General features: G+C 69.1%; 45 protein-coding genes. 21 read left to right on the top strand and 24 right to left on the bottom strand.

From position 1 onward, the window contains the following. Positions 1-75: 75 nt before the first annotated feature. Together ACFVIV_RS35705 and ACFVIV_RS35700 are read left to right on the top strand one after the other, a co-directional pair. Complete coding sequence (locus ACFVIV_RS35705; RefSeq protein ID WP_379204181.1) at positions 76-663, top strand: M23 family metallopeptidase; 588 nt, start codon at positions 76-78, stop codon at positions 661-663. Positions 664-850: 187 nt separating this feature from the next. Beyond that, the gene (locus ACFVIV_RS35700) at positions 851-1,873 is read left to right on the top strand and encodes a hypothetical protein (RefSeq protein WP_379204180.1); all 1,023 of its coding nucleotides are present in this window, start codon (positions 851-853) and stop codon (positions 1,871-1,873) included. Here ACFVIV_RS35700 and ACFVIV_RS35695 read toward each other — a convergent pair. After that, complete coding sequence (locus tag ACFVIV_RS35695; protein WP_174566857.1) at positions 1,824-2,144, bottom strand: hypothetical protein; 321 nt, start codon at positions 2,142-2,144, stop codon at positions 1,824-1,826. The two genes, ACFVIV_RS35700 and ACFVIV_RS35695, sit on opposite strands and share 50 nt — an antisense overlap. A gap of 187 nt (positions 2,145-2,331) precedes the next feature. Between ACFVIV_RS35695 and ACFVIV_RS35690 the strand changes: the two genes are divergently transcribed. Beyond that, entirely contained in the window at positions 2,332-2,667 is a 336-nt protein-coding gene (locus ACFVIV_RS35690) for an RNA polymerase-binding protein RbpA (RefSeq protein WP_067538637.1), read from the top strand. Between the two features lie 103 nt (positions 2,668-2,770). Here the strand turns inward: ACFVIV_RS35690 and ACFVIV_RS35685 are convergent, their stop codons facing one another. The 6 genes from ACFVIV_RS35685 to ACFVIV_RS35660 all read right to left on the bottom strand — a co-directional run bounded on the left by ACFVIV_RS35685 (position 2,771) and on the right by ACFVIV_RS35660 (position 23,971). Then, positions 2,771-4,447: an MAC/perforin domain-containing protein gene (locus ACFVIV_RS35685; RefSeq protein ID WP_379204177.1), complete on the bottom strand. Its 1,677-nt coding sequence runs from the start codon at positions 4,445-4,447 to the stop codon at positions 2,771-2,773. Between the two features lie 96 nt (positions 4,448-4,543). After that, a complete protein-coding gene (locus ACFVIV_RS35680; RefSeq protein WP_379204195.1) occupies positions 4,544-5,341 on the bottom strand; it encodes an ABC transporter permease in 798 nt (265 codons plus the stop codon). A 65-nt stretch (positions 5,342-5,406) separates the two neighbouring features. Further along, on the bottom strand, positions 5,407-6,399 hold the full coding sequence (locus ACFVIV_RS35675) for an ATP-binding cassette domain-containing protein (protein ID WP_379204175.1): 993 nt from the start codon (positions 6,397-6,399) through the stop codon (positions 5,407-5,409). Then, positions 6,396-20,090: an amino acid adenylation domain-containing protein gene (locus ACFVIV_RS35670; protein ID WP_379204173.1), complete on the bottom strand. Its 13,695-nt coding sequence runs from the start codon at positions 20,088-20,090 to the stop codon at positions 6,396-6,398. The genes ACFVIV_RS35675 and ACFVIV_RS35670 overlap by 4 nt, the downstream gene beginning before the upstream one ends. A gap of 349 nt (positions 20,091-20,439) precedes the next feature. After that, positions 20,440-22,011: an apolipoprotein N-acyltransferase gene (lnt, locus tag ACFVIV_RS35665; protein WP_379204193.1), complete on the bottom strand. Its 1,572-nt coding sequence runs from the start codon at positions 22,009-22,011 to the stop codon at positions 20,440-20,442. A gap of 364 nt (positions 22,012-22,375) precedes the next feature. Continuing rightward, on the bottom strand, positions 22,376-23,971 hold the full coding sequence (locus ACFVIV_RS35660) for an amidohydrolase (RefSeq protein ID WP_379204172.1): 1,596 nt from the start codon (positions 23,969-23,971) through the stop codon (positions 22,376-22,378). Positions 23,972-24,097: 126 nt separating this feature from the next. Here ACFVIV_RS35660 and ACFVIV_RS35655 point away from each other — a divergent pair, with 126 nt between their 5' ends. From ACFVIV_RS35655 to ACFVIV_RS35640, 4 genes are all read left to right on the top strand, one after another. Beyond that, positions 24,098-25,063 carry an ATP-binding cassette domain-containing protein gene (locus tag ACFVIV_RS35655; protein ID WP_379204170.1) on the top strand — a complete coding sequence of 322 codons (966 nt, stop codon included), beginning with the start codon at positions 24,098-24,100 and terminating at the stop codon, positions 25,061-25,063. After that, on the top strand, positions 25,060-25,893 hold the full coding sequence (locus tag ACFVIV_RS35650; protein ID WP_379204168.1) for an ABC transporter permease: 834 nt from the start codon (positions 25,060-25,062) through the stop codon (positions 25,891-25,893). Before ACFVIV_RS35655 ends, ACFVIV_RS35650 begins: the two co-directional genes overlap by 4 nt. A 213-nt stretch (positions 25,894-26,106) precedes the next feature. Beyond that, complete coding sequence (gene secY / locus ACFVIV_RS35645; protein ID WP_379204166.1) at positions 26,107-27,426, top strand: preprotein translocase subunit SecY; 1,320 nt, start codon at positions 26,107-26,109, stop codon at positions 27,424-27,426. 14 nt (positions 27,427-27,440) lie between these two features. After that, positions 27,441-28,274, top strand: a complete 834-nt coding sequence (locus ACFVIV_RS35640) for a LuxR C-terminal-related transcriptional regulator (RefSeq protein WP_379204164.1) — start codon at positions 27,441-27,443, stop codon at positions 28,272-28,274. A gap of 11 nt (positions 28,275-28,285) precedes the next feature. Here the strand turns inward: ACFVIV_RS35640 and ACFVIV_RS35635 are convergent, their stop codons facing one another. The 3 genes from ACFVIV_RS35635 to ACFVIV_RS35625 all read right to left on the bottom strand — a co-directional run bounded on the left by ACFVIV_RS35635 (position 28,286) and on the right by ACFVIV_RS35625 (position 30,770). Beyond that, on the bottom strand, positions 28,286-28,780 hold the full coding sequence (locus tag ACFVIV_RS35635; RefSeq protein ID WP_379204162.1) for an FxsA family protein: 495 nt from the start codon (positions 28,778-28,780) through the stop codon (positions 28,286-28,288). A gap of 103 nt (positions 28,781-28,883) precedes the next feature. Next, positions 28,884-29,546 carry a response regulator gene (locus ACFVIV_RS35630; protein WP_379204160.1) on the bottom strand — a complete coding sequence of 221 codons (663 nt, stop codon included), beginning with the start codon at positions 29,544-29,546 and terminating at the stop codon, positions 28,884-28,886. Between the two features lie 30 nt (positions 29,547-29,576). Further along, a complete protein-coding gene (locus ACFVIV_RS35625) occupies positions 29,577-30,770 on the bottom strand; it encodes a sensor histidine kinase (protein WP_379204158.1) in 1,194 nt (397 codons plus the stop codon). 150 nt (positions 30,771-30,920) lie between these two features. On the opposite strand from ACFVIV_RS35625, the gene ACFVIV_RS35620 reads away from it, so the two are divergent. Beyond that, entirely contained in the window at positions 30,921-31,688 is a 768-nt protein-coding gene (locus ACFVIV_RS35620; RefSeq protein WP_379204156.1) for a TSUP family transporter, read from the top strand. Positions 31,689-31,705: 17 nt separating this feature from the next. Here ACFVIV_RS35620 and ACFVIV_RS35615 read toward each other — a convergent pair whose 3' ends face one another. From ACFVIV_RS35615 to ACFVIV_RS35605, 3 genes are all read right to left on the bottom strand, one after another. Next, on the bottom strand, positions 31,706-32,605 hold the full coding sequence (locus tag ACFVIV_RS35615) for a TetR/AcrR family transcriptional regulator (RefSeq protein WP_379204154.1): 900 nt from the start codon (positions 32,603-32,605) through the stop codon (positions 31,706-31,708). A gap of 229 nt (positions 32,606-32,834) precedes the next feature. Beyond that, positions 32,835-33,503 (bottom strand): RNA-guided endonuclease InsQ/TnpB family protein, encoded by a 669-nt coding sequence (locus tag ACFVIV_RS35610; RefSeq protein WP_379204152.1) that lies wholly within the window; start codon positions 33,501-33,503, stop codon positions 32,835-32,837. 42 nt (positions 33,504-33,545) lie between these two features. Then, a complete protein-coding gene (locus ACFVIV_RS35605) occupies positions 33,546-33,995 on the bottom strand; it encodes a hypothetical protein (RefSeq protein WP_379204150.1) in 450 nt (149 codons plus the stop codon). A 124-nt stretch (positions 33,996-34,119) separates the two neighbouring features. Here ACFVIV_RS35605 and ACFVIV_RS35600 point away from each other — a divergent pair, with 124 nt between their 5' ends. The 4 genes from ACFVIV_RS35600 to ACFVIV_RS35585 all read left to right on the top strand — a co-directional run bounded on the left by ACFVIV_RS35600 (position 34,120) and on the right by ACFVIV_RS35585 (position 39,361). After that, positions 34,120-35,646, top strand: a complete 1,527-nt coding sequence (locus ACFVIV_RS35600) for a TldD/PmbA family protein (protein ID WP_379204148.1) — start codon at positions 34,120-34,122, stop codon at positions 35,644-35,646. Between the two features lie 19 nt (positions 35,647-35,665). Continuing rightward, entirely contained in the window at positions 35,666-37,063 is a 1,398-nt protein-coding gene (locus ACFVIV_RS35595) for a metallopeptidase TldD-related protein (protein ID WP_379204191.1), read from the top strand. A gap of 65 nt (positions 37,064-37,128) precedes the next feature. Next, positions 37,129-37,722: a dihydrofolate reductase family protein gene (locus tag ACFVIV_RS35590; RefSeq protein WP_379204146.1), complete on the top strand. Its 594-nt coding sequence runs from the start codon at positions 37,129-37,131 to the stop codon at positions 37,720-37,722. A 709-nt stretch (positions 37,723-38,431) separates the two neighbouring features. Further along, positions 38,432-39,361 (top strand): S1C family serine protease, encoded by a 930-nt coding sequence (locus tag ACFVIV_RS35585; protein WP_379204189.1) that lies wholly within the window; start codon positions 38,432-38,434, stop codon positions 39,359-39,361. Positions 39,362-39,365: 4 nt separating this feature from the next. Here ACFVIV_RS35585 and ACFVIV_RS35580 read toward each other — a convergent pair whose 3' ends face one another. Continuing rightward, positions 39,366-39,641, bottom strand: a complete 276-nt coding sequence (locus tag ACFVIV_RS35580; RefSeq protein ID WP_379204144.1) for a helix-turn-helix transcriptional regulator — start codon at positions 39,639-39,641, stop codon at positions 39,366-39,368. A gap of 80 nt (positions 39,642-39,721) precedes the next feature. Between ACFVIV_RS35580 and map the strand changes: the two genes are divergently transcribed. Next, positions 39,722-40,489: a type I methionyl aminopeptidase gene (map, locus tag ACFVIV_RS35575; RefSeq protein WP_379204142.1), complete on the top strand. Its 768-nt coding sequence runs from the start codon at positions 39,722-39,724 to the stop codon at positions 40,487-40,489. Between the two features lie 76 nt (positions 40,490-40,565). Next, entirely contained in the window at positions 40,566-41,225 is a 660-nt protein-coding gene (locus tag ACFVIV_RS35570; protein ID WP_379204140.1) for a TetR/AcrR family transcriptional regulator, read from the top strand. Here ACFVIV_RS35570 and ACFVIV_RS35565 read toward each other — a convergent pair. Beyond that, positions 41,186-41,650: a hypothetical protein gene (locus tag ACFVIV_RS35565; RefSeq protein ID WP_379204138.1), complete on the bottom strand. Its 465-nt coding sequence runs from the start codon at positions 41,648-41,650 to the stop codon at positions 41,186-41,188. The genes ACFVIV_RS35570 and ACFVIV_RS35565 overlap by 40 nt on opposite strands. A gap of 108 nt (positions 41,651-41,758) precedes the next feature. Here ACFVIV_RS35565 and ACFVIV_RS35560 point away from each other — a divergent pair, with 108 nt between their 5' ends. After that, entirely contained in the window at positions 41,759-42,139 is a 381-nt protein-coding gene (locus tag ACFVIV_RS35560; RefSeq protein WP_379204136.1) for a PPOX class F420-dependent oxidoreductase, read from the top strand. A 9-nt stretch (positions 42,140-42,148) separates the two neighbouring features. Here ACFVIV_RS35560 and ACFVIV_RS35555 read toward each other — a convergent pair whose 3' ends face one another. The 3 genes from ACFVIV_RS35555 to ACFVIV_RS35545 form a co-directional block, all read right to left on the bottom strand. Further along, positions 42,149-42,535: a PPOX class F420-dependent oxidoreductase gene (locus ACFVIV_RS35555; RefSeq protein WP_379204134.1), complete on the bottom strand. Its 387-nt coding sequence runs from the start codon at positions 42,533-42,535 to the stop codon at positions 42,149-42,151. A 197-nt stretch (positions 42,536-42,732) separates the two neighbouring features. Continuing rightward, a complete protein-coding gene (locus tag ACFVIV_RS35550; RefSeq protein ID WP_379204132.1) occupies positions 42,733-43,248 on the bottom strand; it encodes a hypothetical protein in 516 nt (171 codons plus the stop codon). A gap of 308 nt (positions 43,249-43,556) precedes the next feature. Beyond that, entirely contained in the window at positions 43,557-47,441 is a 3,885-nt protein-coding gene (locus ACFVIV_RS35545) for a cobaltochelatase subunit CobN (protein WP_379204130.1), read from the bottom strand. A gap of 209 nt (positions 47,442-47,650) precedes the next feature. On the opposite strand from ACFVIV_RS35545, the gene ACFVIV_RS35540 reads away from it, so the two are divergent. Both ACFVIV_RS35540 and cobG read left to right on the top strand, forming a co-directional pair. After that, positions 47,651-47,971: a hypothetical protein gene (locus ACFVIV_RS35540; RefSeq protein WP_379204128.1), complete on the top strand. Its 321-nt coding sequence runs from the start codon at positions 47,651-47,653 to the stop codon at positions 47,969-47,971. Between the two features lie 90 nt (positions 47,972-48,061). Continuing rightward, complete coding sequence (gene cobG, locus ACFVIV_RS35535; protein ID WP_379204126.1) at positions 48,062-49,267, top strand: precorrin-3B synthase; 1,206 nt, start codon at positions 48,062-48,064, stop codon at positions 49,265-49,267. Positions 49,268-49,308: 41 nt separating this feature from the next. Here the strand turns inward: cobG and ddaH are convergent, their stop codons facing one another. Continuing rightward, positions 49,309-50,184: a dimethylargininase gene (ddaH, locus tag ACFVIV_RS35530; protein ID WP_379204124.1), complete on the bottom strand. Its 876-nt coding sequence runs from the start codon at positions 50,182-50,184 to the stop codon at positions 49,309-49,311. 137 nt (positions 50,185-50,321) lie between these two features. Between ddaH and ACFVIV_RS35525 the strand changes: the two genes are divergently transcribed. From ACFVIV_RS35525 to ACFVIV_RS35510, 4 genes are all read left to right on the top strand, one after another. Next, a complete protein-coding gene (locus ACFVIV_RS35525) occupies positions 50,322-50,759 on the top strand; it encodes an Lrp/AsnC family transcriptional regulator (protein WP_379204122.1) in 438 nt (145 codons plus the stop codon). Positions 50,760-50,826: 67 nt separating this feature from the next. Then, on the top strand, positions 50,827-51,462 hold the full coding sequence (locus ACFVIV_RS35520; protein WP_379204120.1) for a precorrin-8X methylmutase: 636 nt from the start codon (positions 50,827-50,829) through the stop codon (positions 51,460-51,462). Continuing rightward, a complete protein-coding gene (cobJ, locus tag ACFVIV_RS35515) occupies positions 51,459-53,102 on the top strand; it encodes a precorrin-3B C(17)-methyltransferase (RefSeq protein ID WP_379204118.1) in 1,644 nt (547 codons plus the stop codon). Before ACFVIV_RS35520 ends, cobJ begins: the two co-directional genes overlap by 4 nt. A gap of 35 nt (positions 53,103-53,137) precedes the next feature. Continuing rightward, on the top strand, positions 53,138-53,683 hold the full coding sequence (locus ACFVIV_RS35510; protein ID WP_379204116.1) for a PadR family transcriptional regulator: 546 nt from the start codon (positions 53,138-53,140) through the stop codon (positions 53,681-53,683). Positions 53,684-53,708: 25 nt separating this feature from the next. Here ACFVIV_RS35510 and ACFVIV_RS35505 read toward each other — a convergent pair whose 3' ends face one another. The 5 genes from ACFVIV_RS35505 to ACFVIV_RS35485 all read right to left on the bottom strand — a co-directional run bounded on the left by ACFVIV_RS35505 (position 53,709) and on the right by ACFVIV_RS35485 (position 57,423). Beyond that, positions 53,709-54,467, bottom strand: a complete 759-nt coding sequence (locus ACFVIV_RS35505; protein ID WP_379204187.1) for a cobalt-precorrin-6A reductase — start codon at positions 54,465-54,467, stop codon at positions 53,709-53,711. Continuing rightward, positions 54,464-55,108 carry a DUF456 domain-containing protein gene (locus tag ACFVIV_RS35500; protein WP_379204114.1) on the bottom strand — a complete coding sequence of 215 codons (645 nt, stop codon included), beginning with the start codon at positions 55,106-55,108 and terminating at the stop codon, positions 54,464-54,466. Before ACFVIV_RS35500 ends, ACFVIV_RS35505 begins: the two co-directional genes overlap by 4 nt. 195 nt (positions 55,109-55,303) lie before the next feature. Continuing rightward, the gene (locus ACFVIV_RS35495) at positions 55,304-55,873 is read right to left on the bottom strand and encodes a hypothetical protein (RefSeq protein WP_379204112.1); all 570 of its coding nucleotides are present in this window, start codon (positions 55,871-55,873) and stop codon (positions 55,304-55,306) included. Positions 55,874-56,050: 177 nt separating this feature from the next. Further along, entirely contained in the window at positions 56,051-56,395 is a 345-nt protein-coding gene (locus tag ACFVIV_RS35490) for a DUF5994 family protein (RefSeq protein ID WP_379204185.1), read from the bottom strand. Positions 56,396-57,153: 758 nt separating this feature from the next. Next, the gene (locus ACFVIV_RS35485; protein ID WP_379204110.1) at positions 57,154-57,423 is read right to left on the bottom strand and encodes a hypothetical protein; all 270 of its coding nucleotides are present in this window, start codon (positions 57,421-57,423) and stop codon (positions 57,154-57,156) included. Between the last annotated feature and the right edge of the window lie 248 nt (positions 57,424-57,671).

Below are 57,671 nucleotides of genomic sequence, written 5' to 3'. Positions count from 1 at the left end.
CCGTTATCTCGCAGCCTCAAGGCCGGGGGTCGGTATCGAACGGCCGCTACCCGTGCCGTGGCCGTTACCGCCGTCGTGAGCGCCTCCCTGAGCGTGCTCGCCGCCGCCGATCAGCGCGCCGCCGGGGCTCCGACGGACCAGCTCGTCACCCAGGCCGCCCAGGCCCTGCCCGTCGCCTTCACCCCGCCGGAAGCGCAGATCCCGCAGATCGTGCCGCCGGAGGTGCTGAACTTCCTCAATGGCCTGCAGCTCGAGCAGGCCCGCCCCAAGACCGTGCGCCCGGTCGCCGGACCGCTCAGCTCCGGCTTCGGCATGCGCTGGGGCGCCATGCACGCCGGCCTGGACTTCGCCGACGGCTTCGGAGCCCCGATTCTGGCCGCCACCGACGGTACCGTCATCGAGGCCGGTCCGGCCTCGGGCTTCGGCCTGTGGGTGCGCGTGCAGCAGGACGACGGCACCATCGGCGTCTACGGCCACATGCAGGACATCCTGGTGCAGGTCGGCCAGCAGGTGCGCGCGGGCGATCACATCGCCACCGTGGGCAGCCGCGGCTACTCCACCGGCCCGCACCTGCACTACGAGGTGCACACCGAGGGCGGCCCCATCGACCCGATGCCGTGGCTGGCCGGTCGTGGCGTCGATGTCGGCGCGCCCGTCGACTGACACCGGTTCTCTTGCCGCACACCGGGAATCGATGAGGGGTTCCCGGGGCGCGGCGCCGATCAACTGAACAACCGCACGTCCCCCGGACCCGGGTAGCGCGCGAGGCTCGGCTCATACCCGAGTACTACGTGCGAACCCCACCGCCGGGGGACGTGGCGTATCGCCGCCCGGTCATAGCGTCGCGATCATGACCACCGCTCCCCCGGTTCCCGCCGCCCGCCGGCTGCATCGCCCGCTGCTCGCCACCACGGCCGTCATGACGGCGCTGGCCCTGTTCTCCCTGTGCGCCATGGCAATCGACGATCGCCTGCTGCTGCAGGAATCGGTGTGGCTCAAACCGCTCAAGTTCGCCATCGCCATGGCGCTGTACACCGGCACGCTCGCCTGGCTGTTGTCGTTCCCGCATCGCGGGCAGCGCGTCACCAGGTGGATGGGGACGCTGTTCGCGCTCACCGCCATCGTGGACGTCGGATTCGTCACGGTACAGGCGGCGCGCGGCACCTTCAGCCACTTCAATAAGCAGACCGATTCGGTCAACAGCATCGGGCAGATGGTCTTCGCGTCCGGGGTGCTGGGGCTGTTCGGCGCGAATCTCGTGATCGCCGTGATCCTTTCGTGGCAGCGGGTCACCGATCTGCCCACCACCCGCGCCATCAAGGCCGGGCTGGGCATCGCGGTGGCGACCATGGCGCTGGGCTACGCCGTGGTGCCGGGCACCGGCAAACAGGAGGTCACCGATGCCGCCGGCAATCCGGTGAGCCTGTCCGCCGGGCACACCGTCATGGAAGGACAGCCCACGGTGCGCGACGGTGTCGACGGGATGCCGGTCACGCACTGGAGCACCGCGGGCGGCGACATCCGCATCTCCCATTTCGTCGGCATTCACGGGATTCAGCTGCTCATCGTCGCCGCGATCCTGCTGGCCAAGTTCGCGCCCCAGGTGCCGTGGCTGCGCAGTGAACGCACCCGCGCGAACCTGATCGGCGTCCTGGCCTTCGGCATTGCCGGGCTGATGGGCATCCTGCTGTGGCAGGCGCTGCGCGGGCAGCCCGTGACCGCACCGGACGGCCTGACCCTGGCCGCCCTGGGCCTGCTCACCGCCCTGACCGCCGCCGGTATCGGCCTGGTCTACGCCCGCCGCGACCGCACCGCGGCGGTGTTCAGCGCAGCCGTTCCGCGTCGCGTGCCAGCTTCACCAATATCGCGGTGAGATCGGCGAGCTCGATGGAATCCGCCCCCTCAGCGACCGCCGTGGCCACGTCCTCGGCCGCGCAGCGGGCCGCGAACCAGCGATCGGACAGATCGGCCACCTCCTGCGCGGACAGCACCACCGAGTCCTCGGGAATACCGGTGCCCTTCACGCTGTTTCGATGCTCGTAGGCGCGCTGGCGACAGGATTGCCGGCAATATCGTCGGCGACGCCCCATCTCGGATTCGGTGATCTCCCTCCCACACCACATGCAGGACTGGCGTCGCGACATGACCGCTGACCTTAGCGGTTTTGCGGCGTCCGCGGGGGCGGGGCACGCCGGACGAGGGCATTCACGACCAGCCGGTAGAATGGCGGGGTTCTCCCCACGGGAACCACAGCTTGCGCTCGAGCGTTGATGAACACGGAAGCGCTGAACTGAACTAGACGTTGCCGACAGGCGAGAAGGGACCGCACTCATGGCAGATCGCGTACTCCGGGGCAGTCGGCTCGGAGCGGTGAGCTACGAGACCGACCGCGACCACGACCTGGCGCCGCGTCGGGTGGCGCGGTACCGGACGGACAATGGCGAGGAATTCGACGTCCCCTTCGCCGATGACGCCGAGATTCCCCCGACCTGGCTGTGCCGCAACGGCCAGGAGGGCGTGCTGATCGAGGGCACCACCCAGGAGCCCAAGAAGGTCAAGCCCCCGCGCACCCACTGGGACATGCTGCTCGAGCGCCGCTCCAAGGAGGAGCTGGAGGAGCTGCTCCAGGAGCGGATGGAACTGCTGAAGAACCGCCGCCGCGGGTAACAGCGAAGAACGAAGGTCCCCCCACACCCGGGTGTGGGGGGACCTTTTGCTGTCCGCCCCGGACAGTCCGGCCTACGCGCGGACTCGGCCCCGGTATCGCGGGTCAGCCGCGCCCATGGTGATCGCGTCCATGCCCGGGCCGATCACCGCCGGGCTTGCCGTGACCCGGTTTTCCGTGGCCGGGTTTGCCGTTGTCCGGTGTGGTGTTGCCCTGGACCGGCGGTAGTGCGCCGACGATCTGGTGGGAGGTCACGGTATTCGCGGTGCGGCCGTAGGTGAGGCCGACGCCGGAGACATCCATGGTGAACGCCCACGGATCAGAGAGCCAATCACTTGGGGAATACACGGCTTTCAGCAGTTCCAGCGCCATGCCCGGGGCCGCGCCCTGGCGACCGAGGACGATGTAGCAGGCCGAGCCGCCCTTGTCCGGATAGCCGACGAACTTCTTCCAGCCCTGCATGGTCGCGCCGATGCCGAGCAGCCAGTGCTGGAAGTCCTGCGAGGGGTAGTTCAGCAGGTCGATGGCGAAGCCGCTGACGGCCGCGATGTAGCCCTTCTGTGTGACGGCGTTGAGGTCGGTCATCATCGCCTGGTAGATGGACGGGTCGGGGGTCAGCGAATTGGGCTGGTAGGTCTGGTAGTACAGATGCACCATCAGCTGTTCGAAGGTGAGCGGATCGAACAGTGCGATCTGATAGCCGCCGACGGGGGCGACCACGCCCGGCGAGACCACTGTCGGCGCCGGCGGGTTCACTGCCGGATTCGGCACGGCCACATCGCCATTGGCGATGATGCCCCACGAGGTGCTGACCTGGCCGCCGCCCGGCGCGCCATTGGGCGTGTAATCGGTGTCGGCGTAGGCCAGGATGGCCCCGTTGGTGTAGGCCTCGAGTGCGAGCGAGACCGCGGCGGCCTGGTCGCCGGAGAACACCTGGGTCAGTGGCTTGAGGGTGAATTCGATGACCGCCGGGTTCGTCATGACCGCCGAGGACCACTTGTCGAAGATGCCGACATCGGAGTCGCCGTAGCCGGGGTTGAGGGCATTGAGCACGGAATTGTCGCCGCCGGTGGCGCTCACGGTGACCTGGCGGCTGTCGGCCCAGGTCTTGGTGAGCTGTTCCCATTCGGTCTGGGATTCGGCTTTGCTGGAGGTGAATACGGCCTGATACTCGAGCTGGACATTGTAGTTGATCTTCGTGAGATCCGAGGAGTACGACGTCTGCACCGCCTCGTAGTAGTCGAGGCTGCCGCCGACGATGACCTGGGTGACCAGATGGGTTCCCCACTTGCGGAATACCGCGAAGAATCGCTCTTGATTCTGCGGGGTGAAGGTGGTCGGCAGATTCTGGACGTCGGGGTCTTCCACGAAATCCGGGGACAGCCACCGTTGCGAGGTGCTGTTGAGATTCAGTTCCCATGCGGTGAAGTCGGATTCGTAACCGCAGTAGTAGTAAGACTGATCGGTGTTGACCGTATTGCCGTAGGCGAGATTGAATTGCCCGCTGAACGCGCCATAGGACGCCGATACCTGCGCCTTGGTCGCGAAGTGCGACTGGAAAGCCTCGACCGTCTTGTAGACGTAGGACGATCCGGTGGTGTGGGTGGACTCGACCGGATAGCTGTTCTCCGGGACCGCGTAGATCAATCCGGTGGGTGGATATTCGAAAAGCCGGTTGTCACTTCCTAGATCGACGATTTGCGGCATGAGTGAGCGGCTGCTGTAGGTACCGAGGATATTGAAACCACGCCCGATGGCGCTGGCTCCGGGTATCAACTGCATGGCGGTATTTCCTTTTACCGCCGGACCCCACGATCATGCTAGCCGATACGACAGCGGCAGCGGCCGGAATGGCCGCTGCCGCACAGTATTCGCGTCTCAGTGACTGGCGACCTTGCGGTATTGCAGCAGCGCCAGGGGCATGGCGATGAGCAGGATCCCCACCGAGCACATGATCGCGTATTCGACGCAGTGATCGGCGGGCCAGCCTTGGGCGGGGGTGAAGGTCGGGGGTGAGCCGTTGTCGAATAGCTTGCGGCCTGCGGCGGATACGGCGGTGATGGGGTTCCATTCCGCGATGGCGCGCAGGGGGCCGGGGAGGGTTTCGGCGGAGATGAAGGCCGAGGAGATGAAGGTCAGGGGGAAAAGCCAGATGAGGCCGGCGCTTTGGGCCACTTCCACGCTCGGCGACATGAGGCCGGTGATGGCGCCTACCCAGGACATGGCGAAGGCGAAGAGCAGGATGACGCCGAAAGCGAGTGCGGCGTCGGCGATTCCGCCGTTGATGCGCCAGCCGACCACGTAGCCGCAGCCGACCATGACGGCCAGGGCGAGGATGTTCACGACCAGGTCGGACAGGGTGCGGCCCATGAGAACCGCCAGGCGGGACATGGGCAGGGTGCGCATGCGGTCGATGATGCCCTTGTGCAGGTCGTTGGCCAGGCCGACGGTGGTGAAGGCGGCGTTGAAAGCGACCGTCTGGGTGAAGATTCCGGCCAGCAGGAATTCGCGGTACTGGCTGCCGCCCAGGGAGGCGCCGAAGATGTAGGCGAACAGGAAGACGAACATGAGCGGCTGGATGGTGGCGGTCACCAGGAGGGTGGGGACGCGCAGGATGGTGAGCAGGTTGCGGTAGGCGACAATGGCGCTGTCGCGGAAGACGCGGGGGAACAGGATGGGAGCCGGGGCGCGGGTGCGCCCGGGCTCGGCCGGTCTGGCCGCGGGGTCGGCGGTCAGGGTCGTCACGACAGGATCTCCTCTTGCACGGTGTCGGTGGTGCGGGCGCGTAACTTGCGGTCGGCGGATTTGCCGGTGAGAGAAAGGAATACGTCGTCGAGGCTGGGGCGGTGCACCGAGGCGTCGACCACGCAGACGCCGGCGTCGTCGAGCCGGCGCAGGGCCTCGACCATGGTGCGGGTGGAGTCGCCGACCACGACGGTCACCGTGTCCGCGCCCGGATCGTGGGCCGGTTCGCCGATGCCGACCCCGGAGAGCACCCGCATGGCGGGTTTCGGATCCTGCCCGGCGGCGAGGGTGACGGTGAGTTTGTCGCCGCCGATGGAGGTCTTGAGCTCGTCGGCGGAGCCGCGCGCGATGACGCGGCCGCGGTCGATGACGGTGATGCGGTCGGCGAGGAGGTCGGCCTCCTCGAGGTACTGGGTGGTGAGCAGGACGGTGGTGCCGTCGTCGACGAGTTCGCCGATGACCCGCCACATATCGAGCCGTCCGCGCGGGTCGAGGCCGGTGGTCGGTTCGTCGAGCACCACCACCGGCGGGCGGCACACCAGGGCGCCCGCCAGGTCCAGGCGCCGGGCCATGCCGCCGGAGTAGGTGCCGGCGCGCCGCCCGGCGGCGTGGTCGAGGCCGAGGGCGGTGAGCAGTTCGGTGGCGCGGTCGGCGGCGCGTTTGTGGGTCATGCCGTAGAGCCGGGCCACCATGCGCAGGTTCTCGAATCCGGTCAGGTTGGCGTCGATGGCCGCGTACTGCCCGGACAGGCCGAGGCGGGTGCGGGCGCGCGCCGGGTTCTCGAGCACGTCGACGCCCGCGATGCGGACCTCGCCCGCGCTCGGGCGTAGCAGGGTGGTGACAATGCGGACCGTGGTGGTCTTGCCCGCCCCATTGGGGCCGAGCAGCCCCATGACGGTGCCGGACGGGATCTCCAGGTCGATGCCGTCCAGCACGCGCACCTTGCCGTAGTACTTGACCAGTCCCAGGACTTCCACCGCGAGGCTCATCGGGCGTCCTCCCGCTCGGCGCGGACGGCCCCGTCGGCGCTGTGCCGCAGGAACTCTCGCAGTACCGGGCCGATGACCGACAGCGATTCGGGCGTGGTCATTCCCGAGTGCCGGCAGCGCACCAGCTGATCGTGCACGACGCCGGTGACGTGCGGTTCCCAGGCGGCGGCGCAGCGCTCCGGATCGGCGCGGTTGACCTCGTCCTCGGCGGCGGTGAAGAACAGCAGATCGCCGTCGAAGACGCGCGGGTGGAAGGCATTGGCGAGCATGGCGCCGTCGATGAACCCGCTGTAGATGCGTTCGAGGTGCTCGGTGGTGAGCGCCGCGAACGCGCCGGGCCGGTTGCGCAGCAGCTCCACCGCTTCGTGCAGGTTGATGCGCGGGTCGATATCGGCGGCGTCGCCGAGCAGGTCGCTGCCGAATTCGCCGATGATATCGGCGATTCCGGGGCGGGCGCGGTCGAGCCATTCGTCGGAGAGCCGGAAGCTGTCCATGAGCGCGAGCAGCGCCACCTCGTCGCCGCCCTCCTGCAACTGCACGGCGACCTCGTGGGCGATGAGACCGCCCAGCGACCAGCCCAGCACATGGTACGGCCCTTCCGGCTGCACCGATTTCATATGCGCCACATAGTATTTCGCGGCTTCGGCAATGGAGCGGTGGCCTTCCTCCCCGTGCACGTGCGGGGCCTGCAGACCGTAGACCGGCTGCTCGGGCGGCAGCTGGGCCAGCAGTCCGGCGAAGCACCAGGACAGTCCGATGGCCGGGTGGATGCAGAACAGCGGCGGCACCCCGGGTTCGTGGATGGGCCGCAGCGGCAGCACCGGTCCCAGCGCCGCGGCCAGGGCGGCGTCGGCGTCGCCGTGCACGTCGGCGAGCCGGCGGGCGATGGCGGCCGGGGTGGATTCGCCGAACATGGCCTGCACGGGCACGTCGATGCCCTCGGCGCGCACGTGCGCGACCACCTTGGTGGCGAGCAGCGAGTTGCCGCCGAGTTCGAAGAACCCGTCGTCCGCGCCGACCTGTTCGACGCCGAGCACATCGGCGAAGGCCCGGCACAGCGCCTCCTCGATGGGCCCGGACGGCGCCCGGTAGCCCTCGCGGGCGGCGAAGACCGGTTCGGGCAGCGCCTTGCGGTCCACCTTGCCGACCGGCGAGAGCGGCACCCGATCCAGGAGCATGATCGATTGCGGGACCATGTAATTGGGCACCAGCTGGGCGACGTGCGTGGTCAGCTGGAGCGGGGTGGGCGCGGTGCCGTTGCGCGGCTTCACATACGACACCAGGGCGGTCGATCCGGCGGGGGTGCGATGGCCGATGGTGGTGGCGAACTCCACCGACGGGTGTTTGGCCAGCGCCGCGTCGATCTCGCCGAGTTCGATGCGGAAGCCGCGGATCTTGACCTGATGGTCGGTGCGGCCCACGTATTCCAGATCCCTGGTGCGGCCGTACTTCTCCACCCACCGCACCAGATCGCCGGTGCGGTACATGCGTTCGCCGGGCTTGCCGAACGGATTGGCCACGAACTTCTGGGCGGTGAGCCCGGGCCGCCGCAGATAGCCGCGCGCCAGAGCCGCACCGGCCAGATGCAGTTCGCCGGTGACCCCGGCCGGGGTCGGGTGCAGACGGCCGTCCAGAACGGACGCGCCGACCCCGCGGATGGGCCCGCCGATGGTGATGTGGCAGCCCGGTGTCATGGGCTGCGAGATCACCGTGACGATGGTGGTCTCGGTGGGCCCGTACACGTTGTAGAACCTGCGGCCCGGCGCCCAGCGGGTGACCAGGTCCGGCGGCAGCGCCTCACCGCCGACGAGTATGTGCCGCAGCGCGGTGACCCCGGTCGGGTCGACGGTGCCGAGCGCGGCGGTGGTGATGAAGGCGTGGGTGATGCCTTCTTCGATGAACACCTGCCCGAGTTCCGCGCCGCCGACGACCCCGGGCGGGGTGATGACGAGGGTGGCGGCGCCGCCGAGCGCGAAGAGCAGGTCGAGCATGGCGGCGTCGAAACTCGGTGTGGCGAAGTGCAGTACGCGGCAGCCGGGTCCGACGTCGAAGCGCTGCGCGGTTTCGGCGGCGAAGTTGGACAGGCCGCCGTGGGTGACGACCACGCCCTTGGGGATGCCGGTGGACCCGGAGGTGTAGATGACGTAGGCCGGGTTGTCCATGCGCAGCGGCGCGATGCGCTCGGCGTCGGTGATGGGCGCGTCGGAGGTGGTGAGCACCCGCCGCCGGAACGACGGTGCGTCCAGGACGGTCCAGTTGGCCCCGTCGGGCATGCGCTCGCGGTGCGCGGACAAGGTGATGCCCACGGCCGCACCGGAATCCAGCAGCATGTGGCTGATGCGCTGTTCCGGGTAGGTGGGGTCGATGGGCACGAACGCCGCGCCGGCCTTGGCGATGGCCAGCATGACGGCCACCGATTCGGCCGAGCGCGGAATACCCATGGCGACCAGGGTTTCCGGGCCGACGCCGTAGCCGATGAGGACCCGGGCGAGCCGGTTGGTCCAGCGGTCGAGGGCGTCGTAGGAGATCTGGGTGCCCGCCGCCCGCACCGCCACGGCTTGGCGGTTGAGGTTGGCGGCGGCCTCGAACACCTCCGGGAAGGTGATGGGCAGCCCGGCCTCCGCGCCGCGGACAGGCGCCAGGGCCGACCATTCGGCGGAGTCCAGGAGTTCCAGATCACCCACGGCCGTGGCCGGATTGGCGGCCGCGGCCCCGAGCAGCCGCACGAAGCGCCGGGCCAGCTTCTGCGCCGTCGCCTCGTCGAACAGGTCGGCGGCGTAGTTGACGGCCACCGTGATGCCGTCGGGTTCGCGGTTGCGCGTCCAGGATTCGGTCAGCGTGAACTGCAGATCGAATTTGGCGATGCCCGGGTCGGCGTCGTCGGCTTCGATGCGCAGGCCCGGCAGTTCGAGTACCCGCAGCGGTTGGTTCTGCACCGACAGCATGACCTGGAACATGGGGTGATGCGCCTGCGAGCGCACCGGATTGAGCACCTCCACCAGGCGTTCGAACGGGACGTCGGCGTGGGCGAAGGCTTCCAGATCGGTGTCGCGCACCGTGCGCAGCAGATCGCCGAAGGCGGCCCCGCTCTCGATCTCGGTGCGCAGCACCAGGGTTCCGACGAACATGCCGACCATCCGGTCGAGCGCCGGATGGCCGCGCCCGGCGATGGGCGTGCCGACCGTGACATCGTCGCTGGCGGTGAGCCGGTGCAGCAGCGCGACCAGGGCCGCGTGCAGCACCATGAACATGGTGACGCCGTGTTCGGCCGCCAGCACCCGCAGTTCACGGTGGGTGAAGGAGTCGATATCGCATTCGACGATGCCGCCGCGATAGCTGGGCACCGGCGGGCGCGGCCGGTCGGCGGGCACGGCGAGCAGTTCCGGAATGCCGTCGAGGGCGCGCCGCCAGTAGTCCAGCTGGCGGCTGATGACCGATTCCGGATCGTCCTCGCGCCCCAGCACATCCTGCTGCCACATCGTGTAATCGGCGTACTGGATGGGCAATTCGGGCCACTGCGGCGCTTCCCCGCCGGTGTGGGCGCGGTAGGCGGCGGCGACATCGGCAGCGAGGGGTTGCAGCGACCAGCCGTCCATGGCGATGTGGTGCACCACCATGACGAGGATGTGCTCGTCGTCGGCGGCGCCGGTGACGCGCAGCAGCGCGGCGCGCAGCGGGGCCATCGAGCTGAGATCGAAAGCGGCCGAGGCGAGTCGGCGGATTTCGATGTTCACATCGGCGGCGCTGACGGTGCGCAACGGCAGCGAGGCCGCGGCGTCGCTCGGATCGAGCACGTGCTGGCAGGGCTCGCCGTCGATCTCGGGGAACACGGTGCGCAGCGTTTCGTGCCGGGCCTGCACGGCGTGCAGCGCGGCGCGCAGGGCTGCGACGTCGAGCTGCCCGGTGAGCCGCAGTGCGACCGGAATATTGTAGGCGCCCAAGGCTTCTCCGGGATCACCGGAGGCATTGAACTTCTCCAGGAACCACAGCCGGCGCTGGGCCGCCGACAGCGGAATGCGTTGCGGGCGGGTGCGGCGACGCGGCTCCGGCCGCAGTTCGGCCGAGCTGGTGCCGGTGTCCAGCGCGGCGGCGAGTCCGGCCACGGTGGGCGCGGCGAACACCGCCCGCACCTCCAGGCGGACGCCGGTGGCGGCCGCCAGGCGCGCCACCAATTGCGTTGCCAGCAGCGAGTTTCCGCCGACCTCGAAGAAGCTGTCGTCCGCGCCGAGGGCTTCGGCCCCGACCAGATCGCCCATGACCTCGGCGACCAGGCGTTCGGTCTCGGTCTCCGGATCGCGGGAGACCACCGCGACGACGGCCTGGGGTTGCGGCAGCGCGTCGCGGTCGAGTTTGCCGACCGGGGTGAGCGGGATGTGGTCGAGCAGGGTGAAACTGCCCGGAACCATATGGGCGGGCAGGCGTTGCGCGCAGTGCGCCCGCAGCTCTTCGGGATCGAAGGCGACCGCGGCCGCCTCCCCCACCATGCCGTGCTGCTCGACGCCGCCGAGCTGCACATAGGACACGATGCGCGGGGTGCCGGCGATCTCGCGAACCTCGGTGTGCGCGAACCGGATCGCCGGATGGGTGGTGAGCACGGCGTCGATCTCGCCGAGTTCGATGCGGAAGCCGCGCACCTTGACCTGATGGTCGCTGCGGCCCAGGTACACCAGTTCGCCATCGGCGGTCCAGCGCACCACATCGCCGGTGCGGTACATGCGCGCGCCCTCGGGACCGTACGGGTCGGCCACGAACCGGGCCGCGGTGAGACTGAGGCGATCGAAATAGCCTCGCGCCGTGCCCTGTCCGCCGACGTACAGCTCGCCGGGGACGCCGACCGGGACCGGCCGGAGCCGTTCGTCGAGGACCAGCGCCCGCGCACCGCGGACCAGGGTGCCGATGGTGACCGGCTGTCCCGGTGTGAGCGCGGCGATGGTGATGACCACCGTGGTCTCGGTGGGCCCGTACCCGTTGAACATGGTGCGGCCGGGCGCCCAGCGCGCCACCAGTTCCGGCCCGCAGGCCTCACCGCCGACCATGATGGCGCGCAGGTGCGGCAGCGCCCAGCTGTCCCGGTCGATGGTGGCCAGCGCGGCGGGGGTCATGAAGGTGTGGGTGACCTGCTCGGCCTCTATGAGCGCGGCCAGTTCGTCGCCGCCGTAGATATCGGGCGGGACGATGACCATGGTGGCCCCGGAGCCGACGGCGAGCAGCAGATCGAACAGCGCCGCGTCGAAGCTCGGCGAGGAGAAGTGCATGGTGACCGATTCCCGGTCCACCCGCATGCGGTCGCGCAGTTCGTCGGCGAAGTTGGACAGGCCGCCGTGGGTGACGGCCACGCCCTTGGGTCGGCCGGTGGAGCCGGAGGTGTAGATCACGTAGGCCAGGTCCGCGGTCCACAGGGTGGCGGTGCGGTCGGCATCGGTGATCGGGCCCTCGTCGAGGATCTCCAATTCGTCGAGCAGGGCCGGATTGTCCAGCGCCAGCCATTCGATGATGTGATCGCCGGCGGCGGTGTAGAGCCGGTCCACGGAGTCGCTCATGCTCACCCCGACCCGGCAGCCGGAGTCGGCCAGCATGTGCCGCACCCGATCGGCCGGATAGTTGGGGTCGACCGGGACGAATGCCGCGCCGGACTTGGCCACGGCCAGCATGGCGAGCACCGATTCCACCGAACGGGTCAGGCCCAGCGCGATCCGGTCGCCCGGGCCCAGACCGCGGGCGATGAGGGCGCGCGCCAGGCGATTCGAGTACACGTCGGCGTTCTCGTAGCTGAGTTCGGTATCGCCGGAGCGCAGGAAGATCCGGTCCGGGTTGAGGTGCGCGGTGGCGGCGAAGTAGGCGGCCAGGCTGCACTGGGGTTCCGGCGCGGGACCCCAGGCGGGGGTGAGCAATTCGCGTTCGAGCTCGGTGCGGGCGTCGATATCGCGGATGCGGACCCGCGGATCGGCGGTGACCGCCTCGAAGACCTGCACGAGGCGCTCGGCCAGGGTCTGCACCGTGTCCTGGTCGAACAGTTCGGCGGCGTAGACGAATTCGAAGACCCGATCGCCGGCCTCCGCGGCCGGGGCATTGCGGTCGGCGGGCAGTACCCGCAGTTCCAGATCGAACTTGGCGAGCGCGATATCGAGTTCCTCGGCCTGCAGGGCCAAGCCGGGCAGTTGCAGCGCGGGCAGCGGGGTGTCCTGCACGGTGAGCGCCACCTGCAGGGTGGGCCGTAATCCGCCGCTGCCGCTGCCGAATTCCTCCACGATGCGTTCGAACGGCACCTCGGCATTGGCCATGGCGGCGAGTTCGGTATCGCGGTCGGCCTGCAGCAGTTCGGCGAAGCTGCGGTCCGGATCCACGTCCGAGCGCAGCACCAGGGTATTGACGAACATGCCGACCAGTTCGTCGAGGCGGGTGTCGCTGCGACCGGCGACCGGGGTGCCGATGACAATGTCACGCCCGCCGGTGACCACCCGCAGCAGCACGGCCAGGGTGGAGCGCAGCATCATGAACAGGCTGACGCCGTGGGCGCGGCCGATGTCGTCGAGCTTGCGCTGCAATTCTTCCGGCACCTCGAAGCGGACGGCGCCGGCGCGCTGGGTGGGTTCGGCCGGGCGGGGCCGGTCGTAGGGCAGCGGCATTTCCTCGGGCAGATCCGCCAGGGCGTGCCGCCAGTAGGCGAGCTGGGTGGCGGCGGTGCTGCCCGGATCGGTTTCCTGGCCCAGGATTTCGCGCTGCCACAGGCTGAAGTCGGCGTACTGCACCGGCAGCGGCGTCCAGGCCGGCACCGCCCCGCCGAGGCGGGCGGCGTAGGCGACGGCCAGATCGCGGGTGAGCGGGCCGAGCGACCAGCCGTCGGCGGCAATGTGGTGCAGCACGATGCCGAGCTGATGCCGCCGGTTCCCGGTGCGCAGCAAGGTCATTCGCAGCGGGATGTCGCGGGTCAGGTCGAAGCCGCGCCGGGCCAGCGAGCGCAGTGTGGTGCGGGCGCCGACGTCGTCGGTTTCCACGGCCTCCAGCACCGGCAGGCAGCGGGCGGTCTCCAGGACTTCCTGCCGGGCGCCGTGCGCGTCCTCGGGGAAGACGGTGCGCAGCACCTCGTGGCGCTCCACCACGTCGGCGAGGGCGGCCTGCAGGGCCGTGACATCCGGATCGCCGTCGATCCGAAGCACGAAAGCAATGTTGTAGGCGCTGGATTCGGGAGAATATCTATTGAGGAACCACAGGCGCTGCTGCGGCAGCGACAGTGGGATGCGTTCCGGACGCGGGGCATGCACAGCCAGCGCCGCCCGCTGCGTCCGGGGCGCTTCCGCCAGCCGCGCGGCCACCCCGGCCACGGTGGGCGCCTCGAAGATGGCGCGCACCGGCAGCTCCACCCCGAATTCCCCGTGCAGGGCGGCGGTGAGGCGGGTGGCGAGCAGGGAGTTGCCGCCGATTTCGAAGAAGTTGTCCTCCGCGCCGTGCACGGGTGTGCCGAGCACGGCGCCGAAGACCTGCGCGACCTGCTGCTCCAATTCGGTTTCGGGGGCGCGCGAGGGGGCGACGGCCACGAAATCCGGTGCGGGCAGGGCCTTCAGGTCCAGTTTGCCGGTCGGGCCGAGCGGCAGCTGCTCCAGCACGGTCAGCGCCGAGGGCACCATATAGCCGGGCAGGCGACCGCGCGCGGTGTCGAGCACCGCGGCCATGTCGAGCTCGGCGTCGGCGGTGAGATAGGTGACCAGGCGCGGGATTCCGCGCTCGTCATTGTGGACGATGGTGAGGGCGCGGGTGACTCCTGGATGGGAGGCCAGCACATGGTCGATCTCGCGCAGTTCGATGCGGAAGCCGCGGATCTTGATCTGATCGTCGGCGCGGCCCAGGAAGCGCAGCTGTCCGGTGCCGTCGGCGACCACGAGATCCCCGGTGCGGTACATGCGTTCGCCGCGTCGGCCGTGCGGGTTGGCCGGGAAGGCCTGCGCGGTGAGCCCGTTCCGGCCCAGGTAGCCGCGGGCCAGGCCGGGACCGGACAGGTACAGCTCCCCCGCCACGCCCGGCGGGACCGGGTGCAGGCGCGGGTCGAGGACGAACAGCCGCATACCGCGCACGGGCAGGCCGATGGGCACCGGCTGCCCGGCCGCCATGGGGCCGGTGGCGGTGGCGGCCACGGTGGCCTCGGACGGGCCGTACATATTGTGCATGCGGCGCGGAGCCGCCGGGGCGGGCCGGGATTCGGGATCGGTCCAGATCCGGACGAGGTCCTCCGGGCACGCTTCGCCGCCGACGATGACGGCCTCGAGCGCGGGCAGGTCGTCCGCGGGCACGGTGGCCAGGGCGGCGGGGGTGACGAAGGCGTGGGTGACCCGTTCCGCGCGCAGCAGGGCCGCCAGTTCCGCGCCGCCGAAGATTCCGGCCGGTGCGACCACGATGGTGGCGCCCGCGGCGAAGCCGAGCAGCAGCTCGAGCACCGAGGCGTCGAAGCTCGGCGACGAGAAGTGCAGCGTGCGTGCGGAATCGGTGACGTGGAACAGATGCATCTGCTCGTGCGCGAGCGAGGCCAGCCCGGCATTGGTGACGACGACGGCCTTGGGCTTGCCGGTGGAGCCGGAGGTGTAGATGAGGTAGGCCGGTCCGGCGGTGCGCAGCGGATGGTGGCGGTCGGCATCGGTCAGCGGGGTGTCGGGGAACTGCGCGCATTCCTCGGCGAGCTCGGTGGAGCCCACCAGCAGCCAGTCGACATAGGATTTGCGGTGCCGTCCCCGATTGCCGGGCCAATCCGGCAGGTCCGCACGGCATTCCGCGGTGGTGAGCCCGAGCATGGCGCCCGAGTCGGACAGCATGTGGGCAATGCGGTCGGCCGGGTAGTCCGGGTCGATGGGCACGTAGGCCGCGCCGGTCTTGGCGACCGACCACACGGCCAGGATGGATTCCAGGCTGCGCGGCAGGGCGACCGCGACGACCACCTCGGGGCCCGCGCCGTGCTCGATGAGCACGCGCGCCAGGCGATTCGAGCGTTCGTCGAGTTCCCGGTAGCTGGTGTCGTGGCCGAGGTAGCGCACGGCCACGTGGTCGGGCACGCGTTCGGCGGTATCGGTGAGCAGGCGAGCGAGGGTGATGGCGGGCTCGGCGGGCGAGCCCATGATGGGCACCAGTTTGGCGGTCTCGCGCGCGTCCAGGATGGGCAGATCGCCCACCGGGACGGCCGGATCGGCGACGGCGGCGGCCAGCACCGCGCCGAAGCGGCGGGCAATGGCCTCGACGGTGGCGTGGTCGAAGACGTCGGCGGCATAACCGAATTCGGCGGTGAGCCCGGCGTCCTCGGCGGTACCGGGTTCGTGCACGGTCAGCTGCAGGTCGAACTTGGCGACGTCGACCGCCATGGGCAGTACCCGGGCATGCACGCCGGGCAGATCCACGCGCAGTTCCGGACTGCTGTCGTAGGACAGCATGACCTGGAACAGCGGGTGGCGCGCCGCGGAGCGCTCCGGGTTGACGACCTCGACGAGACGCTCGAAGGGGACGTCGGCATTGGCGAAGGCATTGAGGTCGGTGTCGCGGACCTCGGCGAGCATGCGGTCGAAGCCGGCGGCCGGATCCACGCGGGTGCGCAGCACCAGGGTGTTGACGAACATGCCGACCAGGTCGTCCAGGTCCGGATCGCTGCGCCCGGCAATGGGGGTGCCGATGGCGATATCGGTCGTATTGCACAGGCGCGCAAGGACGGCCGCGAGTGCCGCGTGCAGCACCATGAACGTGCTGACGCCGCGTTCGGCCGCCAGCGCGGCCAGGGCGCGGCGGGTGTCGGCGGCAATGGTGAACTCGACGCGGCCGCCGTCGGTGGAGCGCTGGCGCGGCCGGGGCCGGTCCAGCGGCAGGTCCAGCTGATCGGGCAGATCGGCCAGGGCGGCGCGCCAGTAGGCCAGCTGCCGCGACAGCGCGCTGGCGGGATCGGCTTCGTCGCCGAGCAGTTCGCGCTGCCACAGCGCGAAGTCCGCGTACTGCACCGGCAGTGGCGTCCACTGCGGGGCGCGGCCCTCGGCGCGGGCGGCGACCGCGGCCATGATGTCGCGGGTCAGCGGTGCGATGGACCAGCCGTCGCCGCTGATGTGGTGCAGCACCACCAGGAAGACGTGCTTATCGGGCGCGGTGGCGTAGAGCGCCACCCGGATGGGGGCCTGGCTGCGCAGATCGAAACCGTAGCCGGCGAATTCACCGGCCAGGGCGAGCACGTCGGCGTCGGTGGCGTCGATGGGATCGAGGGTGAGCGGGATCTCCGCGGCCGGGTGCACGACCTGGCACGGCCCCTGCGGGGTGTCCGGGAAGGTGGTGCGCAGGCTCTCGTGCCGGTCGAGCACGTCGACCAGGCCGGCGCGCAGGGCCGGAATGTCCAGGGGGCCGGTCAGTTCCACCGCCAGGGGCATGTTGTAGGCGGCGGCGTGCTCGGCGAAGCGGTTGAGGATCCACAGCCGCTGCTGGGCCAGCGAGAGCGGTACGTGCGCGGGCCGTTGCGCCGCACCCAGTTTCGGGGACGCGGCCTCGGCCTGCGGGTTGGCCACCCGCGCGGCCAGGGTCGTCACGGTGGTGGATTCGAACAGGTCGCGAATGGTGAGCGCGACGCCGAGGGCGGCATTGACGCGGGCGATGGCGCGGGCCGCGGACAGCGAATTGCCGCCGAGATCGAAGAAGCTGTCGCCGACGCCGATCTCCTCGACGCCGAGCACCTCGGCGAAGATCGCGGTGAGCTGCCGCTCGGCCTCGGTGCGCGGGCCGGCGGCAGGGCGGGCGGGGCGGCGCGCGGCCGTGCCGGGATCGGGCAGGGCCTTGCGGTCGACCTTGCCATTGGCGCTCAGCGGTAGTTCGTCGAGCACCATGAGCGCGGCCGGGACCATGTAGCTGGGCAGGGTGCGGCGCAGGCCGGCGGCGAGTTCGGCGGTGTCGAGCGGGCCCGCGCCGGGGGCGGCGACGGCGTAGCCGATGAGCTCGTCCCCGCCGCGGCCGCGGCGGGCCACGCAGACGGCGCGGGCGACGCGCTTGTCGGCCAGCAGGGCGTTCTCGATCTCGCCGAGTTCGATGCGCAGGCCGCGGATCTTGACCTGGAAGTCGCTGCGGCCCAGGTATTCCAGCACGCCGGCGCGGCCGCCGCGCCAGCGCACCAGATCACCGGTGCGGTACATGCGGGTGCCCGGGGTGAACGGGTTGGCGACGAAGCGGTCGGCGGTCAGGGCGGGGCGGCCGAGGTAGCCGCGGGCCAGCTGTACGCCGGCGAGGTAGAGCTCACCCACGACACCCGGCGCGACGGGTTGCAGCCGGGCGTCGAGGACATAGGTGCGGGTGTTCCAAATGGGCGCGCCGATGGGCACATCCGTGGCGCCGGGCGCGCAGTGCCAGGCGGTGACGTCGACGGCGGCCTCGGTGGGGCCGTAGAGGTTGTGCAGTTGCGGTGCGCCGGAGCCGGTGCCGAGGGCGGCGTGGAATTCGGCCACGGTGGCGGCGGGCAGCGCCTCGCCGGAGCAGAACACCCGCGACAGGCCGGTGCAGCCCGTGACATCGGTGTCGGTGAGGAACACCGAGAGCATGGACGGCACGAAATGCGCGGTGGTGACGCCCTTCTCGGCAATGATCCGGGCCAGGTAGCCCGGATCGCGGTGCCCGTCGGGGGCGGCGATGACCAGGCGGGCGCCGATCTGCAAGGGCCAGAAGAATTCCCAGACCGAGACGTCGAAGGTCGCGGGGGTCTTCTGCAGCACCACATCCCCGCCGTCGAGCGGGTAGGCGTGCTGCATCCAGCGCAGCCGGTTGACGATGGCGGCGTGGGTGACGCCCACGCCCTTGGGCCGGCCGGTGGAGCCGGAGGTGAAGATGACGTAGGCCAGGTGGTCGGCGCGCAGCGGGGCGCGGCGATCGGCGTCGGTGACCGGACGGCGCGAGCGCTCGGCCAGATCGGCGGTGTCGATATCGAATCTGTCTGCCGCCGCAGGCAGTTCGACCTCGTCGCGGGTGGTGCTGAGCACGCACAGCGGCCGGGCCTGGTCGAGGATGGCCTCGATGCGGTCGGCCGGGTGGTCGGGATCGATGGGCAGATAGGCCGCGCCCGCCTTGATGATGGCGTACATGCCGATGAGCAGATCCAGGCTGCGGCGAATCGCCAGGCCGATCAGGGTATCCGGCCCGGCGCCGCGGTCGATGAGTTCGCGCGCCAGGCGATTGGCGTGCTCGTCGAAGGCGGCGTAGGTGAGGGTGCGGCCCTCGAAGTCCAGCGCGGTGCGGCTGGGGCACATGGCGGCGCGGTCGGCGAACAGGCCGGCCAGGGTGCCCTCCTGGCGGGCCACCTGGGTCGAATTCCATTCGTGCAGGACGCGTTCGCGTTCCAGGTCGGTGAGCACCGGCAGGTCGCCCACGGCGTCCTGCGGGGAGGCGCGCAGGAACCGGTCCAGGAAATCGAGGAAGCGGCCGTGGTGCATGGTCAGCTCGGCGTCGCCGTACAGGCGCGGGTTGGCCTCGAAGTCGATGTGGATGCGGTTGCCGACGCCGTTGTAGAGGTTGATGGACAGATCCTCGACCGGGCCGGTGGAGAGCACATTGAGCGAGCCGACCAGGCTGCCGAACTTCAATTCGCTGTGGAACAGCATGAGATTGACCATGGGCCCGAAGAAGCCGCGGGCGTCGCGCGAGTAGCCGCAGTCGCGGCGGATGTCGTCGCTGCGGTAGCGCTGATGGCGCAGGGCGCCGGTGATCTGCAATTCCACCGCGCGCACGGTGTCGGCGACGGTGGCCGCGCCGCCGAACCGTACGCGGATGGGCACCACATTCGACACCACGCCCGCGGAACGGCGCAGCGCCACGGTGGTACGGGCCGAGACCGGCAGGCTCAGCACCACGTCCTGAGTGCCGGTGACCGCGCGGACGTAGCAGGCCAGGGCCGCCACCACCAGCGCGGGAGTGTTCGAACCGTACGTGGTTCCGGCTGCGGCGAGGGCGGCCTCGATCTGTTCGCCGAGGACGGCGGTGGCGCTGCGGCGGCCGGCGTCGGAGCCGGAGCCGATGACGCCGGCGCTGGAGAGCGTCAGCGGTTCGGCCGCGCCCTCGAGCTGTTCGCGCCAGTATTCGGCGTCGGCGCGGCAGCGGCTGGTCTCTTGGTAGCGGCCCTCTTCGGCGTAGATGGTGGCCAGCGGCGTGGCGCGGGAGACCACCGGCTCGGTCTGGTTCTCCAGCGCGGTGTAGATCTCGGCGGCGCGGGTGGTGGCGTTCATGGCGCCGTAGCCGTCGATGACGATGTGATGGCCGCGCGTGTACCAGATGTAATCCGAATCCCCGGTGCGCAGTACCACATTGATGGTGAGCGGATCGTGCTCGATATCGATGGGCGAGCTGGTGTGATCGTTCATCCACGCCAGCGCCGCCGCCCGCGGATCCGGTTCCCCGCGCAGGTCGATGCGCGCCCAGCCGGGCCGCCAGGTCGGATCCACCACCTGGTGCGGCACCCCGTCGATCTCCAGCAGCCGGACGTGCCCGACCTCGGTCTCCGAGCCGAAACGCTCGATGGCGTACAGCAATCGGCCGACATCCAGATCACCGTGGATCTCCACGTACTGCGCGATGGTGAGTGGAATGTCGGGCCTGATGCGTTGGGCGTACCAGAGTGCCGATTGCGCGGGCGAGAGCGCGAAAGGTTGAGCCGAAAATTCACCCGAAGAACATTGGTCGACACGGTCCGTGGCCAATGAACTCATCAATCACTCCGTTCTGCCGCTGTTGACGCAACTCCCCGAGCCCCAAATACCCCGAACCCTGTGGTCTTTTCGAAGGACCACTCCGGCTTTCGCGCACGCGCGAGCCGTAGGACGTGACCCACGCCCTATGATTCGGAGCATCCCGCCGACTGGATCGGTGGTGATCTCGAGTTGTCCGGCAACGAACGTCGTTGGCGGAACGCAGTATTAGACAGCTACCTCGCGGCAAACTTCACGAAGTTCGCTTAATTCGCATAGACAACCGCAGAGAACTCGGACATTTGGGGCACATAGCAAAGCTTGGCAACGCCTCGGCGAATCGCGATTGCCCGAAGCTGGACGGCCCTCGTCACACGTCCTGGTCGGTCGGTTTCGCAGGGGTGCGCGTCCGCCGCCGAATCGCCGCCGCCACAGCGGCAGCCGCGGCAAGGATACACAAGACCGCCTCCGGCGCGGGGCCGATCCGGGTCGCGAGTGTCGTGTCCGTGCGCAGCGGCAGCTCCGCCACCAGCGCCGCGGGGACGAACTGCTCGGTCTGCTGCCGGATGGTCCCGTCGGCGGTGATGATGGCGCTGACGCCGGTGGTCACCGAAACCACCACGGCGCGACCGTGCTCCACCGCGCGCACCCGCGACATGGCCAGCTGCTGGAAGGTCATCTCCGAATCGCCGAAGGTGGCGTTGTTGGAGGGGACGGTGAGAATCTGCGCGCCGGCCCGCAGCGCGTCCTCGAAGGCGCGGTCGAAGGCCACCTCGTAGCAGGTCGCGACGCCGATCGGGACCGGCGCGCCGCCGGTGGCCGGTTGCGCGTGCACCACGCCGTCGCCATTGCCGGGCACGAAATAGCCTGCGCGGTCCGCGTATTCGGAGAACAGCCGGAAGAACGAGCGCATGGGCAGGTACTCGCCGAAGGGCTGGATGATCTTCTTGTCGTGCCGCTCCCCCGGGCCGTCCGCGCCGTTCCACACGATCACCGAATTGGTGGTGGTGTCGTCGTCGTTGACCAGGACCGCGCCGACCAGGATGGGGGCCTTCACATCCCGGGACGCCTTGGTGATCAGGGCGGCGGCGTCGGCATTGCGCAGCGGGTCGATATCGGAGGAGTTCTCCGGCCAGATGACCACATCCGGCTGCGGGGCCCGCCCGGCCGCGATATCGGCGGCGAGTTCCTCGGTGCGCTTGACGTGATTGTCGAGAACCGCGCGGCGCTGGGCATTGAAGTCCAGGCCCAGGCGCGGCACGCTGCCCTGGATCGCGGCGACCGTGATCGGCCGGTTGCCGTCCTCCGGGCCGGGCAGCGCGGTCCGGAGGATCACTCCGGTGAGGGGAACTATAGCCACAAGCATTGCCGCAGCAACAATCCGGTACCACGATGTGAGACGCCGGGCTTCCGATCTGGGACTTTGTTCCCGCATGATCGCCAGCAACCACACCGCGAGCGCCGCGATCCCGGTCCCCGTCAATGCCACCACGAAACTCACCAGGGGCGCGCCCCCGAGCATGGCGTAGGGCAGATACCACCCGTCGGATTGCCCGAAAGCCAGCTTCCCCCAAGGAAATCCCCCGAACGGAAAACTGGCCCGAATCCATTCCGTCAGCGACCAGCAGGCCGCCACCCACAATGGCCAGCCCGGCAGCGCGCTCACCAATCGCGCCAGCGCCCCGAAAAGCCCGACATAAACGGCACACACGGCAGACAAAGCCAGCCACGGCACCGGCCCCACATAAATCCCGGTCCACGGCAGCAAAGGCAGGAAGAACCCCAGCCCCGCGATCATCCCGTACCCGAATCCCCCACGCAGACGACCGTTTCCGCGCACCACGAGCGTGAGAATGGCGATCCCGATCGGCGCGAGGAACCACAGCGTCCGCGGCGGGAAGCTCGCGAACAGCAGCAGCCCGGCGACCACCGCCGCCGGCATCCGCGTGATCACCGGATGCTCGGCCACGAATCCGGTCGTCCGCGCGCCCCGACTCCGCCGCACCGAGTTCGCGTCGTTTCCCACGCCCGCGCCTTTCGCCTCGCCCGCGCCTTCCACCGTAGAAGTGGCGTCCGGCGCGGGAGCATCACTGCGCGCGTGGCGCTGATCGACCGGCTTCTTCGCTGCCGCAGCGGCATTCACGTCATCCATGGACGGCCCGCTCGCACCAGCGGTCTCCGGAGCGCCATCGGCACCGTCGGTGGCTGCGGCAGCGTACGCGACGGCCGGGTCGGCGGCATCCGGCTCGAGGTGGTTTCGCGAGAGTCCGGGAGTGACTGCCGCAGCGGCGTTTTCGGGGTGGGACTCAGGCTTCATGGATGACGGCCCCACGGTGCACGGTGCGCAGGCAGCGCGGGAGGGTGGCGTCGGGGGTGAGCGGGGGGAGGCCGGGGACGCGGGAGCGGGGGTCGGTGGACCAGCGCTGGACGGTGTCGGCGGCTGCTGCGACGACGAGGTCGTCGGCGTCCCAGATCGCGTAGGTGGCGGGGGCGCCGGGGACGAGGGTGCCGATCTGGCCGTCGCGCAGACCGCCGGCGCGCCAGGCGCCGCGGGTGGCGGCGGTGAAGGCGGCGCGCGGGGAGATCTGGTGGCCGGGGGTGCGGTGGTTGGCGGCGGCGCGGACCGCTTCCCAGGGGTTGAGCGCGGTCACGGGGGCGTCGGAGCCGATGGCGAGGGAGACGCCGGCGGCGGCCAGAGCCGCGAAGGGGTTGAGGGTGGCGGCGCGGTCGGGGCCGAGGCGGGTGGCGTACATGCCGTCCGGGCCGCCCCAGGTGGCGTCGAATCCGGGTTGGACGCTGGCGATGACGCCCCATTCGGCGAGTTTGGCGATCTGGGCGGGGTCGACCATTTCGGCGTGTTCGAGGCGGTGGCCGCGGGCGGCGAAGGCCGGGCCGCCGACCTGGGCGACGACGCGTTCGAAGCCGGTGACGACCGCGTCCATGGCGGCATCGCCGATGACGTGGAAGCCGGTCTGGATCCCGGCCTCGGTGCAGGCCAGGACGTGGGCGGCGATGGCGTCGGCATCCAGGTAGGAGTTGCCGGTGGTGTCGCGGTCGGCGTACGGCGCGCGCAGCCAGGCGGTGTGCGAGCCGATGGAGCCGTCGACGAACAGGTCGCCGCCGAGGGCGTGCACGCCGAGTTCCTTCACCAGGGCGTTGGCCTCGTCGGCGGTGCGCACGGCCTGGCCCCAGTAGGCGCGCACCTCGACGCCGTGCGAGAACTCCAGCAGTTCGCGGATATCGGTCTCACCGGAGATCTCCGGGCCCGCGCATTCGTGTACGGCGGCAATGCCATTGGCGGCCGCGTGATCGAGGGCGGCCCGGCGCGCCCGCTCGCGCTGCGCGAAATCCAAGGCCCCCAGGCCCGCTGCCCGCGCCCGGTGATGCGCCTCGGCCCGCAGCGGTTCGCCGCGCGTGAAACCGTGTGCCGCGGTGATTCCCGGCACGGCGTCCAGCAGCGGCGTCGACACGACCGCCGAATGTGCGTCCACCCGAGCCAGATACACGATGCGGCCGGGCGCGGCGGCGTCGATCTCCGCGAGCGTCGGCGGGCGGCCCTCCGGCCAGGTGGTCTCGTCCCAGCCGTCGCCGAGGATCGCGCCGTCGGGCTGCCCGGCGGCGTACGCGCGCAGCAGTTCCAGGCATTCGGTCAGTGAACGCGCCTGCGCCAGATCGAGTCCCGTGAGCTTCAGCCCCAGCGCGGTGACGTGCACGTGCGGGTCCACGAAGGCCGGTGCGACGAACGCCCCGTTCAGGTCGATGATCTCCGCGTCCGGATGCAGTGCCCGCCCCGGTCGTTCCAGCCCCACCCACACCACGGTCCCGTCGGTCACCGCCATGGCAGTGGCATCGGGATTGCTCGAACTGTAGATACGGCCGCCGACCAGCAACTGGGTACTCACGGCCACCCAGTCTGCCTGACCGCGCGCGCCGTCTCCCAACCGCCCGCATTCGCACTGGCACGAGATCTCTGTACTTTGTACTCTAATTAACGAATGCTGTACTTTGTATAGAGTTTGGAGGCGGGGATGAGCAGCGTAATCGTGTGCGACCAGGTCCGGAAGCGATACGGCGGCGCGGCGGCGCTGGACGGCTTCGATCTGACCGTGCCGCAGGGAGTGGTGTACGGGCTGCTCGGCCCGAACGGGGCGGGCAAGACCACCGCGGTCCGCATCCTGACGACCCTGGCGCGCCCGGATTCCGGGCGGGTCGAGGTCGCCGGATTCGACGCGCTCACGCAGTCGGCGCGGGTGCGGCAGCGCATCGGCCTCGTCGGCCAGCACGCGGCCCTGGACGAGGTGCTGTCGGGGCGGCAGAACCTGGAGATGTTCGGGCGGCTGCACCACCTCGGCGCAGCGGGAGCGCGGCGGCGCGCGGAAGAACTCCTGGAGTGGTTCGGACTCGCCGACACCGGCGACAAGGCCGTCAAACAGTATTCGGGCGGCATGCGGCGGCGACTCGATCTTGCGGCGAGTTTCCTTGTGGCGCCCGCGGTCCTGTTCCTGGACGAGCCGACGACCGGGCTGGATCCGCAGAATCGCAATCAGGTGTGGCAGGCGGTGCGCAATCTGGTGGCCGCGGGCACCACGGTACTGCTGACCACGCAATATCTCGAGGAAGCCGATCAGCTCGCGGCCACGGTGTCGGTGCTGAACCACGGCCGGGTGATCGCGACAGGCAGTCCGGCGCAGTTGAAGTCGCGCATGGGCGGCGACCGGATCGACATCGTGGCGCACGATGCCGCCGATCTGCGCGCGGCCACTTCCCTACTGCGCGAACACCTTCGCAGCGAGCCGGTGGTCGATCTCGCCGCCCGGCGGGTCAGCGCGGCGGTCGACGCCCCGGTGACCGCGCTCGCCGATATCGCCTACGCCCTGCGGGACGCCCGCATCCCCGTCGAGGATCTCGCGCTGCGCCGCCCGACGCTCGACGAGGTCTTCCTGCACCTGACCGGCGCATCCACCGACCACATTGCCGAGGAGGCCCGCGCATGACCGCCACTGCCGCAACCGTTTCCACCATGTCCCCGCACCGCCTGCGGTGGGCGACCTCCGATGCGCTCACCATTGCCCGGCGCGAGCTCGCGCACTGGCGGCGTCAGCCCGGTGTCGTCGTCGCCAATACCCTGCTGTTCCCGATCATGATCGTGCTCATGTTCGGCTACCTGCTCGGCGGCGCCATGACGGTGCCGGGCGGCGGCGACTACCGGGAGTTCCTGCTGCCGGGCATGTTCGCCATGACCATGGTGTTCGGCATCGGCACCACCATGGTGGCGGTGAGTTCCGATGCCGCGCGCGGCATTACCGACCGCTTCCGCTCCATGCCCATGTCCGCCTCCGCGGTGGTGGCGGGCCGGGCCCTCGCCGACATGCTGAATTCCGCCATCGCCCTGGTCGTCCTGCTGGCCTGCGGCCTCGCCATCGGCTGGGAGCCGCATCGAGGCCCGGGACCGACCCTGGCCGCGGTCGGACTGCTCTTGTTGCTGCGCTTCGCATTCCTGTGGGTCGGCGTCTACCTCGGCCTGCTCACCTATGCGAATCCGGAAGCGGTGACCGCGGTGCGCACCTTCGAATTCCCGATCGGCTTCCTCGCCAACCCATTCGTCGCCACCGCCACCATGCCGGCATGGCTGGGCATCATCGCCGCGTGGAATCCCTTGTCCGCCACCGTCACCGCGACCCGTGAATTGTTCGGCAACCCGACCGGCGAGGACCCGTCCTGGATCGCCGACCACGCACTGCTGATGGCAGTGGTCTGGCCGCTGCTACTGATCGCGATCTTCCTGCCACTGTCGGTGCACCGCTACCGCCGTCTCGGCGACTGATCCCCTGCGATGGGCCGGGCGCCCACTCGGCCCCGGCCCGCGAAAGGCCCTGGCAGCGACCCGTTTTCCCTCCATTGGGGGAGATCGAAGTCCGCCTCGCGGCCGACGTGCACGAGCACGGGTTTCCCTACCGTTCGAGTGGCGTAAGTGCGCGGCTCCCTTCTCGCGGAGTGAGCGTCTGTCCATCACTCGTGCCATTTGTCGGGAGGAACTGTGCTATCCGCCTTCGTATCGGCGTTCCGGGTACCGGACTTACGGCGGAAGATCCTGTTCACCCTGGGGCTGCTCGGGCTCTATCGCCTGGGGGCGGCGCTGCCCTCCCCCGGTGTCGACTACCCGGCGGTTCGCCGGTGTGTCGACCTCGTGTCCGGTGGTGAATCCGCGGGCATCTATCAGCTCATCGATCTGTTCTCCGGCGGCGCCATGCTCCAGCTGTCGGTGTTCGCGATCGGTGTCGTGCCGTTCATCACCGCCAGCATCATCACCCAATTGCTGACCGTCGTGATCCCGCGGTTCGAGGAATTGCGCAAGCAAGGCCACTCCGGTCAAGCCACGATCGCGCAGTACACCCGTTATCTCGCAATGGCATTGGCGGTACTCCAGGCGTCGGCCCTGGTGGCGCTGGCCGCGCGCGGTCAGCTGCTGCGCGGGTGCCCCGAGGACATTCTGGCGGACACCTCACTGGTGGGCATGGCGGTCGCCGTGCTGGTCATGGTGGCGGGTGCGGCGCTGGTCATGTGGATCGGTGAACTGATCACCGACCGCGGCATCGGCAACGGCATGTCGCTGTTGATCTTCACCGGCATCGCGGCGCGAATCCCGAGCCAGGGCAAGGCGATTCTCGACAGCCAGGGCGGGCTGGTCTGCACCGCGGTCTGCGTCGCGCTGGTCCTGCTGCTGGTCGCCATGATCTTCGTCGAGCTGGGCCAGCGCCGGATTCCGGTCCAGTACGCCAAGCGTGTAGTGGGTCGAAAGCTGTACGGCGGTTCGTCGACCTACCTGCCGTTGAAGGTGAACCAGGCGGGCGTGATTCCGGTGATCTTCGCGTCCTCGCTGCTGTATCTGCCGAACCTGCTGGCGCAGTTCACCCGGAACGGAGACGGCGCCACGGCGCGATGGCAGGACTTCATCCAGAAGTATCTGGTCAGCCCGACCAACCCGGTCTACGTCGTCACCTATTGCACCCTGATCGTGTTCTTCACCTACTTCTATGTGGCGATCACCTTCGATCCCCGGGAGCGTGCGGACGAGATGAAGAAGTTCGGCGGCTTCATCCCGGGCTATCGGCCCGGAAAGCCCACCGCGGACTACCTGAACCACGTGCTCGTCCGGGTCACCCTGCCCGGCTGCCTCTATCTGGGTGCGGTCGCGGTGCTGCCGGGCCTGATTCCGCAGTTCGGTTCCGCGGGCTCCGCCCAGAGCCTGATTTTCGGCGGCACGTCGGTGCTGATCGTGGTGAGCGTCGGACTGGATACGCTCAAACAGGTGGAAGGCCAACTGATGAACAGGAATTACACCGGATTCCTGCGCTGATACGGTCGATGATCATGGCCCTGACACCGTCGACCCGCGCCCTGCTCCGGGTGCTGCCGTCGCTCCTGCTCGCGATCGCCGCCATCACGCTGCCGGCCGGGTACGCGCACGCCGCCACTCCGGTCACCGGGCGGATCGGCACGATGGAACCGGCCGATATCCGCACCACCGGGCCACATTCGGCGATCTCGGTATTGCTCGCCAACGATCATGTCCTCTTCCGCACGGGAATGCGGGCCGTGATCGGCGCCCAACCCGATATCCACTGCGTCGCGGAGGCGCCCGACACCCGCACCGCCATCACCGAAATCGCGCGGCTACGGCCCGATGTCGCAATCCTCGACCTGGACATGCCCGGACTCGGCGATACAACCGTCGTCGACACGGTGGCGGCGCTCAGCGGGCGCACCCGAATCCTGACTCTCGCCGCCGCCGAGACCGAGGAAAACCTCTATCGCGCACTGCGACTCGGCGCGAGCGGGTTCCTCACCAAGTCTCTGCCGTCCGAGGATCTGATCTCCGCCATCCGGACCGCCGCACACGGCGACACCCTGATCGACCCCCAGTTGACCCGCCGCCTGATCGGCCGGCTGACCGGCGGCTTCGAACCATTCACCGCCGCACCGGAAATCGACACGCTCACCACTCGTGAGCATCAGATCCTGCTACTGATGGCCAAGGCGCACACGAACCCCGAGATCGCTCGCGCGCTGGGCATCGGCGAGCAGACGGTCAAGACCCACGTATCGAATGTGCTGGCCAAGCTAGGCGTCCGCGATCGCGTGCACGCCGTCGTTTACGCCTACACGCGCGGCATCGTGCCTCGGGAACCCCAGGACGTCGTGTAAACCGTTGCGTATCAGTTCGGGTCGATCATGCGGCGGGCAGTGCCCTGGCCGTCGTCGTAGTACTCCGTCACGACGGTGGCGTCGATGATGTCGCCGTCCGGGTCGATGACCACATTGCGCGCGCCGAAGGGGCCGACTGCGGTGGCGACGCGGTTGAGGCGGCGGGCGGCGAAGGCCGCGACGGCCGGGCGCAGCAGGAAGCGGGTCGGCGGGGCGAGGGCCAGCAGGCCCACGAGCGAGGTGAGCAGGCCGGGGATGAACATGAGCACCGCGCCCACCGTCACCAGCGCGCCGTCGGCGACGGCGGTGGTGGGTTCGATCTCGCCGCGCGCAGCCTTACGGAAGCCTTCGAAGACACGCCGGCCCTGCGAGCGCACCAGGATCAGGCCGGCGGCCGAGCCCGCGATGAGCAGCAGGATGGTCGGGAACACGCCGATGAGGTTGCCGAACAGCACCAGGGTGGCGATTTCCGCGACGAAGTAGGCGAGGAACAACAGGGCAGGCATTGCACGATCCTTTCGATCGATCTACCTGGGTAACGCGGCGACTACCAGAATTTCTCCCGAATGAGGCATCTCTCACGGAAAACTCAGGCGCCGCGGTGCGGGCTCAGGCGCTGCCGGGGCGGACCAGGCCGGTTTCGTAGGCCAGCACCACGGCCTGCACGCGGTCGCGCAGGCCCAGTTTGGTGAGGACCCGGCCCACGTGGGTCTTGACGGTCGCCTCCGACAGGAACAGCTCACCGGCGATCTCGGCATTGGACCGGCCCGCCGCGATGTGCTCGAGCACCTCGCGTTCGCGGGCGGTGAGCACCTCCAGGACCGACGGATCGCGGCCCTCGGCCGGATCATCGGCGATGAGACGGTCCAGCAGGCGCTTGGTGACCTTCGGCGACACCACCGCGTCACCGGCCGCGACGCTGCGGATGGCGGAGATGAGGTCCTCGGGCGGGGTGTCCTTGAGCAGGAACCCGCTGGCTCCCGCGCGCAGCGCGCCCAGGGCGTGCTCGTCGAGGTCGAAGGTGGTCATGACGAGAACACGGCTGCCGCACCCGGATTCGATAATGGCGGCGGTGGCGGTGACGCCGTCGGTGACCGGCATGCGGACGTCCATGAGCACCACGTCGGGCCGCAGTTCGGTAGTGCGGGCGATGGCGGCCGCGCCATTGTCGGCCTCGCCGATCACCTCGATGTCCGGGTGCGCGCCGAGCACCATCTTCAATCCGGCGCGCATGAGTTCCTGGTCGTCGACTACGAGAACGGTGATCGGCACAGGGTCACCCTATCGGCCCGCGTCCAGTGGTTATTCGTCGGGAATTCGCCGCAGCGGGATGGTGGCGCGCACCGACCAGCCGCCGTCGGGGCGGCGGCCGGTGGACAGGGTGCCGCCCAGGACCGCCATGCGCTCGCGCATGCCGACCAGTCCGAGACCGCTGCCGGGGATGCGATTGTTCGGGCCGGGCGGATCGATGGTGCCCAGGCGGGCGACCGGCGCGCCGGAGTCCACTACTTCGATGAGGATGTCCTCCTCGCGGCGGGCCACCCGGACCTCGGCGCGCGGGTCCGGACCGGCGTGGCGCAGGGTATTGGTGAGCGATTCCTGCACGATGCGGTGGATGCCGAGGCTGACTTCGGGTGTGACGGCATCGATTTCGCCGGTGAGTTCCAGCGATACCTGCAATCCGGCGCTGCGCATCATATCGACGAGCTTGGCGATACCGGCGGTGCCGTGCTGCGGAAGTTCCTCGGGGGCGTGTTCGCTGCGCAGCAGTGCGACGGTGCGCCGCAGTTCGCGCAACGCCTCACGGCCGGTGCCCGCGATGGTGGTCATGGCCTTCTCGGCGGTGTCCGGATCGTGGCGCAGCGCGTAGCGTGCCCCGTCGGCCTGCACGATGATGACGCTCACCGCGTGCGCGACCACATCGTGCAGTTCGCGCGCGATGCGGGTGCGTTCGGCGGCGACGGCGTCGTGGGCGCGGCGTTCGCGGTCGTAGTCGGCGACGGCGAGGCGGGCGGCGACCTCGGTGTCGTAGGCGTGGCGGGCGCCGACGAATTCGGCGAAGGTCCAGCACAGCGCGTAGAACAGGACGGTGAAGGCGAGGTCGTTGCCGTCGGGCGTGTGGATCAGCCAGCGGGCCAGCACGCCGTCGACGATCAGCGCGACCACATAGGCGAGCCCCTCGCGGCGGCCCACATAGGCGACCAGGGTGTAGAGCATGATGCCCAGGCCCAGCAGCGCCGGATGCACCGATTCGTCGAGGAATCCCCAGTGCACGACGGTGGCGCAGGTGGAGATGAGGAACACCGCCAGGGCGGCGGCCCGGGGGTAGGTGCGGCGGAAGATGATCGGCAGCGGCAGCAGCACGCTGAACACCAAATAGGTGATCTTGGACTTGCTTTCGCCCATGGCGAGCACATCGATGGCGAGCAGAGCCAGCGCCAGCATCGAATCGGCGACCAGCGGCCTGTCCCGCAGCCACAAACTGAACCGGCGCACGCGACCAGCCTAGTGGGGCGCGGCACCACCGCCTGTCTCGCGGTCACACTGCCCTGTCTCGCGGTCACAAACCGGACCGGCGCACAAGCCCGCTCCAGCGAGGGGGCAATCGAGTTGCCCGGCGGGTGCTGGGTCTGGTTGGGTCGCCGGGTGGGTGTTGCGGACTGGGCGGTGTTGTTGGCGGCGGCGACGGCGGCCGGATGGGTCGATGCGGTGGTCGGCGGGGGTGGGCTCATCATTCTGCCGACGCTGTTCGTGGTGCTGCCGGGCGTGGCGCCCGCGACGGCGTTGGGCACCAACAAGCTGGCGGCCTTCTCCGGAACCAGTGCGGCGGTGGCCACTTTCGCGCGCAAGGTGCCGATGCGGTGGAAGGCGCTGCTGCCGGCGGCGGTGATCGCGGCCATTGCCGCGGGCTGCGGCTCGGCGGCGGTCTCGCTCATCGATCGGGAGCTGTTCATTCCGATCGTCATGGTGGTGCTGGTCGGGGTGGCGATCTTCGTGACCATGCGGCCGTCCATCGGGGTCACCATGGCCACGCATCCGCCGACCCGGCGCAAGGCGATCTATGTGATCGGCATCGCGGCCGGAGTCATCGGCCTCTACGACGGCCTGCTCGGGCCGGGCACCGGCACCTTCCTCATCATCACCTTCGCCACTCTGCTCGGCACCGAGTTCGTGCGCGCCGCCGCCATGGCGAAGGTGATCAACTGCGGCTCCAATCTCGGCTCGCTCATCTTCCTGGGCGCGACCGGGCACGTGCTGTGGGCGCTCGGCCTGGCCATGGCGGTGGCCAATATCGGCGGCTCGATCGTCGGATCCCGCATGGCGCTGGCCAAGGGCGCGGGCTTCGTGCGCATCGTGCTGCTGGTCGTGGTGGTGGCCATGGTGATCCGCTTGGGCTGGCAGCAATTCGGCTAGACCGGCCGCGAATCCGGTTACACCAGGGCGTCTTCGGGCCGGCCTAGCTCGTGGTCGGTCTCCCGGTGCCGCTGCTGCTCCGCGGCCGGCAGGTGATGGATGGGAATCGGGCGGATGCTCTCACCGCCCAGGCGACGGGGCAGCTCCGCCGAGTGGCACACGCCCGATTCCGGCGCGCGCCCGGGGAGTTCGGCGGCGTGACGGTTGAGCAGTTCGCTGGCGGGGCGGCCGGGCAGTTCGGCGGGGCGGCGCGCCTCGAGGGCGGCCTCGCGGGCCGCGTCGACAGCAGGCCGCGGCTGCGAAAGCCACGGCGCCAGCACCTTGTTGGTGGTCTCCTGAATACGGCGCTGCAGGGTCGCCGGATCCTCGACGCACTGGGGGTCCTGGAACAGGACGGTCAGCGCACCCGACACCGCGCCGACGACGGCACCCACCAGGGCGGCCGAACCGACCTCGTCGAGCTCCTCCGGAAACGCGACGCGCAACTGCTTGGCGATCTCCTGTTGCGCGGCCAGCTGCGCATGCGCCGCGCGCCCGCTCACCGCGGGCACGGTGCGCGACACCTGCGCGCGGACCACGGCGATCCGCGCGGCGAGGGTGTCGCCCAGGTGATCTCCGGGATTGTCGCCCGCGGCGCGCAGCGCCCGCAGCAGCACCTCCACCGGCCGCTCCCCCGGCCGGCGCGAGTCGATGGCGCGCACCGCCGAGGTCACTCGCTCGTCCGGTTGCGGAAACAGCAGTTCCTCTTTGGAGGCGAAGTAGTTGAAAAACGTTCTGGTGCCGACCTCGGCGGTCGCGGCGATATCGGCGACGGTCGTCGCCTCATAACCTCGTTCCTCGAACATTTCGACGGCGGCCTCGAGCAGGGCGCGGCGGGTACGTTCGCGTTTGCGGTCGCGGAGGGCGGATGGCGGCACGCGGGCAGACCCTACGGCATCAGCCCGGCGAAACGCGGCATATCCAGCACTTCTCGCGCGCCGTTTCACGGTGTGCCGGTTCACACTTCATGCAATGTTGCAGCGTGTGCAAGGTTGCACGGAATGTATTTCACTCGGAATGCGCGTGTTCGTCAGCCGCCCCCGCAGCAAGGCGAGGCTTGCAGCTCTCGCCTCGACTGGCTGTCGGCGGCGAGTCCGCGTCCAGCACCTAGGCAGGTGCAGGGGCCGTTGACTCGGCCCCGCGTTCCCACACCACCGCTGCCTTGGCGGCGATGTTGCGGGAAGCATTCTCGTCCGCGTGCGCAACGACACCACACGAACGGCAACGAAACTCAGCCTGGGAAACCCGGTTCTTCTTGTCCACATATCCGCACGCCGAGCACGTGCGGGAGGTGTCACGCGGGTCCACGAACACCACAGGCACACCGACCAAGCACGCCTTGTAGCCGACAAACGACCCAAGCTGGGCGAATGCCCACGTATGCACTGTGGCCCGTTGGGGCTTGCGAAGCCGTACCCGTTCACGGATACCGGTCAAATCTTCCAGACCGATACCGCGCCCGGTGCGTTGCGCCTCGACCACAATGCGCTTCGAGATCACATGATTCGTGTCGGTTGCCCGGCGGGTTTCCTTACGGCGCTGCCGTTTCAGCACCCGCTTGGCCGACTTCGTACCTTTCGCTTGCAGTTTGGTCCGCAGTCGGAGCTGACGTGCCCGATGCCGGTTCAACCCCCGCCCAGCGGCCCGGTAGCCACTGCTGGTGGTAGCGATATTGACGATCCCGAGGTCGACACCGATCCACCCCAGCGGAGTCACTGATTCGGCTTCGGGCACCTCGCAGGTCGCGTACAGAAACCACATACCGTCGCGGTGCACGAGGTCGCTCTCGCCCTGCCGGTACAGCTGGAGAATCTTCAGCTAGTCAGCCGAGCCGATGAATCGCAGATCCTTCAGCCGCCCATGAGTGGTCCAGATGGACACTGTGCCGGCGTCGTACTGCCAGGACAGGCACCGATCATCGAAGGGTTGCGCCGCACCGGCCCGAAACCGAATCGGCTCACCCGCCACCCGACGGTAGCGCTCACCGGTTTTCGGCCCATAGTTCCCAGCGTTCAAGTTTGCCGAACGAGTTTTGTAGGCATCGGCTACTTTTCGGATCACGTGCAGGGCTGGTTGCGCAGACAAGCCGAGCGCCTTCACGTCCGGGTAGTGGTCGCTTTGTAATGCGGAACGGCTGCGACGATCTTCGTTGGCTTGCGCTTGCTCGGAAAGCCAACAGGCGGCGGAGTTCGTAGTGGCAAGGGTGGTCTCGAGCGCGGCCGCTTGCCCGGCATCGGGGAGGAGCTTGACCTGCACGACCACCTTCACCGAACAACCATAGCGATGGACCGCCCCATCGAGGGAAGAATCGGTAGAGGCTACGCCGCCGCGAGGAGACGTTGCTGCCGTGTCGTGTTGAAGAGCGCGCGTGTCGCCCTCTAGCGTGGTGCGGGTGAGCATCGCAACCAAGGTCGTGGACGCCGAGTTCCGCGCACTGCCGCTGGCCGCGCTCGCCGACGCCGCCTTGAGTGCGGCGAAGGCGGCGGGGGCCGAGTATGCCGATCTGCGCGTGCATCGATTGGTGCAGCAGTCCATCAAGTTGCGCGACGGGCGTGTCGAATCGGTGCGCGACAGTACCGATCTCGGGTTCGCGGTGCGCGTGATCGTCGACGGCACCTGGGGATTCGCCTCGCATGCCGATCTCACCGTCGATGTGGCGGCCGAGGTCGCGCGGCGCGCGGTGACGGTGGCGACGACGCTGCGGGGGTTGAATCGCGAGCGCGTCGAGCTGGCGGCGGAGCCGCGCTACGACAATGTGGAGTGGGTGTCGGCCTATGCGGTCGATCCGTTCACGGTGCCGACGCCGGACAAAGTGGCGCTGCTGCTGGACTATTCGGAGCGGTTGCGCGCCGCCGACGGCGTCGACCATGTGACGGCGAGCGTCCTGCAGGCCAAGGAGCAGACCTTCTACGCCGATACCTTCGGCTCGCGCATCACCCAGCAGCGGGTGCGGTTGCAGCCGCAGCTCGAGGCCATCACCGTCGATCCGTCGGCGGGGGTGTTCGAGACCATGCGCACGCTCGCCGCACCGGCCGGGCGCGGCTGGGAGTATGTGACCGGCGCGGACGGAATCTGGGACTGGGCGGGCGAACTCGGGCAGATTCCGGCGCTGCTGGCGGAGAAGGTCAAGGCGCCGAGCGTGCAGGCCGGGCCGACCGATCTGGTGATCGATCCGAGCAATCTGTGGCTGACCATTCACGAGTCCATCGGCCACGCCACCGAGTACGACCGCGCCATCGGCTACGAATCCGCCTATGCGGGAACCTCCTTCGCCACCCCGGACCTGCTCGGCAAGCTGAAGTACGGCACGCCGATCATGCACGTGACCGGTGACCGCACCCAGGAGCACGGCCTGGCCAGCGTCGGCTACGACGACGAGGGCGTGGCCGGGCAGCAGTGGGATCTGGTGCGCGACGGCATTCTCGTCGGCTACCAGCTCGATCGGGTCTTCGCGCCGCGGCTGGGGCTGGAACGCTCCAACGGCTGCTCCTACGCCGATTCCGCGCATCACGTGCCCATCCAGCGCATGGCGAACGTGTCGCTGCAGCCGGATCGCGAAAACGACACCTCCACCGCGGAACTCATCTCGCGGGTGGAGGACGGCATCTACATCGTCGGCGACAAGTCCTGGTCGATCGATATGCAGCGCTACAACTTCCAGTTCACCGGCCAGCGGTTCTTCCGCATTCGCAACGGCGAACTCGCCGGGCAGCTGCGCGATGTCGCCTATCAGGCCACCACCACCGACTTCTGGGGCTCCATGGAGGCCGTGGGCGGACCGTCCACCTGGGTGCTCGGTGGCGCGTTCAACTGCGGTAAGGCGCAGCCCGGACAGGTCGCGGCGGTCTCGCACGGCTGCCCGTCGGTTCTGGTGCGCGGCATCAATATTCTCAATACTCGCGCCGAAGCCGGGCAGTGAGGAAGGACTACAGGTGAGTGTGCTCCCCGCCCCCGAGGTCGTCGAGACCGCGCTGCGCGCCTCGCGCGCCGATGAGGCCATGGTGATCGTCACCGACGCGCACGAGGCGTCGCTGCGCTGGGCCGGAAATTCCATGACCACCAATGGGTCCTCGGTCGCCCGGGACTGGGCGGTCATCTCGATCTTCCGGGAGGGCCCCAACACCGCGCGAGTCGGCAGCGTGAGCTCCACCAGCGTGGACCCGGCCGATATCGAGGCCGTGGTGCGCGCCAGCGAGGAGGCCGCCCGCACCGCCGAACCGGCCAAGGACGCCATGCCGCTGCTGGATCCGGACAGCCTCGACTCCGGCACCCTGGACTGGGTGCTCGACTGGGACGGCGCGCCGGCCACCACCGATATCGGCGTGTTCGCCGACCTGGCCCGCGATCTCGCGCCCGGCTTCGACGGCGCGGATCGGCTCTACGGGTTCGCCCATCACCAGATGCATTCCACCTGGCTGGGCACCTCCACCGGCATCCGGCGGCGCTGGGTGCAGCCCACCGGATCGGTGGAGATCAACGGCAAGCGCGGTACGGGCGCGGAGCTGGCCAGCGCGTGGGTCGGCACCGGCACCTACGACTTCCGCGATGTCGACGTGCCCGGCCTGCTGGCCGAACTCTCGCGGCGCCTGGACTGGAGCAAGCGGCGCGTCGACCTGCCCGCCGGCCGCTACGAAACGCTGCTGCCGCCCTCGGCCGTCGCCGATCTCATGATCTACATGGCCTGGACCATGGAGGGCCGCGGCGCGCACGAGGGCCACACCGCCTTCTCCCGCCCCGGCGGTACCCGAATCGGCGAGCGCCTCAACGACATTCCGCTCACCCTCTACTCCGATCCGAGCGCCACCGGCCTGGAATACCGCCCCTTCGTGGCCACCCCGTCCTCCTCGGAGGCGCTGTCGGTCTTCGACAACGGCCTCGGCGCCAGGCGCAGCGACTGGATCCGCGACGGCGTCATCGAATCCCTGGTCTATCCGCGCGCCACCGCCGCCGAATTCGACGCCCCCGTCACCCTTCCCGGCGAGAACCTGCTCATGACCGGCGGCACCGACGCCACCCTCGCCGACATGATCGCGAACACCGAACGCGGCCTGCTGCTCACCTGCCTCTGGTACATCCGCGAGGTCGACCCGGCCACCCTGCTGCTCACCGGCCTCACCCGCGACGGCGTGTACCTGGTCGAAAACGGCGAAGTCACCGGCGCGGTCAACAACTTCCGCTTCAACGAGAGCCCCCTGGACCTGCTCCGCCGCGTCTCGGAGGCGGGCCGGACCGAGATCACCCTGCCCCGCGAATGGAAGGACTGGTTCACCCGCACCGCCATGCCCCCGCTGCGGATCCCCGACTTCCACATGTCCTCGGTCAGCCAGGCCACCTGAGCGAACAGTTTCACGAACTCGGGCCGTCTCAACTCCCAGGAACCACTGAAGCCTGGAGGAGCAGCATGAGCAAGATAGTCGCGAGCGCGACCATGTCACTGGACGGCTATATCGCCGGCCCCGAGGAGACCGGCTTCGAGCACCTGTTCGCCTGGTACTCCACCGGCGAGACCGACTACCCGAGCGCCAACCCGGACGTCCCGTTCCGGATGACCGAAGGCGACGCCGCCTACCTGCGCGGCGTCGTCGACTCCGCGGGCGCGTTCGTGGTCGGCCGCCGACTGTTCGATATCACCAACGGCTGGAACGGCATCCACCCCCTCGACAAACCCATAGTCGTCGTCACCCACCGCGTCCCCGACCAATGGATCGCCGACCATCCGGACGCCCCGTTCACCTTCGCCGACGGCATCAAGGACGCAATCGACCTCGCGCGCGGGATCGCCGGCGAAAAGAACATCGCGGTCAACGGCGGCACCATCGCCCGCCAATGCCTGGAAGCCGGACTCCTCGACGAACTGTGGGTGGACCTCGCCCCGGTCCTGCTCGGCGACGGCGTCCCCCTGCTCGGCCACTTCGACGGCGCGCCCGTCCTACTGGACGGCCCCGAAATCGTCCCCGGCAACCGGGTCACCCACCTGCGCTACCGGGTCAGTTGATATCCCTCCGGTGGCCGGCCTCGCGCTGGCGGCCGCCCCGCTGGTCCCGGTCCGAACTGCGAGCGCCGGACCGACTCCGGTGATCCCGTCGGCCGCACCTCCGGCTGGGCGGCATCGATCCTGGGCGCACGTCGACCCGGCAGCCGCGCCGCTCTTCGCTGCCCGGCAAAAGCGATCATCGATCTGCCCGGCACCGGCGGGGCCACCGTGTCCACCGACGGCGGCAAGGTCAACCGGGCCACTGCGCCACGCGCGGCGCCCCTCCACCGCATCGATTCAGCCGATTCGCCCCGCCCGATGACCCGATCGGCCCTCGACGGTTGGCGGACGGATGATGATCAATCGATCTGTGCTCGCGGGTCGGCGTTCGGTTGCGGCCCCACCGGGGACGCCGGTATCAGCTGCAGGGCAATCGTTTCGCTGTCGGCGAACCGGTTGTCGGTGCGCGTGAACGCGCGCATGCTGGATTCACAGACGTAATCATGTAATCGGGATGGTGATCGTCGTGGACGACGACTCGGCCTCCTCGTCGACGGCGAAGCCGGAAGACGCCGCGCGGCGGCCGAATTCGGGTGACTTCGCCGGGCGCGACGGGGACTCACGCGGGACGGCGGAATCGGCCGCGGCCCACAATGTTTCCGATCCGTTCGACCATGGCGTGGGGGCCGCCGGGAACGGGCGGGGCGGGGACTCCCTGCCGCCGGAGATTCTGGGCGGGACCCCGGATGCGGCTGCGCTGGACTCGTATTCGCGCACCGTGATCGCGGTGGCCAGGTCGGTGACCCCGCATGTGGCCAGTGTGCAGACGCGGCGCGGCGGCGGGTCGGCGGTGGTGTTCACCGATGACGGGTTCCTGCTGACCAATGCGCATGTGGTGGGCTCGGCCGGAAATGGGGTGGTGGTGTTCGCCGACGGGGTGGAGTCCCGATTCGATGTGGTGGGGGTGGATCCGCTGTCGGATCTGGCGGTGCTGCGGGCGCGCGGGGGTGCTCCGGCGGCGGCCGTGCTCGGGGATGCGGATCGGCTCGCGGTCGGGCAGCTGGTGGTGGCAGTGGGGAGTCCGCTGGGGTTGGCGGGCTCGGTCACGGCGGGCGTGGTCAGTGCGCTGGGGCGGTCGGTGCCGGTCGGCAGCCGGCGCACCACCCGGGTGATCGAGGACGTGATCCAGACCGACGCCGCCCTCAATCCCGGCAATTCCGGTGGTGCGCTGGCCGATTCCGCCGGACGCGTGGTGGGGATCAATACCGCCGTCGCCGGAATCGGGCTCGGGCTGGCCATTCCCATCAATGCCACCACCCGGCGCATCATCAGCACACTGCTCAACGAGGGCCGCGTCCGGCGCGCCTACCTCGGCGTGGTCGGCGTCCCCGCTCCCCTGCCCGCCGCCGTCGCCGCCCGCACCGGGCAGGACGCGGGGCTGCGCATTGTCGAAGTCGTGCGCGGCGGGCCCGCCGAACGCGCGGGCCTGCGCCGCGGCGACCTCGTCCTGAGCGTCGCCCGCACCGAAGTCCGTGATGCGCAGGGCATTCAGCGCCAGCTGTTCGGCGACGCCATCGGCCGCTCACTGCCGGTGACAGTGCTGCGCAATGGCGCGATGGTGGACGTCATCGCCGTCCCCGTCGAACTCACCGTCGACTGACCACTCAGGACGCGGTGCGGCGGGCGTGCTCCTGTTCGGCGGGTTGCCAGTGTTCGGCGAGGTCGTCCAGGGGGACACCGAGGGCGCGGCTCAGGGCGACGACGGTGCCGAAGGCGGGGGTGGGCAGGCGGCCCGATTCGATCTTGCGCAGGGTTTCCGGGGAGATGCCGGCGTCGGCGGCGACCTCGGTGAGGTCGCGGTCGGCGCGGGCGGTGCGCAGCGCCCTGCCCAGCCGGCGACCGGCCTCCAGCTGGGCCGGGGTCAGTGGGAGTCGAACCATGCGGGTCAGCCTACGGTTGGTATTTAAATACCGCAACCCGCTATGGTTGGTATTAAAATACCGAACCGGAGGTTGTTGTCATGGTGGAACTCAAGACCGCGGCGGAGATCGAGCGCATGCGGGTCACGGGGCAGTTCATCGCCGGGGTGCTGGCGGAGCTGCGGGAGAAGGCGCAGATCGGGGTGAATCTGCTCGAATTGGAAGCCTGTGTGCGCGAACGCATCCGGGAACGCGGGGCGGTGTCGTGCTACTGGGACTACGCGCCGTCCTTCGGGCGCGGGCCCTTCCGCAACACCATCTGCCTGTCGGTGAACGACGCCGTGCTGCACGGGCTCCCGTTCGACTACCACCTGCGCGACGGCGACGTGCTGAGCATGGATCTGGCGGTGGGCATCGACGGCTGGGTCGCCGACTCCGCCACCACGGTCATCGTCGGCGCGGCCGCGCCCGAGGACGCCCGGCTGGTGCGCGCCACCGAACTCGCCCTCGAGGCCGCCATCGCCGCGGCCCAACCGGGTAACCGGATCGGCGATATCTCCGCCGCCATCGCCGAGGTCGCCCGCGCGCACGGCTACCCGGTGAACACCGAATTCGGCGGGCACGGCCTGGGCCGCACCATGCACGAGGATCCGCACGTGCCCAATGACGGCGCACCGGGTCGCGGCTTCCGGCTGAAGCCCGGCCTGACCATTGCCATCGAGCCGTGGTTCGCCCGCACCACCGCGCGCGTCGTCACCGATCCGGACGGCTGGACCATCCGTTCCGCCGACGGTTCCCGCACCGCCCATTCCGAGCACACCGTCGCCATCACCGCCACCGGCCCGCAGGTCCTCACCCGCGCCGCCTGAGCCGCTCACCACGGGATCCGCGCGACCGCCCGGCCCGGCCGCGCTCCCGAAACCCCCTCCCCGCGATAATGATTCGATGGGTAACGACGACAAACCGCCGGGAACCGCCACCGCCGCCTTGGCTTCCGCGCTGGCCAACCTGGAGCGGAGCCAGCGCCGCTTCCCCGAGGGCCGCCGCCGCATCTTCCTCGCCGCCATCGACGCCTTCGCCGAACGCGGCTTCCACGCCACCACCACCCGTGACATCGCCGCCCGCGCCGGCCTCTCCCCCGCCGGGCTGTATGTGCACTTCGGCTCCAAAGAGGAAGTCCTGCACCGCATCTCCCTGTCATCGGTGCGCCTCACCCAGCAGGTCGCCCAGGCCGCCGCGGCCACCTCCGGCTCCGCGGCGCACCGGCTGGCCACCACCGTGGCCAATCTCGCCGCCTGGCACGCGGAGCACAATGCCGCGGTCCGCGTGGTCCTGCACCACCTCACCGACCTCACCCCCGACCACCGCACCGAGGTGCTCGCGGTGCAGGACGCCATCCACGCCATCCTGCGCGATCTGGTCGCCACCGGCGCCGACCAGGACGAATTCGCCCTGGCCCCAGCCGATCCCACCACCACCGCCATCGCCCTGTACTCCCTGTGCGTGGACACCGCCCGCTGGTACCACCCCGCCCACCACCGCACCCCCGAGCGGATCGGCGCCGACTACGCCGCCGTCGCCCTGCGCATAGTCGGCGCCGTCTGATCCGAAACGACGCCGACCGGGCACTGGTGGCGGGGTTCGACGGCGTGTCGCCGCCACCTGTTCCCGGTCGATGATGTTTCACACGGGTCGACCACGGTGAAGCGGGTCTGGCCGGGGCGGAAGCGGGTGATGCGCGGAGTGCCGCGGGCCGGGACCCTGCCGTATTCGGCGCGCAGGGCGGCGGTGAACTCGCCGTGCAGCGACTCCACCTCGTCCCGCAGGACCAGGCAGCTGATGTAGGCCTGTTCGGCGGTCAGGTCCTTGGGTGTGGGACCCAAGTGCAGGTCGAACCCGTCGCGGGTGACCACACCGTAGGTGTACGGGCGGGTCTGCTCGACCGTGACGGTGTATCCGAGCGTCTGGTAGAAGCGGAGCGTCTCCGGCAGATTTCCGCCCCACAGGACCGGAATCGACACAGCGGCCATTGGTTGCCTCCTCGTGATTGCCTCGCAATCGACGCTATCCACGCCGGAGCCGCACACGCACACGATTCCTTCCGGGCAGCCGGTGCCGGGGACCGATAGGCTGCGGGCGTGGACAATCCCTTCGGGCCGGTGGGCACCGCCAATTACGTTCTGCTGACCACGTTCAAAAAGGACGGCACCCCGGTCGGCACCGCGGTGTGGGCCGCATTGGACGCCGGCCGCCTCTATGTCTGGACGGTCACCGACAGCTGGAAGGTCAAGCGCATTCGCCGCAATCCGCAGGTGACATTGCAGCCGTGCGATGTGCGGGGCAAGCCGCACGGCGAGGTGGTCAAGGGCAGCGCCACCGTGCTCGACGCGGCCGGCAGCGATCGGGTGCGCGCGCTGGTCAAGAAGCGCTACGGCCTGCAGGGTCTGCTGGTCGTGACCGGCAGTGTGCTGCGCCGGGGCAAGCGGGGCACGGTCGGCATCGAGATCACCCCGGCGTAGCGGGCGCGCCTAGGCGGGCGCATCGGGGACGACGGCAATGCCGACCGAACGATGCGCCCCGCGAAAGAGCTTGTGCGCCTTGATGGCAAGCGTCCCGATCACGCCGTACTTGCGGGCGACCACGCGGCGCACGTGCTCGGTGCCGTCGGCGTCGAGAATGCGCGCGGCGCCGGTGATCACCTCCTCTCCGCGAATGCGGCCGCGGCCGTCGCAGGCTTGCAGCGTCACCGCCGGATTGCGCCGGATGCGTTTGACCTTCCAGGTGCCGGTCATGGTCCAGATGACGATGCGGTCGCCGTCCGGGGCCACCCACACCGGGGTGGTGACGGGTGTGCCGTCCTTCTTGTAGGTGGTCAGGGCTGCGAAAGTGGTCCGAGCCACGTCGTTCCAGGTCATGGGACAACGGTATGGCCGGGGCCGCGGGCCCCACATCCGTCCGCGATCGCGCGGCCGCGTACGTCCGCAGTCGTACGCCCCTCATCGCCGCGCCATCGTCGGAAACGGCCGCCGGACTCTTGCTGCTGGTCCGGCGGCCGATCATTGGGGTCGCGACGCCGGATGCGTCGCGGCCGGATCGAATACCGCTGCGCCGATTACCTGTTCTCGGCCGCGATGATGCCGCCGATGACCGCACCGATGATGCAGCCCGGAATCGCGCCGACCAGGAAGAAGATCAGCCCGATCAGTGCGCCGACCACACACCCGATGGCAATGCCGGCAATGATCTGGCCGGCCGAGGCAATATCCTTCAGCACCACCGCATCCGGCGAGGTCGCCGCGGGGGCGGTGGCCGGCCGGTCGATGGTCAGCGTGGTTCCGGCGGCGTCGACGCGCGGATCCAGCCGCACTTCGCCGAGAACCATGGGGATGGAGGCGATCACGGCGCCGCCGGGTGCGGCGACTTCGACCGCGTCCGGGGTGATGCGGAAGGTGCCGTTGTCGAGCGTGGTGGTGACGCTGTTGTAGTCGGGCGCCCACCCGGCTGTATAGGTGACGCCTTGATCGATTCCGCGCACGGCATTCGCGGCCTGACCCTGCGCCGTGGCCGTGGTGATGCCGAGCCCGGCGGCCACCAGTAAAGCGGCTATCGCAAACTTCTTGATACCCATGACGATTACCTTCAATCGAACAGCCGATTCACCTGAAAACGAGTAGGCGTATCCGATCGAATTCGTCGAATGGCGACGACTCGATTACGCGGCGAACCGGGGAAAACGGGTTCCAATTTTCTGGCCCAATAACAAGATTGGGCATGCCCGGCGCCTCCCCGAGTATGACGCCGAACCATTCTTATGATCCTCTTAAGTACGCGCGCAGGGAAGCCCCCTGTACCAGGGTTGTCCGCTCTTGTCCTGATCAAGAGCAGCGGCGCTGCCCCGCGCGCATGCCTCGAACCCGCCTCGAATGAGGAATTCCGTTATTCCAGTTCGCCTTCGGTCTCCAGGTAGACCTGCCGCAACCGCTCCAGGGTGTCGGCCTCGGGCTGCTCCCACAGTTTCCGCTCGGCCGCTTCCAGCAAACGCTCCGCAATGCCGTGCAGCGCCCAGGGATTGGACTGCTCCATGAACTTGCGATTGATCTCGTCGAAAACGTAGCTGTCGGCCAGCTTCTCGTACATCCAGTCGGCGACCACATTGGTGGTGGCGTCGTATCCGAAGAGATAATCCACGGTGGCGGCCATTTCGAACGCGCCCTTGTAACCGTGCCGGCGCATGGCCTCGAGCCAGCGCGGGTTGACCACGCGGGCGCGGAAGACGCGGGTGGTCTCCTCCGACAGCGTGCGGGTGCGCACCGCGTCCGGGCGCGTGCTGTCGCCGATGTAGGCCTCGGGGTTCTTACCCGTCAACGCGCGCACGGCGGCGACCATGCCGCCGTGGTACTGGAAGTAGTCGTCGGAGTCGGCGATATCGTGCTCGCGGGTGTCGGTGTTCTTGGCCGCCACCGCGATTCGCTTGTACGCGGTGCGCATGTCGTCGGCGGCGGGCGCGCCGTCGAGATCGCGGCCGTAGGCGTAGCCGCCCCAGGTGGTGTACACCTGCGCGAGATCATCGTCGGTGCGCCAGCTCTTGGAATCGATCAACTGCAGCAGGCCCGCGCCGTAGGTGCCCGGCTTGGAGCCGAAAATACGTGTGGTGGCGCGACGTTCGTCACCGTGCTCGGCGAGATCGGCCTGGGCGTGCGCGCGCACGTAATTGGATTCAGCCGGCTCGTCGAGCTCGGCGACCAGGCGCACCGCGTCATCGAGCAGGGCGAGCACGTGCGGGAAGGCGTCACGGAAGAAGCCCGAAATTCGCACGGTCACATCGATGCGCGGCCGCCCGAGCTCTTCCAGTTCGATCGCTTCCAGCTTGGTGACGCGGCGGCTCGCCTCGTCCCACACCGGGCGCACACCCAGCAGCGCGAAGACTTCGGCGATATCGTCGCCGGAGGTGCGCATGGCGGAGGTGCCCCACACCGACAATCCCACCGAGCGCGGGTATTCCCCATGATCGGCGCGATACCGCTCGAGCAGCGAATCCGCCATGGCCTGACCGGTTTCCCACGCCAGCCGCGACGGCACCGCCTTCGGATCCACCGAGTAGAAGTTGCGGCCGGTTGGCAGCACATTGATCAGCCCGCGCAGCGGCGACCCACTCGGCCCGGCCGGAATGAATCCGCCATTGAGCGCGTGCAGGATTCGCGCGATCTCCACGCCGGTCTGCCGCAGCCGCGGCACCACCTCGGTCGCCGCGAACCCCAGCACCTGCCGCACCGCGGCCAGCCGCTCCCGCCCGGAGAAGTCCGACTCACTCTCTGGGACAACGGGTTCCGCTGCCATCGCAGCCGACTCTCCGGCCGCATCCGCTGCCGACGCGTCGGCTGCATCACCAGCCACGGCACCGGCAGCGGGACCGCTCTCGGCGCCGGCCCGCATCGCCGCACCGGGCGTGTAGACAGAAGGCCCGCCCGTCATCCCGGCATGCTCTTGGCCGGGATCTCCCACAACGGGGTGGATTCCGGCCGAAAGCGCGCCCGAATGACGAGGAGGATTTCCGCCGGGGCGTTCATTGGCGGCGCCGACCAGGGCCTCGGTGATCGCGTCGATCGAATCGACGTCCCAGTCGACTTCCTGCATGGCCGAGACCAATTCGCGGGCGCGGGCTTCGAATTCGTCGACGCGGCCGCGGGATTCGTCGCCGGATTCGCTCAGGCCGAGGGCTTCGCGCAGGCCGGGGACATTGGTTTCGCCGCCCCAGAGCTGACGGGCGCGCAGCATGGCCAGGACGAGGTCGACTTCGGCATCGCCGGCCGGGGCCTGGCCGAGAATGTGCAGGCCGTCGCGGATCTGAACGTCCTTGATCTCGCACAGCCAGCCGTCGACATGCAGCAGCATATCGTCGAAGACGTCCTCGTCGGGGCGTTCGGCCAGGCCCAGATCGTGGTCCATCTTGGCCGCGCGCATGAGCGTCCAGATCTGCTGGCGGATGGCGGGCAGCTTGGCCGGGTCCAGGGCGGAGATATTGGAGTGCTCGTCGAGCAGCTGCTCCAGACGCGAGATGTCGCCGTAGGTTTCGGCGCGCGCCATGGGCGGGATGAGGTGGTCGACCAGGGTGGCGTGGGCGCGGCGCTTGGCCTGGGTGCCCTCGCCCGGATCGTTCACCAGGAACGGGTAGATCAGCGGCAGATCGCCGAGCGCGGCGTCGGTGCCGCAGGAGGCGGACATGCCGAGGGTCTTGCCGGGCAGCCATTCCAGATTGCCGTGCTTGCCGAGGTGCACCATGGCGTCGGCGGCGAAACCCTCGGGGGCGGCCAGCCAGCGGTAGGCGGCCAGATAGTGGTGCGAGGGTGGCAGATCCGGGTCGTGGTAGATGGCGACCGGGTTCTCGCCGAAACCGCGCGGCGGCTGCACGATGAGCACCACATTGCCGAAACGCAGGGCGGCGATGACGATTTCACCCTTGGGGTCCTGGGAGCGATCGACATACATTTCGCCGGGCGGCGGGCCCCAGGCTTCGACGACAGCCTCGCGGAGGTCCTCGGGCAGGGTGTCGAACCAGGCGGAGTACTGGTCGGCGCCGATGCGGATCGGGTTGCCTTCCAGCTGTTCGGCGGTCAGCCAGTCCGGATCCTGGCCGCCGGCGGCGATGAGCGCGTGGATGAGCGCGTCGCCGTCACCCTGCTCCAGGCCCGGGATCTCGCCTTCCGTGCCGAGATCGTAACCGGCGGCACGCATTTCGGTCAGCAGCTTGATGGCGCTGGCCGGGGTGTCGAGGCCGACGGCATTGCCGATGCGGGCGTGCTTGGTCGGGTAGGCCGACAGCACGATGGCAATGCGCTTGTCGGCGGCGGGAATATGGCGCAGCTTGGCATAGCGGACCGCGATACCGGCCACGCGAGACGCACGCTCGGGATCGGGGACGTAGGTGGACAGGCCGTCGGCGTCGAATTCCTTGAACGAGAACGGGACCGTGATGATGCGGCCGTCGAACTCCGGGACCGCGACCTGGGTGGCGACATCGAGCGGGGACAGCCCGTCGTCATTGGCTTCCCACTGGGCGCGGCCGCTGGTGAGGCAGAGGCCTTGCAGGATGGGCACATCCAGGTCGGCGAGCGCGCCCACATCCCAGGCTTCGTCGTCGCCGCCCGCCGAGGCGGTGGCGGGCTTGGTGCCGCCCGCGGCGAGCACGGTCACGACGAGGGCGTCGGCTTCGCGCAGCGTGGCGAGGAGTTCGGGTTCGGCGGTGCGCAGAGAGGCGCAGTAGAGGGGAAGCGCGCGGGCGCCCTTGTCCTCGATGGCGGTGCACAGGGCGTCGATGTAGCCGGTGTTTCCGGCCAGGTGCTGGGCTCGGTAGTAGACGACGGCGACCGTGGGCGCATTCTCGGCAATCGGGCGGGACGTGCGGTCCAGCTGGCCCCAGCCGGGCATCTCCACGGGCGGTTCGAAACCGTGGCCGGTGAGCAGGACGGTGTCGGACAGGAAGTTGTGCAGCTGTCGCAGGTTCACCGGGCCGCCGGCGGCCAGATAGTTGTGGGCGTCCGCCGCCACACCGCCGGGGACGGTGGAGGACTCCATGAGCTCGGCGTCGGGGGCGATCTCACCGCCCAGCGCGACCAGGGGAATACCGCTGGCGCGCACGGTCTCCAGGCCTTCCTCCCAGGCGCGTTTGCCGCCGAGAATGCGCACGATCACCAGGTCCGCGCCCTCGAGCAGGGCGGGCAGATCCTCGGTCAGGATGCGGGCCGGATTGGCGAGCCGGTAATCGGCGCCGCTGGCCCGGGCGCTCAGCAGGTCGGTGTCGGAGGTGGACAGCAGGAGAATCACAGGGGGTCAGGCCTTCCTCGGGTTACGCGCCCAGCACGGTTCGGCGCTCATCGGGAAGGTCTGACTGTCACAGTGGCGCGACCGCACCGGAATTGCACCGGCTTCTTCCGTTCGATGAGCTGTTGGATGCTATCGCGTGCGGGTCACAGTGCCGCAAAGCCTGGTTCGCGGGGGTGTTCGGAGAGGAGGGCGGGGCGTACGCTCCGGGTATGCCGAACACCCCGAGCTGGGTCAGGCGGAACAGGTTTGCCGCCTGGTCAGGATACTTTTGCATACTGGTTGCTTTCGCAACGCTGGCAATGGCCCTGACGGCCGCCGGCTCCGGTCACACGCAGTACGCGATGCTCGCCGGGATCATCTGTGCCGCGACCGTGCTCTTCGGAGTGACGGTTCTCAGCACCACCATCCATCGCGACAATATGGAACATCACAACGTTCCCAGCTTGCTCAACGACAGCTGGGAGCAGTCACCGGCGTTCGCCCGGCGGCGCGGGGCGCCGCAGGCCATAGAGCCCCACCGCGCCGGATAGGGATCGGCTCTCGGCGGGTGTCCGCGCATGGCGGGGACACCCGCCGAGTGACGTCTACGGCCGCTCGGATTCGGCCGGTCGTAGGGTGGGGTGGTCATGAGTCGATTCGAAGCTGATTCCTGTCCGGGTGTGCTGCGGCTGCACGAAGCTGCCGATGGGCCCCTCGCTCGGATTCGTGTGCCCGGTGGGCGGTTGACGCCCGAGCAGTTGCGGGTGCTGGCCGCCGCGGCCGTTGATCTCGGGGACGGCAATATCGAACTGACCTCGCGCGGGAATGTGCAGTTGCGGCAGGTCCGCGATGCGGGGGCGCTGGAGGAGCAGCTGACGGGGGCGGGGCTGCTGCCCAGCGCGTCACATGAGCGGGTGCGGAACATCATCGCGTCGCCGCTGTCCGGGCGGGTCGGAGGGTGGACCGATGTACACGGGCTGGTGAATGCGCTCGATGAAGGGCTGCGGGCGGATTCGCGGTTGGCGGAGTTGCCGGGGCGGGTGCTGTTCACCCTCGACGACGGGCGCGGGGATGTGAGCGGGCTCGGCGGGGATATCGGCGTGCACGCGGTGGATGAGAACACCTACGCGCTGTTGCTCGCGGGAGGTGATTCCGGGGTACGGGTGCCGCCCGGGCAGGCGGTCGATCTCATGCTCGCGGCCGCGCACGGGTTCCTCGAGCTGCGGGACGGGCAGTGGCGGCTGCACGAGATCCCGGAGGGGGCCGGTCGGCTCACCGAGCATCTGCTGAACACGCGGCCCGATCTGAGCACGTCCACTGAGCGCGTGGAAGTGATTGCCCGGCAAGAGATTCCGATCGGCTGGCTGACTCAGGCCGATGACAAGGTGACGCTCGGCGCGGGTGTGCGGCTGGGGTCGCTTCCGGCGCGCACGGCCGAGTTCATCGCCGCCGTCGAGCGTCCGGTGTTCGTGACCCCTTGGCGCAGCGTGGTCATCACCGATATGGACGAGTGGACCGCCGAACAGGTCGTGCGCGTGCTCGCGCCAATGGGTTTGATCTTCGATGCGAACTCCCCCTGGCTACAGGTCAGCGCCTGCGCGGGCATGCCGGGCTGCGCGAAATCGCTGACCGATGTGCGCGCCGATGTCGCCGACGCCGTGGAATCCGGCCGCGTCGTCCTCGACGGAGCGGCGAACGCCCCACGCGCGGGTCTCGACGCGGGAGAGGTCGTTGCCTCGGGCCGCCAACACTGGTCCGGGTGCGCGCGCCGCTGCGGTCGGCCGCGCGGCGCGGTCACCGATATCACCGCCACCGCGGACGGCTACCGCATCACCCCGGCCGACTGAGGAGACGCACCCGGGCCGGTTTCGGGTGGAGTCGCGGCCGCTCAGGCCGCCGAGGAGTCGAGTACGGTTCCGGCGCGGTGCAATTCGAGGGTGCAGCATTTGACGCTGCCGCCGGCGCGCAGGAGTTCGGACAGGTCGATGCCGATGGGGTTGTAGCCGCGGGCGCGGAGTTGGTCGGGCAGGGTGGTGGCGCGGTCGCTGAGGAAGACGTTGTAGCCGTCGCAGACGCCGTTGAGGCCGAGGACCTCGGCGTCGGCTTCGGTGGCGATGATGGCGTCGGGGTACATGCGCGCCAGCAGGCGGGCGCTTTCGCCGCTGAAGGCGGCCGGGTAGTAGGCGATGGTGCCGTCGAGGACCATGACGGCGGTGTCGAGGTGGTAGAAGCGGGGGTCGATGAGGTCGAGGGAGATGACGGGGAGGCCGAAGAACTCCGCGACCTCCTCGTGGGCGGTGCGGGAGGTGCGGAAGCCGGTGCCGGCGAGGATGTGGTCGCGGGTGACGGCGAAATCGCCTTCGCCCTCATTGGTTTCGCTGGCGGCGGTCAGCTGGTAGCGGCCGCGGGCGGACATCCAGTCGTGGTAGGCGGGGCCTTCGGCGGTGCGCTCCGGATTGGCGAAGCGGGCGGAGATGGCGCGGTCGCCGATGACCAGGCCGCCATTGGCGGCGAAGACCATATCCGGCAGGCCGGGTACGCCGTCGATGACCTCGACCCGATGGCCGTGGCGTTCATAGGTGGCGCGCAGGGTCTCCCATTGGGCGAGGGCGAGCGCGCGGTCGACGGGGGTGGAGGCGTCCATCCACGGATTGATGACGTAGGTGACGTCGAAATGATCCGGGCGGCACATGAGGTACTGCCGCGGGGTGGGGCGGCGGGCACCGGTGGGTTCGGGGGTGGGGAGGGCGGTTACGGACGTCAACGGGGACTCCCTGGCAAGTCGGCGCGGACAGGCGTTTCCATGAAGGTAAATGGCGTAGCGTTGCGCTCGAAATAGTGATTCGTTGCGGAGATCTTGATGTTTGCGGCGAATCGTTGCGTGATGGTGAAAGGATTGGTGTGGACGACCTCGATCGGCGAATTCTCGGCCACCTGCTCGAGCACGCGCGGGCCTCGTTCCAGGAGATCGGCGCGGCGATCGGGCTGTCGGCGCCGGCGGTGAAGCGGCGCGTGGACAAGATGGTGGCGGGCGGGCAGATCACCGGCTTCACGGCGGTGGTGAATCCGGCCGCGCTGGGCTGGCGCACCGAGGCGTATGTGGAAGTCTTCTACCGCGACAACATCTCTCCGGCCGAACTGCGCCGCAGCCTGGAACCCATTCCGCAGGTGGTGGGCGTGTGGACCATTGCCGGCGAGGCCGATGCGCTGGTCCATGTCATGGCCACCGATATGGCCGAGATCGAATCCACCGTCGAGCGCATTCGCGAGAACGCCCGCGTGGGCCGCACCCGCAGCAGCATCGTCATGTCGCGGCTGCTCGAGCGCCCGCGCACCTGAGGGCGGGCCCGGACGGCGGACCACCCCTTGTGTGAGGGTGTGAGCGGGGCGACTTAGGGTGGGACGCATGTCCGACGTGCGTACCAGCTACCTGACCGACGGGGCCGAGATCTATCGGCGATCGTTCGCCACGATCCGTGCCGAAGCGGATCTCGGGCGATTCCCGGCGGACGTGTCGCAGGTCGTGGTGCGGATGATCCATGCCTGCGGGCAGGTGGATCTGGCCGGGGACGTGCAGTTCAGCACCGATGTGGTGGCGAAGGCGCGGGCGGCGCTGCGGGCCGGTGCGCCGATTCTGTGCGACGCCAAGATGGTCGCCTCGGGCGTGACGCGCAAGCGGCTGCCCGCCGACAACGAGGTGCTGTGCCTGCTCGACGATCCGCGCGTGCCGGATCTCGCGGCAGCGATGAACAACACCAGATCGGCTGCGGCCCTGGAGCTTTGGCGCGACCGCCTCGATGGCGCGGTGGTGGCCGTCGGGAATGCGCCGACCGCGCTGTTCCACCTGCTCGACATGCTCGACGCCGGTGCCCCGCGCCCCGCGGCGGTGCTGGGCATTCCGGTCGGGTTCATCGGGGCCGCGGAATCCAAGCAGGCCCTGGCCGAGTACGGCGGCGTGGAGTTCCTGACCGTCCGCGGCCGGCGTGGCGGCAGTGCCGTCACCGCGGCCGCCCTCAATGCGATTGCGAGCGAGGCGGAATGAGCGCGTCAGGCCCGGAGGCGGCAGTGCAGCTCAACTACGGACGGCCCGAGCTCATTCCCGGGGGACACGGCACGAGCGGCAAGCTCTGGGGTGTCGGACTCGGCCCCGGTGATCCGGAACTGGTGACGGTCAAGGCGGCGCGGGTCATCGGCGCGGCCGATGTGATCGCCTTCCACAGCGCGCGCCACGGCCGCAGCATCTCCCGGGCAATCGCCGCGCCGTACATGCGCGAGGGCCAGCTCGAAGAGCACCTCGTCTACCCGGTCACCACCGAGACCACCGACCACCCCGGCGGCTATCAGGGCGCCATCGACGAGTTCTACGAACGCGCCGCCGCCCTGTTGGCCGGCCACCTCGCCGCCGGCCGCTCCGTCGCCCTCCTGGCAGCCGGCGACCCGCTGTTCTACAGCTCCTTCATGCACATGCACCGCCGCCTGGCCGACCGCTTCGACACCGAGATCATCCCCGGCGTCACCTCGGTCAGCGCCGCCTCCGCGGCCCTCGGCACCCCCTTGGTCGAAGGCGAACAGGTCCTCACCATCCTCCCCGGCACCATGCCCACCGAGGAGCTCACCCGCCGCCTCCGCGAAACCGACGCCGCCGCCATCATGAAACTCGGCCGCACCTACCCCGGTGTCCGCCAGGCCCTCTCCGACTCCGGCCGCCTCGCCGACGCCTACTACGTCGAACGCGCCAGCAGCACCCGCCAGCGGGTCCTGCGCGCCGCCGACGTCGACGACGCCGACGTGCCGTACTTCGCGATCACCGTGGTCCCCGGCCCCGCCCCGGCCACCCGAATCCCGTTGACGGACACCGCCTCCGATTCGAACGATCCGGCGGCGCGCCCGGCGACGAACCACACCACGGCAGTTGCGGATCCGGCGCAGGACAATTCGCGGGGCGAGGTTGTGGTGGTCGGGCTGGGACCGGGCGATGAAGGGTGGACCACGCCCGAGGTGGCGGCCGCATTGGCCGAAGCCACCGATATCGTCGGCTACACGACGTATGTGAATCGCGTGCCCGTCCGACCGGGGCAGCGTCGGCATGCCAGCGACAACCGGGTCGAATCCGAGCGCGCCGGAATGGCTTTGGACATGGCCAAGGCGGGAGCCCGGGTCGTCGTGGTGTCCTCCGGGGATCCGGGAGTGTTCGCCATGGCGGCTGCCGTGGTCGAGGAGTCGGCGGATCCGCAGTGGCGGGATGTGCCGGTGCGGGTGCTGCCGGGGGTTACCGCCGCGAGTGCGGTGGCCAGCCGGATGGGTGCGCCGCTGGGGCACGACTTCGCCATGATTTCGCTGTCGGATCGGCTCAAGCCGTGGGAGGTTGTGGCGCAGCGGATTTCGGCCGTGGCCTCGGCGGATATGGCGTTCGCCGTGTACAACCCGGCCTCGTCGCAGCGCCGGTGGCAGGTCGCGGCCATGCGGGATCTGGTGCTCGAGCATCGCAAGCCGGAGACGCCGGTGGTGATCGGGCGGGATGTGGGCGGGCCCGCCGAGACCGTGCGGGTGGTGGCGCTGGCGGAGCTGGATCCGGCCGAGGTGGATATGCGCACGCTGCTGATCGTGGGGGCGTCGACGACCACCGTCTTCGACGCGGCCGGCGGACCCCGGGTGTTCACCTCGCGTCGATACGGGGACTAATATTCCATAGTGGAATATAGGCGGAAGGGAGTGCAGTGGCAGACAGTTCGACTCGGCGCCCGCTCAATTCGACGGCCGCTTCCCTACTCGGCTTCCTGCACCAGGGCGATATGTCCGGATGGGATCTGGTCGCCCTGGCACAGGAGCGCATCGGCGACTTCTGGACCATCACCCAGAGCCAGGTGTACCGGGAACTGGCCACCATGCATCAGCACGGCCTGGTCGAGAAGGGCGAGGCGGGCGCGCGCGACCGCACGCCCTACCGGATCACCGAGGACGGGCGAGACGCGTTCGCGGAGTGGATCGCCCGCGATCCCGGGGCGGAGACCATCCGCGTGCCGCTGCTGCTGACCCTGTCGTTCGGCGAATTCGTCGACCGGCACCGCCTGGACCGGATCATCGCGTCCAATCGGTCCATTCACGAGCAGCGGCTGTCGGGCTACATGTCGGGCCACGACGAGCAACGCATGTCGCCGTTCGAACGCGCCACCCTCGATTTCGGCATCCGCTACGAGCGCGCGGTGCTCGAATGGTTCGACCGGCTGCCCGACCTTCTCGAACGCACCAGCCGCCTGAGCTGATCCGGCGCGCATACAGCCGGGCGGCTCAGGCCCGGCGCGGCCTCGAATCACGGTGGCGGCGCAGCCAATCCCATGCGGCGGCAACGGTTTCCACCGTCACGGCCGCCGGGGGTAGCGCGGGGCGGTCCACCACCACGACCGGCAGCCCGAGTCCGCGCGCGGCGGCGAGCTTGGCTTCGGTCTGCGCGCCACCGCTGTCCTTGGTGACCAGCACGTCGATGCAGTGCTCGGTCATCAACCGGACTTCCTCCGCGATGGTGAACGGCCCGCGCGCCAGCAGCAGCTCGTGCCGCGGCGGCAGCGCGCCTTCGGGTGGATCGATGGCGCGAATGAGGAACCACTGCTGGTCCAGATCGGCGAATGCGCTCACGCCCTGGCGTCCGATGGTCAGGAACACCCGCTCCCCCACCGTGGCCACGGTCTCGGCGGCCCAGGCCAGATTGGGCACCCGGATCCAGTGGTCGCCCTCGGTTTCGGTCCAGGCCGGGCGGCGCACATGCAGCACCGGCAGCCCGAGACTCGCCGCGGCGGCCGCGGCATTGGCGGTGATGCCCTCGGCGAACGGGTGGGTGGCGTCGACAATGACCTCGATACCATTGTCCGCCAGCCATTCCCGCAGGCCGTCCACCCCGCCGAATCCCCCCACGCGCACCTCGCCGACCGGCAGCAGCGGTTCGCGCACGCGTCCGGCGAGCGAGGAGACGATGTCGAATCCTCGCTCGCCGGCTGCGAGGGCGGCCAGTTCCCGGGCTTCCCGGGTGCCGCCCAGAATCAGCGTCTTCAGGGTTGCCCGCTGAAGTAGGCCGAGCCCGAAGCGATCAGCGGCTGACCGCCGGCGATCAGCAGACCGATGATGGCGCCCGGGATTGCGCCGACGCCGAGCACGAAGAACCCGATGATGCCGCCGATGAGCGCACCCAGCGAGGCCCGCTGCAACTCGGCCATGAACCACTCCTGCGAGCTGATGTCCTTGATGGTCGCCGCGGGCGCCGACACCGGGCTCAAGGTCAGCTTGCCGCCATCGTTCTCCACCGCGGCGGCGAGCTCATAGGGCTTGCCCTCCCACTCACCCACCAGCGGCACCTGGAACAGCGTATCCCCGGCAGTGTTCTTCAACGCCACCGTCTTGGTGCCCGCATCGACCCCGAACCGCCCGCCGGTCACCTCGGTAATGATCTGATTGCCGATTTCGGCCATCGTCACTTTATAGTCGACGCCCTGTTCCTGCCCCTGGAATTGCGGCTCGGCAGGTTGCACCTGCTCGATCGGCGCCGGCTCCGCAGGAGCCGCATACCCGGTCCCCGCGGCAATCCCGGTGGCGGCAATCGCCATCAACGCAGTGGCGGCGAACTTCTTGTGCTTCATGAATCTCCCAATATGGCTGGTACGCAACCCGTTAACGATCGAGTTACCGCCCGTCACCATACCGTTGACCTATCGACGTTTCAGTCTGAAGGGCTCCGTCTGCATGTCCCAATTGCGCACTCGCCCCGCGCGAGCACCTGTCCTCCCCACGACATGGGCGCCGGTCGCCCTCATCGTCGCTGTCGTCATCGGACTTGGGGTGGCTGCTCGTCGATCGGCCAGAACCGAGCCGGCGGTCCCGCCGTTCGGGATGGATCAGTAGTCGCAGAGTTTGATCCACTCGAAGGTGCCGTTGTAATCGTCGAGGTCGCTGTAGCGCGAATCGCGGTCACCCCAGTGGTCGGTGTTCTCGAGCAGGAACAACCCGGCGCCGTCCACATAGGGGACGGCTAGGTCGAAATCCGTGGCGCGGTAGATGATCCACTTCCCGTCCCGGGCGCCCAGCACACGCGCCTGCTCGGCAGGTGCGAGGAACCCCATGAAGGTGAAGTCGTGGTCTTCCCAGCTACCCACTGTGCCGTCGAAGGACGGGCTCGCCCACTGCCAGGTATGGGCGTAGAAGTAGCCACGATCCTGGAAAGACCGATCGACCGAACCCGAGCAACTGCCCGATGCGCTCGACGCCCCGATATTCGTGGCCTGCCCGGGCGTCGACGGAGCAGCGCCACCGGCACCGCCGGTGCCACCGGACGAGCCCGAGCTCGGCGCGCCGACCGGCGATACCGACGGGTTGGACACGGTATCGGCCCCGGCGGGGGTGGCCGAGAGCAATGCGGTACCGGTCAGCAGCGCGCCGAGGGCCAGTCGAGAAAGGCAGTTCTGCATGAATAGTTCCTTTTATCAAGAGTTTTCGACCAGCAACCGCTGATCACTCCGATGATCGGAACCGCCGGCACGGGTGTTTCACACAAGATCATTTTTTATCGATCCCATACGCAGTCAACGGCAACGCCACCGGGCCCGAAGCCCATTTCCGCGGTACGTCGGCGATTGCCTGTGAACTCATCCAGCTGTGGAGGGTGGGAGCGTCCAGGTTGTGCCTGAGGCCCAGAACATTTGACGTGCGGCGATTCTGGCGGGAGTCTGCGCGGGTATCACCAGGACATCCAGTCGAGTGCCGTTCGGGCCGTACAGATACATGACGGCCAATGCGGGGGCGGCTCGTGTGGTCGCGCCTTTGCCGTAGCGATCGGGATTCGCTGCCGCCCAGTCGAATCCGATTCGGATCATGTGTCCCATCAGGGGTATCAGGGCAATGGTCAACTCGTTCAATTCGCTGGCGGGGTCGGCGGTTCTGGGCCACCATGCCCCGTCGACCGGACCACCCGGCTGGTCCGGATCGCGCATGGCAATACGAGCGGATAGCCGCCCCGGGCTCCGCGGCCCGTAGGCGATCGAGAGTGGCGTCATGAAAACGTTCTCCTGTCAATGGTAAGCATGACTGAGCAGCGAAAAGAGTTGAGCAGAGGGGCGATACGGTCGATCTCGCAGAGACGGCGCGCAGAGACCTGTTTCGCACCCCGGGTACTGGTCGATCGGACGGACTTACCCGACGCCGCGGGCACGACCGCAGATCAACACAGCGGCAAACCCGCTCGCTCAGAAAGTGGATAGACGCAGATCGTGGAGCAGCGTCATAACTGACGCTCCCATCCGGCCGTTGATCCGGCCAATCATGCGGCGCTGACACCGCCCGGTCGACAGCATCTGCACAACCACCGCTGCTTACACGCTACACACCCAGCACGGTCGACGGTCCGGCAATGTGAATCCACCCGACCATCTCCCCGAGGCGGGCACGACAGGAAAGGCCGGACCTGGAACTCAGGACTCACCATCGCCTGAACGAACGTGTCGAGCATCCCCGACAGATCTTGGCTTCAGGGGATGCCGTCGGCCAATCGGAGACCGAATACCGTCGACATCGATTGGTGTCGGAGCAGCACAGCGATGGGCCGGCTCCCGAGATGGTCCCGACACCACCTCGGCAGCCGGTCCGGCAGATCGGCCAACGACACAGTGCCACCGTGCCATACGCTCGCGAGCACGCGGGATCGCCTGCGCCACCGCGCGAATCGACGAACGAACTCGGCCGTTCAGGGCCCTCAGCGGGCCAGCCATCCGGCGAAGCGCTTCGTCAGGAAAGGCATGATTCCCCACGTCATGGCCGCGACCGCGATGGGCAGAATGCACGCCAGGCGCAATGGCGTCGGGAGGCTCTCCAGCAGCGGGCCGGTGACGGTGATCAGCACCGTCAGCATCGGATAGAGGCCGAGCAGCGTCAGCAGCCAGGACTTCCACTTCGGCGGGTGTACGGCACCCCCACCAACCGCCACGCCATCCCGCTCCGCCGAATTGTCACCGCTCGCCGACACGACCTGCTCCTTCCTCCGCTTCCGTCCCCCTTCGATCCTCGACAACGAGCCGGGCACGGGTGAAACGCCGCGCACACCGTAGCCGACCAAAACGAACTGACCAGCGCGCCCGCACTCGCCACACCGCACGTCCGGGGAGGCCAGCAGCGATCCCCGAAGCACCGGCAAATCCACCCTCTGGCCGTAATGCCGGTTCTGCCATGTGAAACGACGTCGACCGGGAACTGGTGGCGGCAAAACGCGAGAAG

Origin of the sequence: Nocardia sp. NPDC127526, from assembly GCF_042672265.1 — a bacterium.
Classification (GTDB): Bacteria; Actinomycetota; Actinomycetes; order Mycobacteriales; family Mycobacteriaceae; genus Nocardia.
Note: the sequence above shows the minus strand (reverse complement) of the source record. Positions and strands in the feature narration are given on the sequence as shown.

Coding starts and splice junctions, on each gene's coding strand:
- cobJ (WP_379204118.1), top strand. CDS start 51,459: ATGAGCGCGTCAGGCCCGGAGGCGGCAGTGCAGCTCAACTACGGACGG.
- ACFVIV_RS35700 (WP_379204180.1), top strand. CDS start 851: ATGACCACCGCTCCCCCGGTTCCCGCCGCCCGCCGGCTGCATCGCCCG.
- ACFVIV_RS35695 (WP_174566857.1), bottom strand. CDS start 2,144: ATGTCGCGACGCCAGTCCTGCATGTGGTGTGGGAGGGAGATCACCGAA.
- ACFVIV_RS35550 (WP_379204132.1), bottom strand. CDS start 43,248: ATGGGTATCAAGAAGTTTGCGATAGCCGCTTTACTGGTGGCCGCCGGG.
- ACFVIV_RS35570 (WP_379204140.1), top strand. CDS start 40,566: ATGGGTAACGACGACAAACCGCCGGGAACCGCCACCGCCGCCTTGGCT.
- map (WP_379204142.1), top strand. CDS start 39,722: ATGGTGGAACTCAAGACCGCGGCGGAGATCGAGCGCATGCGGGTCACG.
- ACFVIV_RS35580 (WP_379204144.1), bottom strand. CDS start 39,641: ATGGTTCGACTCCCACTGACCCCGGCCCAGCTGGAGGCCGGTCGCCGG.
- ACFVIV_RS35495 (WP_379204112.1), bottom strand. CDS start 55,873: ATGCAGAACTGCCTTTCTCGACTGGCCCTCGGCGCGCTGCTGACCGGT.
- ACFVIV_RS35520 (WP_379204120.1), top strand. CDS start 50,827: ATGTCCGACGTGCGTACCAGCTACCTGACCGACGGGGCCGAGATCTAT.
- ACFVIV_RS35640 (WP_379204164.1), top strand. CDS start 27,441: ATGGCCCTGACACCGTCGACCCGCGCCCTGCTCCGGGTGCTGCCGTCG.
- ACFVIV_RS35685 (WP_379204177.1), bottom strand. CDS start 4,447: ATGCAGTTGATACCCGGAGCCAGCGCCATCGGGCGTGGTTTCAATATC.
- ACFVIV_RS35540 (WP_379204128.1), top strand. CDS start 47,651: ATGCCGAACACCCCGAGCTGGGTCAGGCGGAACAGGTTTGCCGCCTGG.
- lnt (WP_379204193.1), bottom strand. CDS start 22,011: ATGCCGGCGGCGGTGGTCGCCGGGCTGCTGCTGTTCGCGAGCTTCCCG.
- ACFVIV_RS35690 (WP_067538637.1), top strand. CDS start 2,332: ATGGCAGATCGCGTACTCCGGGGCAGTCGGCTCGGAGCGGTGAGCTAC.
- ACFVIV_RS35555 (WP_379204134.1), bottom strand. CDS start 42,535: ATGACCTGGAACGACGTGGCTCGGACCACTTTCGCAGCCCTGACCACC.
- ACFVIV_RS35490 (WP_379204185.1), bottom strand. CDS start 56,395: ATGCGCGATCCGGACCAGCCGGGTGGTCCGGTCGACGGGGCATGGTGG.
- ACFVIV_RS35635 (WP_379204162.1), bottom strand. CDS start 28,780: ATGCCTGCCCTGTTGTTCCTCGCCTACTTCGTCGCGGAAATCGCCACC.
- ACFVIV_RS35655 (WP_379204170.1), top strand. CDS start 24,098: ATGAGCAGCGTAATCGTGTGCGACCAGGTCCGGAAGCGATACGGCGGC.
- ACFVIV_RS35675 (WP_379204175.1), bottom strand. CDS start 6,399: ATGAGCCTCGCGGTGGAAGTCCTGGGACTGGTCAAGTACTACGGCAAG.
- ACFVIV_RS35500 (WP_379204114.1), bottom strand. CDS start 55,108: ATGGTGACGGGCGGTAACTCGATCGTTAACGGGTTGCGTACCAGCCAT.
- ACFVIV_RS35670 (WP_379204173.1), bottom strand. CDS start 20,090: ATGAGTTCATTGGCCACGGACCGTGTCGACCAATGTTCTTCGGGTGAA.
- ACFVIV_RS35650 (WP_379204168.1), top strand. CDS start 25,060: ATGACCGCCACTGCCGCAACCGTTTCCACCATGTCCCCGCACCGCCTG.
- ACFVIV_RS35565 (WP_379204138.1), bottom strand. CDS start 41,650: ATGGCCGCTGTGTCGATTCCGGTCCTGTGGGGCGGAAATCTGCCGGAG.
- ACFVIV_RS35590 (WP_379204146.1), top strand. CDS start 37,129: ATGAGCAAGATAGTCGCGAGCGCGACCATGTCACTGGACGGCTATATC.